53 protein-coding genes (1 of these 53 running past the window's edge) are annotated in these 57,671 nt (G+C 28.7%); 49 read left to right on the forward strand and 4 right to left on the reverse strand.

The features are described 5' to 3' along the window. From ACWOBP_RS04970 to ACWOBP_RS05100, 27 genes are all read left to right on the forward strand, one after another. Positions 1 to 1,556, forward strand: a 1,556-nt coding sequence (locus ACWOBP_RS04970) for a MucBP domain-containing protein (protein ID WP_455337735.1), incomplete at its 5' end; no start/stop codon positions are given. 765 nt (positions 1,557 to 2,321) lie between these two features. Then, the gene (locus ACWOBP_RS04975) at positions 2,322 to 2,822 is read left to right on the forward strand and encodes a DUF4064 domain-containing protein (RefSeq protein WP_455337736.1); all 501 of its coding nucleotides are present in this window, start codon (positions 2,322 to 2,324) and stop codon (positions 2,820 to 2,822) included. 400 nt (positions 2,823 to 3,222) lie between these two features. Next, complete coding sequence (locus ACWOBP_RS04980; protein WP_455337737.1) at positions 3,223 to 4,098, forward strand: diacylglycerol/lipid kinase family protein; 876 nt, start codon at positions 3,223 to 3,225, stop codon at positions 4,096 to 4,098. Further along, positions 4,079 to 5,548 (forward strand): LCP family glycopolymer transferase CpsA, encoded by a 1,470-nt coding sequence (gene cpsA, locus ACWOBP_RS04985; RefSeq protein WP_455337738.1) that lies wholly within the window; start codon positions 4,079 to 4,081, stop codon positions 5,546 to 5,548. Before ACWOBP_RS04980 ends, cpsA begins: the two co-directional genes overlap by 20 nt. A gap of 18 nt (positions 5,549 to 5,566) precedes the next feature. Further along, on the forward strand, positions 5,567 to 6,292 hold the full coding sequence (locus ACWOBP_RS04990; RefSeq protein WP_455337739.1) for a CpsB/CapC family capsule biosynthesis tyrosine phosphatase: 726 nt from the start codon (positions 5,567 to 5,569) through the stop codon (positions 6,290 to 6,292). Between the two features lie 19 nt (positions 6,293 to 6,311). Beyond that, entirely contained in the window at positions 6,312 to 7,010 is a 699-nt protein-coding gene (locus tag ACWOBP_RS04995) for a YveK family protein (RefSeq protein WP_455337740.1), read from the forward strand. 11 nt (positions 7,011 to 7,021) lie between these two features. Further along, positions 7,022 to 7,726 (forward strand): polysaccharide biosynthesis tyrosine autokinase, encoded by a 705-nt coding sequence (locus ACWOBP_RS05000; protein ID WP_455337741.1) that lies wholly within the window; start codon positions 7,022 to 7,024, stop codon positions 7,724 to 7,726. Between the two features lie 24 nt (positions 7,727 to 7,750). Then, entirely contained in the window at positions 7,751 to 9,115 is a 1,365-nt protein-coding gene (locus ACWOBP_RS05005; protein ID WP_455337742.1) for a sugar transferase, read from the forward strand. Between the two features lie 317 nt (positions 9,116 to 9,432). Beyond that, entirely contained in the window at positions 9,433 to 10,602 is a 1,170-nt protein-coding gene (cps2T, locus tag ACWOBP_RS05010) for a beta 1-4 rhamnosyltransferase Cps2T (RefSeq protein ID WP_455337743.1), read from the forward strand. After that, positions 10,599 to 11,474 (forward strand): LicD family protein, encoded by an 876-nt coding sequence (locus ACWOBP_RS05015; RefSeq protein WP_455337744.1) that lies wholly within the window; start codon positions 10,599 to 10,601, stop codon positions 11,472 to 11,474. The genes cps2T and ACWOBP_RS05015 overlap by 4 nt, the downstream gene beginning before the upstream one ends. 10 nt (positions 11,475 to 11,484) lie before the next feature. Continuing rightward, a complete protein-coding gene (locus tag ACWOBP_RS05020) occupies positions 11,485 to 12,204 on the forward strand; it encodes an IspD/TarI family cytidylyltransferase (protein WP_455337745.1) in 720 nt (239 codons plus the stop codon). Between the two features lie 2 nt (positions 12,205 to 12,206). Next, on the forward strand, positions 12,207 to 13,265 hold the full coding sequence (locus ACWOBP_RS05025; protein WP_455337746.1) for an NAD-dependent epimerase/dehydratase family protein: 1,059 nt from the start codon (positions 12,207 to 12,209) through the stop codon (positions 13,263 to 13,265). Then, positions 13,255 to 14,244 (forward strand): glycosyltransferase family 2 protein, encoded by a 990-nt coding sequence (locus tag ACWOBP_RS05030; protein WP_455337747.1) that lies wholly within the window; start codon positions 13,255 to 13,257, stop codon positions 14,242 to 14,244. The genes ACWOBP_RS05025 and ACWOBP_RS05030 overlap by 11 nt, the downstream gene beginning before the upstream one ends. A gap of 54 nt (positions 14,245 to 14,298) precedes the next feature. Beyond that, entirely contained in the window at positions 14,299 to 15,390 is a 1,092-nt protein-coding gene (locus tag ACWOBP_RS05035; protein WP_455337748.1) for a hypothetical protein, read from the forward strand. 771 nt (positions 15,391 to 16,161) lie between these two features. Beyond that, on the forward strand, positions 16,162 to 16,644 hold the full coding sequence (locus ACWOBP_RS05040) for a hypothetical protein (protein ID WP_455337749.1): 483 nt from the start codon (positions 16,162 to 16,164) through the stop codon (positions 16,642 to 16,644). Beyond that, complete coding sequence (locus tag ACWOBP_RS05045) at positions 16,634 to 17,545, forward strand: glycosyltransferase family 2 protein (RefSeq protein ID WP_455337750.1); 912 nt, start codon at positions 16,634 to 16,636, stop codon at positions 17,543 to 17,545. Before ACWOBP_RS05040 ends, ACWOBP_RS05045 begins: the two co-directional genes overlap by 11 nt. Positions 17,546 to 17,548: 3 nt before the next feature. Then, positions 17,549 to 18,652 (forward strand): non-hydrolyzing UDP-N-acetylglucosamine 2-epimerase, encoded by a 1,104-nt coding sequence (wecB, locus tag ACWOBP_RS05050; RefSeq protein ID WP_455337751.1) that lies wholly within the window; start codon positions 17,549 to 17,551, stop codon positions 18,650 to 18,652. Positions 18,653 to 18,668: 16 nt separating this feature from the next. Then, positions 18,669 to 20,579 carry an HAD family hydrolase gene (locus ACWOBP_RS05055; RefSeq protein ID WP_455337752.1) on the forward strand — a complete coding sequence of 637 codons (1,911 nt, stop codon included), beginning with the start codon at positions 18,669 to 18,671 and terminating at the stop codon, positions 20,577 to 20,579. A gap of 3 nt (positions 20,580 to 20,582) precedes the next feature. Then, positions 20,583 to 22,034 (forward strand): flippase, encoded by a 1,452-nt coding sequence (locus tag ACWOBP_RS05060; RefSeq protein ID WP_455337753.1) that lies wholly within the window; start codon positions 20,583 to 20,585, stop codon positions 22,032 to 22,034. Between the two features lie 13 nt (positions 22,035 to 22,047). Then, complete coding sequence (locus ACWOBP_RS05065) at positions 22,048 to 23,145, forward strand: glycosyltransferase family 4 protein (RefSeq protein ID WP_455337754.1); 1,098 nt, start codon at positions 22,048 to 22,050, stop codon at positions 23,143 to 23,145. Positions 23,146 to 23,221: 76 nt separating this feature from the next. Continuing rightward, entirely contained in the window at positions 23,222 to 24,094 is an 873-nt protein-coding gene (rfbA, locus tag ACWOBP_RS05070; RefSeq protein ID WP_455337755.1) for a glucose-1-phosphate thymidylyltransferase RfbA, read from the forward strand. A gap of 2 nt (positions 24,095 to 24,096) precedes the next feature. Further along, positions 24,097 to 24,669 (forward strand): dTDP-4-dehydrorhamnose 3,5-epimerase, encoded by a 573-nt coding sequence (gene rfbC / locus ACWOBP_RS05075; protein WP_455337756.1) that lies wholly within the window; start codon positions 24,097 to 24,099, stop codon positions 24,667 to 24,669. Positions 24,670 to 24,776: 107 nt separating this feature from the next. Then, on the forward strand, positions 24,777 to 25,805 hold the full coding sequence (gene rfbB, locus ACWOBP_RS05080; RefSeq protein WP_455337757.1) for a dTDP-glucose 4,6-dehydratase: 1,029 nt from the start codon (positions 24,777 to 24,779) through the stop codon (positions 25,803 to 25,805). 146 nt (positions 25,806 to 25,951) lie between these two features. Then, positions 25,952 to 26,791: a dTDP-4-dehydrorhamnose reductase gene (gene rfbD / locus ACWOBP_RS05085; protein ID WP_455337758.1), complete on the forward strand. Its 840-nt coding sequence runs from the start codon at positions 25,952 to 25,954 to the stop codon at positions 26,789 to 26,791. A 167-nt stretch (positions 26,792 to 26,958) separates the two neighbouring features. Beyond that, positions 26,959 to 27,663: a hypothetical protein gene (locus tag ACWOBP_RS05090; RefSeq protein ID WP_455337759.1), complete on the forward strand. Its 705-nt coding sequence runs from the start codon at positions 26,959 to 26,961 to the stop codon at positions 27,661 to 27,663. A 356-nt stretch (positions 27,664 to 28,019) separates the two neighbouring features. Next, entirely contained in the window at positions 28,020 to 29,174 is a 1,155-nt protein-coding gene (locus tag ACWOBP_RS05095; RefSeq protein ID WP_455337760.1) for a hypothetical protein, read from the forward strand. After that, complete coding sequence (locus ACWOBP_RS05100) at positions 29,168 to 30,199, forward strand: hypothetical protein (protein WP_455337761.1); 1,032 nt, start codon at positions 29,168 to 29,170, stop codon at positions 30,197 to 30,199. The genes ACWOBP_RS05095 and ACWOBP_RS05100 overlap by 7 nt, the downstream gene beginning before the upstream one ends. 186 nt (positions 30,200 to 30,385) lie before the next feature. On the opposite strand, the gene ACWOBP_RS05105 is transcribed toward ACWOBP_RS05100, so the two are convergent. The 4 genes from ACWOBP_RS05105 to ACWOBP_RS05120 form a co-directional block, all read right to left on the reverse strand. Beyond that, on the reverse strand, positions 30,386 to 30,733 hold the full coding sequence (locus ACWOBP_RS05105) for a hypothetical protein (protein ID WP_455337762.1): 348 nt from the start codon (positions 30,731 to 30,733) through the stop codon (positions 30,386 to 30,388). A gap of 442 nt (positions 30,734 to 31,175) precedes the next feature. Then, positions 31,176 to 31,745, reverse strand: coding sequence for a CYTH domain-containing protein (locus ACWOBP_RS05110; protein WP_455337763.1), 570 nt, complete (start codon positions 31,743 to 31,745; stop codon positions 31,176 to 31,178). Continuing rightward, complete coding sequence (locus tag ACWOBP_RS05115; protein WP_455337764.1) at positions 31,733 to 32,302, reverse strand: tRNA (mnm(5)s(2)U34)-methyltransferase; 570 nt, start codon at positions 32,300 to 32,302, stop codon at positions 31,733 to 31,735. The genes ACWOBP_RS05110 and ACWOBP_RS05115 overlap by 13 nt, the downstream gene beginning before the upstream one ends. A gap of 21 nt (positions 32,303 to 32,323) precedes the next feature. After that, positions 32,324 to 33,253 carry an SAM-dependent methyltransferase gene (locus ACWOBP_RS05120; protein ID WP_455337765.1) on the reverse strand — a complete coding sequence of 310 codons (930 nt, stop codon included), beginning with the start codon at positions 33,251 to 33,253 and terminating at the stop codon, positions 32,324 to 32,326. 593 nt (positions 33,254 to 33,846) lie between these two features. Here ACWOBP_RS05120 and ACWOBP_RS05125 point away from each other — a divergent pair. From ACWOBP_RS05125 to ACWOBP_RS05230, 22 genes are all read left to right on the forward strand, one after another. Then, on the forward strand, positions 33,847 to 34,128 hold the full coding sequence (locus ACWOBP_RS05125) for a DUF6110 family protein (RefSeq protein WP_455337766.1): 282 nt from the start codon (positions 33,847 to 33,849) through the stop codon (positions 34,126 to 34,128). Between the two features lies 1 nt (position 34,129). After that, the gene (locus ACWOBP_RS05130; protein WP_455337767.1) at positions 34,130 to 36,184 is read left to right on the forward strand and encodes a heavy metal translocating P-type ATPase; all 2,055 of its coding nucleotides are present in this window, start codon (positions 34,130 to 34,132) and stop codon (positions 36,182 to 36,184) included. Positions 36,185 to 36,394: 210 nt separating this feature from the next. Next, a complete protein-coding gene (dltA, locus tag ACWOBP_RS05135; RefSeq protein WP_455337768.1) occupies positions 36,395 to 37,897 on the forward strand; it encodes a D-alanine--poly(phosphoribitol) ligase subunit DltA in 1,503 nt (500 codons plus the stop codon). A gap of 1 nt (position 37,898) precedes the next feature. Continuing rightward, positions 37,899 to 39,056, forward strand: a complete 1,158-nt coding sequence (dltB, locus tag ACWOBP_RS05140; protein ID WP_455337769.1) for a D-alanyl-lipoteichoic acid biosynthesis protein DltB — start codon at positions 37,899 to 37,901, stop codon at positions 39,054 to 39,056. Between the two features lie 21 nt (positions 39,057 to 39,077). Beyond that, entirely contained in the window at positions 39,078 to 39,311 is a 234-nt protein-coding gene (gene dltC, locus ACWOBP_RS05145; protein ID WP_455337770.1) for a D-alanine--poly(phosphoribitol) ligase subunit DltC, read from the forward strand. 4 nt (positions 39,312 to 39,315) lie between these two features. Beyond that, entirely contained in the window at positions 39,316 to 40,488 is a 1,173-nt protein-coding gene (gene dltD / locus ACWOBP_RS05150; RefSeq protein ID WP_455337771.1) for a D-alanyl-lipoteichoic acid biosynthesis protein DltD, read from the forward strand. A gap of 224 nt (positions 40,489 to 40,712) precedes the next feature. Then, positions 40,713 to 41,735 (forward strand): acyltransferase family protein, encoded by a 1,023-nt coding sequence (locus tag ACWOBP_RS05155; RefSeq protein ID WP_455337772.1) that lies wholly within the window; start codon positions 40,713 to 40,715, stop codon positions 41,733 to 41,735. A 115-nt stretch (positions 41,736 to 41,850) separates the two neighbouring features. Then, positions 41,851 to 42,531, forward strand: a complete 681-nt coding sequence (locus ACWOBP_RS05160; protein WP_455337773.1) for a sugar transferase — start codon at positions 41,851 to 41,853, stop codon at positions 42,529 to 42,531. Between the two features lie 47 nt (positions 42,532 to 42,578). Then, on the forward strand, positions 42,579 to 43,796 hold the full coding sequence (locus ACWOBP_RS05165) for a DegT/DnrJ/EryC1/StrS family aminotransferase (RefSeq protein ID WP_455337774.1): 1,218 nt from the start codon (positions 42,579 to 42,581) through the stop codon (positions 43,794 to 43,796). Next, positions 43,789 to 44,778 carry a glycosyltransferase family 2 protein gene (locus ACWOBP_RS05170; RefSeq protein ID WP_455337775.1) on the forward strand — a complete coding sequence of 330 codons (990 nt, stop codon included), beginning with the start codon at positions 43,789 to 43,791 and terminating at the stop codon, positions 44,776 to 44,778. Before ACWOBP_RS05165 ends, ACWOBP_RS05170 begins: the two co-directional genes overlap by 8 nt. Before the next feature lie 3 nt (positions 44,779 to 44,781). Continuing rightward, positions 44,782 to 45,789: a glycosyltransferase family 52 gene (locus tag ACWOBP_RS05175; RefSeq protein ID WP_455337776.1), complete on the forward strand. Its 1,008-nt coding sequence runs from the start codon at positions 44,782 to 44,784 to the stop codon at positions 45,787 to 45,789. After that, positions 45,789 to 47,192 (forward strand): lipopolysaccharide biosynthesis protein, encoded by a 1,404-nt coding sequence (locus tag ACWOBP_RS05180; RefSeq protein WP_455337777.1) that lies wholly within the window; start codon positions 45,789 to 45,791, stop codon positions 47,190 to 47,192. Before ACWOBP_RS05175 ends, ACWOBP_RS05180 begins: the two co-directional genes overlap by 1 nt. Before the next feature lie 2 nt (positions 47,193 to 47,194). Next, positions 47,195 to 48,211, forward strand: coding sequence for an N-acetylneuraminate synthase (gene neuB / locus ACWOBP_RS05185; protein ID WP_455337778.1), 1,017 nt, complete (start codon positions 47,195 to 47,197; stop codon positions 48,209 to 48,211). 12 nt (positions 48,212 to 48,223) lie between these two features. Beyond that, entirely contained in the window at positions 48,224 to 49,369 is a 1,146-nt protein-coding gene (gene neuC, locus ACWOBP_RS05190; RefSeq protein ID WP_455337779.1) for a UDP-N-acetylglucosamine 2-epimerase, read from the forward strand. Then, positions 49,369 to 49,992 (forward strand): NeuD/PglB/VioB family sugar acetyltransferase, encoded by a 624-nt coding sequence (locus tag ACWOBP_RS05195; RefSeq protein ID WP_455337780.1) that lies wholly within the window; start codon positions 49,369 to 49,371, stop codon positions 49,990 to 49,992. Before neuC ends, ACWOBP_RS05195 begins: the two co-directional genes overlap by 1 nt. Before the next feature lie 11 nt (positions 49,993 to 50,003). After that, positions 50,004 to 51,245, forward strand: a complete 1,242-nt coding sequence (locus ACWOBP_RS05200) for a cytidylyltransferase domain-containing protein (protein ID WP_455337781.1) — start codon at positions 50,004 to 50,006, stop codon at positions 51,243 to 51,245. Then, positions 51,245 to 52,771, forward strand: a complete 1,527-nt coding sequence (locus ACWOBP_RS05205) for an O-antigen ligase family protein (RefSeq protein WP_455337782.1) — start codon at positions 51,245 to 51,247, stop codon at positions 52,769 to 52,771. The genes ACWOBP_RS05200 and ACWOBP_RS05205 overlap by 1 nt, the downstream gene beginning before the upstream one ends. Next, positions 52,768 to 53,745 carry a glycosyltransferase family 2 protein gene (locus ACWOBP_RS05210; RefSeq protein ID WP_455337783.1) on the forward strand — a complete coding sequence of 326 codons (978 nt, stop codon included), beginning with the start codon at positions 52,768 to 52,770 and terminating at the stop codon, positions 53,743 to 53,745. The genes ACWOBP_RS05205 and ACWOBP_RS05210 overlap by 4 nt, the downstream gene beginning before the upstream one ends. 9 nt (positions 53,746 to 53,754) lie before the next feature. Beyond that, positions 53,755 to 54,738, forward strand: coding sequence for a glycosyltransferase family 2 protein (locus tag ACWOBP_RS05215; RefSeq protein ID WP_455337784.1), 984 nt, complete (start codon positions 53,755 to 53,757; stop codon positions 54,736 to 54,738). An 18-nt stretch (positions 54,739 to 54,756) separates the two neighbouring features. Further along, complete coding sequence (locus ACWOBP_RS05220; protein ID WP_455337785.1) at positions 54,757 to 55,863, forward strand: glycosyltransferase; 1,107 nt, start codon at positions 54,757 to 54,759, stop codon at positions 55,861 to 55,863. A 904-nt stretch (positions 55,864 to 56,767) separates the two neighbouring features. Then, positions 56,768 to 57,373: a hypothetical protein gene (locus tag ACWOBP_RS05225; protein WP_455337786.1), complete on the forward strand. Its 606-nt coding sequence runs from the start codon at positions 56,768 to 56,770 to the stop codon at positions 57,371 to 57,373. 88 nt (positions 57,374 to 57,461) lie between these two features. Further along, positions 57,462 to 57,671 carry the 5' end (the start) of a glucosaminidase domain-containing protein gene (locus ACWOBP_RS05230; protein WP_455337787.1) on the forward strand. Its footprint extends 1,578 nt past the window's final position, so only the first 210 of its 1,788 coding nucleotides appear in the window; the start codon lies at positions 57,462 to 57,464; its stop codon lies beyond the right edge, outside the window.

A 57,671-nucleotide genomic window follows, 5' to 3' on the forward strand; every position in this document is an offset into this window, starting at 1 on the left:
AAAGTAAGAAACTACCAAATGGAGACACAGAACATGTCTACGAAAAAGTAAATACATTCTTCAAAGATAAAGAAGGAAATGAGATTCCGAAATATCCAAGTGAGCCAGGAACAGTAGATAAGAAAGACATCCCAGAGTACAGATTCGTAGAAAGTAAGAAACTACCAAATGGAGACACAGAACATGTCTACGAAAAAGTAAATACATTCTTCAAAGATAAAGAAGGAAATGAGATTCCGAAATATCCAAGTGAGCCAGGAACAGTAGATAAGAAAGATATTCCAGAATACAGATTCGTAGGAACTAAGAAACTGCCAAATGGAGATACAGAACACATCTACGAAAAAGTAAATACATTCTTCAAAGATAAAGAAGGAAATGAGATTCCGAAATATCCAAGTGAACCAGGAACAGTAGATAAGAAAGACATTCCAGAATACAGATTCGTAGAAAGTAAAAAACTACCAAATGGAGATACAGAACACATCTACGAAAAAGTAAATACATTCTTCAAAGATAAAGAAGGAAATGAGATTCCGAAATATCCAAGTGAACCAGGAACAGTAGATAAGAAAGACATCCCAGAATACAGATTCGTAGAAAGTAAGAAACTACCAAATGGAGACACAGAACATATCTACGAAAAAGTAAATACATTCTTCAAAGATAAAGAAGGAAATGAGATTCCGAAATATCCAAGTGAGCCAGGAACAGTAGATAAGAAAGACATCCCAGAATACAGATTCGTAGAAACTAAGAAACTGCCAAATGGAGATACAGAACACATCTACGAAAAAGTAAATACATTCTTCAAAGATAAAGAAGGAAATGAGATTCCGAAATATCCAAGTGAACCAGGAACAGTAGATAAGAAAGACATTCCAGAATACAGATTCGTAGAAAGTAAAAAACTACCAAATGGAGATACAGAACACATCTACGAAAAAGTAAATACATTCTTCAAAGATAAAGAAGGAAACGAGATTCCAAAATATCCAAGTGAGCCAGGAACAGTAGATAAGAAAGACATTCCAGAATACAGATTCGTAGAAACTAAGAAACTACCAAATGGAGATACAGAACACATCTACGAAAAAGTTAAAACTTCATTCAAAGATAAAGAAGGAAATGAGATTCCGAAATATCCAAGTGAACCAGGAACAGTAGATAAGAAAGACATCCCAGAATACAGATTTGTAGAAAGTAAGAAACTACCAAATGGAGATACAGAACACATCTATGAAAAAGTAACGACACCTACTCCGGTAGTAGAAAAAACAACTTCATGGATAGATGAAAATGGAAATCCATTAAAATCAACTGAAAAAGGAATTAAAGATCCAGGTTCTATTCCAGGATATGAACTTGTGAAGACGACAGTAGATAGCGATGGAAACAAGGTGCATATCTTTAAGAAATTAACTACTTTAGTTCCTGAAGTGAAAGAAAAACGTTTAGCGAATACAGGAACAACAGAAACTAACAGTAGCTTAGTGGGACTAGGTTTAGCGATTTTAGGATTGGCTACAGCTAGAAAACGTCGTAGAGATAAATAAGAAGATAAAACAATAAAATATAAGAGTATATGCTTTAAAAATATCTTCTAAATATAAAAAATAGTAATAGCTCCCAGAATTCAGATGAATTTTGGGGGCTATTGTTAAATTAACTTTAAAAATACATTATAAAAGTGATAAATTTATAAAAGTAGTTTATGTTTTATAAGAATGATAAAGGGGAATAATAGATGAAAATCTAAATATAAAAAAAATAGTTATTATTTTATTACATGCTATAGAGAAATAAGATATATCTATATATGGATTGTATTCTTACTTATGTTTTATATGTTTAACTGAATAAGAAATTTACATGTGCAAATGAAAAATATATATAAGAAAAATATTTTTTATAAAAGTCTTCGAATAATTTTATTTAGTTTTTATATTATAAGTTAAAAGATACCTGATATCATAGATTAAAGGTTAATGTTTTCACATGAAACAATTTATAATTTTGAGAAAGATTCGAAAATAATAAGTGGTTTTAAAAAAAGGTAGAGCAGTTTTTTAGAAATTAATGAAACTATGGCGTACTAGAAAAATGAGAGGTATTGAAGATGAGGGATGTGTGGTTTTTAATACTTTCCAATAAATTCTTATATAATATACTGAAAAGAAGGAACAGGTACTGATTGATAATTTGAATTAGAGTTGCCATTCTGAGAACTCAACTATTTTTAAATATAATGTAAATTATTATCAGCCAAAGTATATTTTATGTTATAATTCAAGTAATATATGAATTTAAGGAGAAAACATATGAAACCATTTACTAGAAAAATAGAAAAAATATTAGCTTGGATAGCGAATGTTATTATGATACTTATGACAGTTTTACTGTCTTTAGGCGCATTTTCTAGCCAATTAGAAGCCGCGCTTAAACAGCCGCAATTAGAGCCTGTACTATATAATTTGTTACAAGATCCAGGGATTTCATCGTTATTGGCATCTTCAGGTATGAATATTGTAACTTTACTTGTAGTAATTGTAAAAATTTATGCTGTGGTTGCAATAATTGCAATCGTAATTGCGTTAATAGCTTCATTTACTATGAGAGCAAGAATTATTTCAGGAATTTTATTCCTGATTTCAGCGATAGTAGTTGGTATAATGACAGTTGGACTATTAATTCCTGTGTACTTATTATACTTTGTAGTTGCGATAATGTTATTTGTAAGAAAACCACCTAAAAATAATGTAGATGCAGACTTTACGCAAACATCTGAACAACAAGGAATTGACAGATTAGAATATTTATAGGATTAAACTATCGACTTATTGTGGTAGATATTTGAGAAAGTTTAAAGCTATTTTATTGATTTATAGACTATTGAAGATGTTTTTTAAGCTATCTTCTGAATTAAAGTTAAATTTATCAATAGAATAGTTTTTTTATTTTTAAAGTGAAAGAAATATAATAATCTGTTGAAAATTTTTGATGAATCTGAGGTAATTTTAAATAGAATTGAATAGAGATGATTAAAAATATAAAATTAAAATAATTTTTTATTTTTGAGAATAAGAATGGAGATATAAAATACTCAATAAGAATGAATTATCTCTATTTTATATAGTATATTTAAATTAATTAAATCTTTGATAAATATAGCTTTTTATAGTATAATTACTAAGATAAAGTATTTTTGTATAGGTTCGTAATATGATTGAAATAATTGTTAATTCTAGAAGTAAAAAAAGTCTTATTGAACTTGAAAGAATAGAAAATGAACTAAAGTTAATGATGCTATCCTACAAGGTGTTAAAAACATCTAAAAAGAAAAATGCCAATGACTTGATGAATGAAGTAACTGGGGATGACTTAATAGTTATCGGTGGGGATGGAACAATTAATGAAGTGATAAACAACTATCATGGAAAAGAATTTATTTATCTTGCTTATGGTTCGGGTAATGATCTTGCTAGGTCTATAAAGTTTAATAGAAATATTGAAATAAGTAAGTTATTAGACTCAAATAAATATATTGAATACGATGTTGGGGTTGTTAACGATAGGAAATTCTGTTCAGGGTTCGACATCGGTTTTAATGCAGATATAATAAAAAGAGCTAATGGTTCCAGGCTAAAGAAATACCTAGGAAAGTATATTTATTTTCTTGAGGGAGTTATAGGTATTATAAGACTTAAGAAATATAAAGCAAAAATATTATGGGATGCTGGGGGAATTGATACTGACAAGTTGTATCTACTTAATGTAATGATTCAGCCTTATGAAGGTGGAGGGATAAAGTTTGCCCCAAATGCAACAGGTCAAGATAATATTCTTCATGTTATGATAATGGAGAATATGACTGTTATAACATTCATATATAATTATCTATGTTTACTTCTGAAAAGACATGATAAACTTAAGAATATTAAACATATAAGAACTCATAGATTAATAATAAAAACAAATCAGAAATACTTTCAAATTGATGGAGAATTAGTAAATAATACAGAACAACTAGAATTGAGTTGTATTAGTAAATTTTATAAATTGAAGAGGTTAGAAATTAATGAGAAAAAATTCAAATAGTCGTAATAATAACCATGTTATGAATATAGAGTTTTTTGAAATCATCAATGGAATATTGACTATTTTGTTGGTTATACTCGGAAGCTTAGTGATCTGGACGATGTTGAAATATGATTTTTTAAACTTTAGAGGTATTAACTATGGAGTAATCGTAGTAATAATTTTGGCAATAGTACTTTCAGTATTCTTGGTAATTAAGAAAAAGGCGAAAATATTTAATACAATAATGTTGATTATTATTAATATTATCTTAGTATTTTCTTACATGCAGTTTAGAACAGCAATCGGCTTATTCGATAACTTAAACAGTAATGCAACAGTTAGTGAATACACTATGAGTGTTGTTGTTATGAAAAATGATACAGTAGAAAAACTTTCAGATTTAAATAGTGCATCGGTAGCCGCCCCAGTATCTACAGATGGGGAAAATATTAATAAGTTGATGAAAGAAATTCGTGACAAAGAAAAACAAAGTTTAAATCTTACAGAATCTAAAAATTATATTTCAGCTTATGAAGAACTAACTACAGGAACTAGTAGGGCAATGATACTTAATAGTTCATTTGAAGATCTTATTACTAGTCAACATGCAGATTTTAAAGAAAAAACGAAAAAAATATATGAGTATAAAATAACAAAAACGGTCAGTACAAAGGCAAAACAAAATGTTGGTGATACATTTAATGTCTATATAAGTGGTATCGATACATTTGGACCAGTATCAAGCGTAAGTCGAGCAGATGTTAATATTATTATGACAGTTAATAAGAAAACTGGAAGAATTTTACTAACTACTACACCGCGTGATTCTTATGTAAAAATTGCCGATGGTGGAAACAACCAATATGATAAACTTACACATGCAGGACTTTATGGGGTAGATTCTTCGATTCATACTCTAGAAAATCTATATGGTATTAAAATAGACTATTATGCAAGGCTTAATTTTACATCTTTTTTAAAACTAATTGATATTGTAGGTGGGGTAGATGTATATAATGATCAGACGTTTACATCACTTTACGGTAAATATAGCTTCACACCAGGGTTGGTTCATTTGAATGCTGACAAAGCTTTAGGATTTGTTCGTGAAAGATATAGTTTAACAGGCGGTGATAATGATCGAGGTAAAAATCAGGAAAAAGTTATAACAGCGATAATTAAAAAACTGACTTCAAAAGAAGGTTTATCAAATTACCAAAGTATTATAAAAGAACTGAGTCAATCAATTCAAACAAATATGCCGATTGAAACAGCGCTGGGTCTTGCGAATGAACAACTAAGTGCAGGTAAAGATTATAATGTAGCTTCTCAAGCCTTAACTGGAACAGGAAGCATGGAATTACCTTCATACGCAATGCCTGGAGCTAGATTATATATGACACAGATTAATGAACAAAGTTTACAAGAAGTTACAGAAAATATTAAGGAAGTATTGGAAGGTAAGTAGATGAGAGAAGGAGTTAGGATGATAGATATACATTCCCATGTAGTATTCGGAGTAGATGATGGTGCAAAAACTGAAAAAGACACTCGTGATTTGCTGGAAGAGAGTTATAGACAAGGTGTTAGAACAATTATCGCTACACCTCATAGAAGACGTGGAATGTTTGAGACAGATATAGAGATAATAAAATCGAATTTCAAGCGGGTAGAAGATATTGCTGCTGAAGTAGCTCAAGATTTAAGAGTTTACTTAGGAAGTGAAGTTTATTATAAAGAAGGTGAAATCGCTAAGATTGAAAGTGGAGAGTACCCAAGATTAGCAGAAACAGACTATGTGCTTGTAGAATTTCCTTATGAAATGCGCTATAAAGAAATTCACAGAGCGTTGAATAAAGTTATATTACTTGGATTAACGCCAGTAGTAGCACATGTTGAGAGATATAACGATGTAGATGAAAAAGGTGTTCAGGAACTAATAAACATGGGCGCATACATCCAAGTTAATGCTGCAAGTGTTCTAAAACCAAAATTATTTGGTGATAAACATAAGCACTATAAAAAACGTGCTAAAAAATACTTAGAAGCGGAGTTAGTTCACTTTATCGCAAGTGACATGCATAATATGAATTCTCGAAGGACACATATGAGAGAGGCATATGATATTATCGAGGAAAAATATGGGCCTACAATAGCCTATGAACTATTTGAAAAAAATCAAGAAAAACTATTAATGAATAAAATAATTTAATTGAGAGGAAAAGTATAAAATGGATAATCAAGAAAAAGATTTAATACAGTTAGACATTATGCTACTGATAAAAAGTATTTGGGAGAAGAAAATATTAATTTTGCTAGTGACATTTCTATTTGCTGCAGTATCACTTGCTTATAGTATTTTCTTGGTAACACCACAATACTCATCTACTACAAAAGTATATGTAGTTAATCAAAAGAAAGATGATAAAGCAATCACTACACAGGATGTTCAATTAGGATCACTATTAGTAAAAGACTATAAAGAGATTATTCTTTCGAATAAAGTTATGGAAGATTCAGCTGAAAAAAGTGGATTAGGATTAACAGCAAAACAATTGGCAGGGAAAGTTAGTGTAGATGCACCAAAAGATACACGTATTATCTCTATCACTGTTCGAGATAAAGACCCACAAGTAGCGAGTGAACTAGCTAATACTGTAAAAGAAGTATCAGCGGATCAAATTAAAGAAGTAACAAAAATAGATGATGTGACGACACTTGAAGAGGCAAAAGCAGCAACGTCTCCAAGTTCACCGAATATTCCTAAAAATGGAATTTTAGCAACAGTACTAGGTTTTATTATAGCTGTAGCTGGAGTAGTATTATTCGAATTATTAGATGATAGAATTAAAAGAGCAGAAGATATTGAAGATGGTATGGGGCTAGTACTCTTAGGAGTAGTTCCAGATACAAAAATAGGAAAGAGATAGGATAAGAAAACATGGCACAAATTAATTTACTAACAAATAAAAACATAGTAGATCCTAAAAACGAAGAGTATTACAATGCCTTACGTACTAATATCCAGTTTTTAGGAAAAGATAAAAAGGTAATTGCAATTACATCAACTTCTGAAAACGAAGGAAAAAGTACAATATCAACGAACTTGGCTATTTCATTAGCGAGATTGGGACTGAAGACTATTTTAGTAGACGCGGATACGCGTAAGTCTGTTATGGCGGGACGTTTCAAATTTAAAAGTAAAATAAGTGGATTAACTAATTACCTATCTGGAGTATCTCCAATTGAGGATATTATTTATGAGACAGATATCCAACATTTAAATGTTATACCAGCTGGTCAAGTACCACCAAATCCAACGGGATTGTTACAAAATAAAAATTTCAATATCATGATTGAGGTATTTAGAGAGTATTATGACTATGTGATTATTGATACACCACCTGTTGGACAGGTTATTGATGCAGCTATAGTAGCTCCTAAGACAGATGGAGTAGTAATGGTGGTTGAAGCTAATCGTGTTAAGAAAAAAGTTCTAGAGAAAGCCAAAGAACAACTGGAAAAAGGTGGAGCAGAATTTCTAGGTGCAATCTTAAACAAAGTTAACTCAAACGAACTTGGTTATGGTGGTTACTACGGTCATTATGGTAGCTATGGAATAAACAGAGAAAAAGATATGAAGTAAAGCCTAAGTTAAGAGGAGAACAAGATGTATTATATTAGAAGAAATAGTAAGTTTTTGTTCTTAGTGACTGATTTAATAGCTTTATCTTTAGCTTATATTTTTAGCTTTGATTTTCAAGAAAAGTCAAAAGATAATTTATACTTTTTTATTGTTGTGAATATTATAGGTGTCTTAGTGGCACTTATGTCGGAAGAGTACTGGACGATATCGGAACGTGGTTACCTTAAAGAGCTTAAGACTACGTTCTTATATGTACTGAAGATTGTTTCATTATTCACATTGTTTTTAGTAATGTTTAACCGTAAAGATTTCTTTAATATAATAGAAAGTTTGGAATTGATTATTTATCTAGTTTTGGCATTTATTTTCATTTATTGTGTAAGAACTATTTCTAAAAAAATAAATAATCGATATCGAGATGATAGTCGTAATATTATAATTTTGTCAGAGTTTTGTGATTTAGATACTATTGGAGAGCTTCCTAATAATTATAAAGTACTAGCATATGCAAACAAATCAGATGAATACACGTATAATTCTAAACCTGTAGTACATAATATTTCTGAAATTAGAGATTTTTTATCTCATCATAGAGTTGATGAAATATATGCTAATTTATCATCGCAAACAAGCTTAGTAGAAATTTTTAAGATTTTTGAAATACTCGGTATTCCAACAAAAATCAATATTACACCAATTATAAATGAAGTTGGTGCAAATACGGCCGTTACCTTCCAAGGAGATAATATTTACCTAACATCAGCGATAAAAATAGCAACACTGCGCCAGGTAATTTTGAAGAGAGTTATGGATATCATACTTTCAATAGTGGGGCTATTGTTGACTATTGTTGTTGGTTTAATAATACTACCAATAGTGAAAAAACAGGCGCCAGGGCCACTTATTTTCACACAAACAAGGATAGGGCAAAATGGTAAAAAATTCAAAATATACAAATTTAGAAGTATGTATATGGATGCAGAGGAAAGGAAAGCAAAGTTACTTAGCCAAAATGAGCTAGAGACGACTTTAATGTTTAAGATGGAAAATGATCCAAGGGTGTTTCCATTTGGACAAAAACTTCGTGATTGGTCGTTGGACGAGCTTCCACAATTTATTAATGTTCTTAAGGGGGATATGAGTGTTGTGGGAACGAGACCTCCAACAGTTGATGAATATACGCAGTATGATCTTCACCATTTTAAACGTATGCAGGTGAAACCTGGTATTACAGGGATGTGGCAGGTTAACGGAAGAAGTAACATTCTTGATTTTGAAGAAGTAGTTAAATTAGATATGAAATATATCGAAAATTGGTCATTAAGATTGGACATAAAGATTATATTTAAAACTATAATGGTTGTCCTGAAAAGAGAAGGAAGTAAATAATAAAGGGAAAAGTAAACAAATAGGGAGTGGAGTGCTACGTAAAAGTATACTTTATAAAGTATTATGGAGAGTACTTAGATGAAGCGGTTTATTGATTTCAAGATTGTTTGATGAAAGCTCCTTTGCAATCTAATAAACGGTGCGGAGGCGACTCTAGAAAATCGATTTCTATGAAAGTACGATTTTTGAGTCGCTTATGTCACTGCTTCTCACAAAAAAAAGACTGTGTTTCGTCGCCAAACAAAAACACAGACTAATATAAGTGAATAAGGATATATTAACATAAAAATTGATAAAATGGAAGTGAAAAGATCAAAATGCAGCATATTTTTATAGTAGGTTCAAAAGGTATACCAGCCAAATATGGTGGTTTTGAAACATTTGTAGAAAAATTAACAGAAAATCAAAAAGACAAAAATATACAATACCATGTAGCGTGTACAAAAGAAAATAATGATAAATCTGGAATTTTGGAAAGAGAATTTGTACATAATGGAGCGAAGTGTTATACTATAGATTTACCTAATATTGGGCCAGCCAAAGCGATTTATTACGATGTAAAAGCATTGGAATGGGCAATAAAAAAAGCAGAAAAAGAAAAATATGAAAGACCAATATTCTATGTTCTTGCATGTAGAATAGGACCGTTTATAGCTCGATTAAAGAGAAAAATAGACAAGATAGGTGGAGTACTATTAGTTAATCCAGATGGGCATGAATGGTTAAGAGAAAAATGGAGTTTACCAGTTAGAAAATATTGGAAAATATCAGAGAGTCTTATGGTAAAATATGCACATAAACTTGTTTGTGATAGTAAAAATATAGAAAAATATATTAAAGAGGATTATAAAAAGTATAGTCCGAAAACGACTTATATAGCTTATGGGACAGATTTAAATAAAAGTACTCTTACAAATGAAAGTGAAGTAGTGAGAGAGTGGTTTGCCAGTAAAGCTGTTAAAGAAAATGATTACTACTTAGTAGTAGGAAGATTTGTTCCAGAAAATAACTACGAAACAATGATTAGAGAATTTATGAAATCTAGTAGTAAGAAAGATTTTGTATTAATAACAAATGTTGAGCAAAATTCATTTTACGAAAAGTTAAAAGAAACTACAGGATTTGATAAAGATGCACGTATTAAATTTGTTGGAACAGTATATAATCAAGAACTGTTAAAATACATACGAGAAAATGCATTTGCATATTTCCATGGTCATGAAGTTGGTGGAACAAATCCGTCATTATTAGAAGCACTAGGAAGCACTAGATTAAACTTATTATTGGATGTAGGCTTTAATAGGGAAGTAGGGGAAAATGGAGCACTATATTGGGAAAAAGACAATCTTCATATTCTTATTGAAGAAGCTGAAAAGTTAGATGATGAAAAAATAAAAATTCTTGAAGAAAATGCTAAAGAGAGAATTAAGAAACAATTTTCTTGGGAATATATAGTCAATCAGTATGAGAAGGAGTTTAGAGAATGAAATATACTAAAGATGATATAATTGTTTTGAATGATGTTGGAATAAAATTATATCAGAACGAGTTATTGAAAATTCTAAAAGATATAGTATCTTTTTTTGAAAAACATGAAATAGATTATTCATTAAGTGGTGGTAGTATTCTAGGAGCAATTCGACATAAAGGATTTATTCCATGGGATGATGACATAGATATAAATATTCCAAGAAAAGGCTATGATAAATTATTAGAAATTTTCGACACTGAGCTAGGAGAATCGTATTATTTGCAAACTCCAAAATCTGATCCTGAATTAGGTTTATTAGTAACACAAATAAGAAAAAAAGGGACAGTCGCTAGAAGAAAGTATGATTGGAAATCCCCGGAAAAACAATGTGGAATATCAATTGATTTATATATAGTAGAGAATACCTTTGATAATGTAGCGTTAAGATTTATTCAAAAATATTCAAGTTTAATGCTGAATTTTGGAGTTTCTGCTGTTCGAGATTTTAACAATAGAAACTTACCTAAAGAAATACGAGAATTAGAAGAACGGGAAGTAAATTATTCTTCTATAAAATTATTTTTTGGAAGGATTTTAAGAATTATATCTCTAAAAAGATGGTTATTATGGAACGACAAATGTAATTCATGGTGTAAAGATGAGGATAGCAAATTTGTGGCAATACCTACAGGTAGAAAGCATTTTCCAAAAGAAATATATAGACGAGAAGATATGAGTGTCTATAAAAAAGGGATATTTGAAGGACAACAACTAAATATACCTATATTTGCAGAAGATTATTTAAGAATTTTTTATGGTGAGGATTATATGAATATTCCTCCAAGAGGAAAAAGAGAAAAACATCTGTTTTTAGAATTAAAATATTAGGAGAAATTATATGAATATAGCGTTATTAACGGCTTCTGGAATAGGAAGTAGAATAAAGCAAGATATACCAAAGCAGTTTATACATGTAGAAAATAAGCCCATAATTATTCATACTTTAGAAAAGTTTCAAAATCACCCAGGTATAGATGAAATTTGTGTAGTAATATTAAAAGGTTGGGAAGAAATGTTAAGATCTTATGCTAGACAGTTTAATATTACAAAATTAAAGTATATAGTTAATGGTGGTGATACAGGTCAGTTATCAATTTATAATGGATTGACAGAAATAAGAAAACATCATGAGGAAGATGTAACGGTTGTAATACATGATGGAAATAGACCAATGGTTAGTAATGAAATTATTGATGATGCATTTTTAACTTATAAAAAGTACGGTAGTGCTGTCGCTGCGATTCCTTGCGTAGAAGTAACTTTTGTGTTAGATAATAAGGAAGAAAATAAATCTTTAAAATCTGTAAATAGAGACTTATTAAGACGAACACAAACACCACATATTTATGATTTAGAGGATATATTGTCTTTACATAACGAAGCTATGAAAAATGGTATAACAGAAGTAGCAGCTTCATGTGAATTGATGAAAATTTTCGGAAGAGAAACTTATTTTTCATCTGGATCAGAAAAAAATTTAAAAATTACAACGTTAGATGATTTAGAAATATTTAAAGCATTATTAAATGCTAAAAAAGAACATTGGATTAAGGAATAACTATGAATTTATTGAAAGTAGAAAATTATTATAAAAGTGTCAAAGCATCTTTAAATAGCATAGTGAATGTAGAAAAATTAAAAAATTCATCTATCTTAATAACAGGTTCAACAGGATTAATATGTTCATCAATAATAGATGAGCTCTTGGTTTTGAACGAACTATTTGATTATAATATTAGGATATATGCTTGTGCTAGAAGCCAAAACAGTATAAATAAGAGATTTGAGAGATATAAAGATAATAAAAATCTTATTTATATACAATATGATGCTAAAGAGAATATAGATTTTAATGTTAAAGTCGACTATGTTATTCATGGTGCTAGTAATGCTAGTCCAGAACTATATGTGAAAGAACCAGTAGAGACAATGTTGAGTAATATATTTGGAATGAAAAACTTATTAGAATTTTCTAAAAATAATACTGTAAAATCTTTGGTATATATATCATCTAGTGAAGTTTATGGTATAAAAGAAAATGTAAAACCATATGTAGAAGATGAGTATGGATATATTGATATATTAAATGTTAGATCATCGTATTCAAGTTCTAAAAGAGCAACAGAAACACTGTGCATAAGTTATGCTAATGAGTACGACTTAGATGTTAAGATAGTTAGACCAGGACATATATATGGGCCTAGTGCAAAAGAAACTGATAGAAGGATATCTTCAAGTTTTTTAAGAGATGCCTTAAGAGGCGAAAATCTTGTTATGAAGAGTGCTGGAGAACAAATAAGGTCTTATTGTCATAGTTTGGATTGTGCAAGCGCAATTTTAACGGTATTACTAAGTGGAAGATTAGGGGAAGCATACAATATTTCTAATAAAAATTCAATAATAACAATAAAAGAGATGGCAGAAATAATCTCAAGAATAGCAAATGTGGAATTAATTTTACAACTACCTAATGATTTAGAAATAAAACAACAAAATCCAATGAATAATTCAAGTTTAAATAGTTATAAGTTAGAAACATTAGGATGGAAAGGGATTTTTACAGCTGAAGAAGGTTTTAAGGAAACATATAGTGTATTGGAGGATTATTATGGGAAATAGAACTATATTAATTATGATGGCAACATATAATGGAGAAAAATATATTGCTAAACAGTTAGATACAATAATAAATCAGACATACACAAATTGGGAGTTAATTATTAGGGATGACATTTCTACTGATAATACATTAAGTATAATAAAAGATTATGCAAAAAAGGATAATAGAATAAAATACATTCTTAGTAACTCGCAAAAACATGGAGCGTATTATAATTTTTTTGGGCTTATTAATTATGTGAAAAAAATTAAAAAATATGATTTTTACATGTTTGCGGATCAAGATGATGAATGGGATAATATAAAGATTGAGGAATACTTAAAATTTTACGATTCAAAAGTTAATACTGATATTCCAATAGTTATATATGGTAATATGAGGATAATAGATGAAAATGGAGAAGTAGTTTTTCAAAATATGGATGAACTAACTGGAATAGGATATACTAATGTTATAACTTCATTTTTCGCGCATAAAACTTATGGTTGCACAGTTCTCTTTAATTTTGAATTGTTAAAGAGCTTACCTGTAATAGAAAATAATGATTTAGTTTTAGGATATCTTTCACATGATAATTTTGTAACTAAGTGGGCTGGAATCTTTGGAAAGGTTTATTTTCTTCCTTTAATAACGATGGGGTATCGACGTTATAATGAGAATGTTACAAGTAAACATAGTTATGATTATGGATTTAAGAGAATTTTCAGAAGAGTTTCAAAAATTAATGAATTAGCGAAAGATCATGCTTTAACTTATAGTCAATCATTAGCAACAATTAAAATTATGAGAAAAGAAAATCTAAGTATTGAACAGGTAAAAGTCCTAGAAAATATTGAAAGAGTATTTTTAAAGGGAGGTTTTTATGGTTTGAAAAATGTAAATAGATTTGAAGTGGATTGGGGAAATAAAGTTAAGAATATAAGTAGAAAATTGATTTTAACATCAGGTATATATATAAAATATTTAGTAAAGATATAGAATAAAAGTAGAATTGTATTAAAAATCTAGAAAAATAGATTGGAGATAAAAAAAATGAAACAAATATCTTATGTAATGGCTGTGGATTGGAATTGGATAAAGCAGAGACCACAATTTATTGCCGAAAAATTAGCGGAAAAATATAGATTAAAGGTATTTTACAGGTATGGATATAATAAAAAAGTGTTATCAAGTAATGAAATTAATAATAGTAATTTAGAGCTGATTCCGGTATATACAATACCGTTGATTCATAGATATAGACATTTAAAGTGGTTCAATAATAAACAACAAGTATATTTTCATAAAAAATCAATAGAAAGATTTAATTCGGATTTTATTTATTTAAGTCATCCTAGACAGTACCCATTTTTAGGAACAAATACAAAATCGAAAATTATTTATGATTGTATGGACTATCACAGTTATTTTTGTAATTCAACAGAGGAGATGTTGAAAATTCAAATGCAAGAAGAACAGTTGATAAAAAAAGCTGATGTAGTTTTAGTATCTAGTTTGAAATTAAAAGAAAATCTAATAAATGATTATTCGCTATCTATAGAAGAACAAAATAAGTTATACTTGGTGAGAAATGGTTATAACGGAGAAATTATTAAAAACAAAAATCAAGATGAAGCAAATAAGGACAAATTAGTTATTACTTATGTTGGGACAGTTAGCCACTGGTTTGATTTTGATACAATTTTAAAAAGTCTTGAAGATTTTGAAAACATTGAATATAAGATAATAGGGCCGATTGATAATGTAGAAGTTCCTCAGAATAGACGAATTAAATATGTAGGTAGTGTTAATCATGAGAACATATACAAGCATATTAAAAATGATGATGTTTTAATAATGCCTTTTAAAGTCAATGAAATAATAGAAGCAGTAGATCCTGTAAAACTATATGAATATATAAATTTCTCTAAAAACATTATTTCTATAAAATATAAAGAAATAGATAGATTTGATGAATTTGTATATTTTTATAATAATTACAATGAGTACAACGCTATTATCAGTAGATTGGTTAAAGACAGATCTTTAAAATATACTGAAGAATCTAGATTAAGTTTTTTAGAAAATAATACTTGGGATAAACGAGTAGAACAAATATATCAGATATTAGAAAGGTTTGAGTAGAAGAAAATGAGGATATACAAAAGTACAATTATAGAATTATACTATTATTTTCTATTATCTTTAATATTAGGTATATATTTAATTTTACCATTAAAATTAGATACACTAAGAAATTATTTAACAATTTTTTCACTAGTTATATTAGTAATATTTTTCCCTTTATATTTAAAAAATATTAAAAAATTTACTGTATTTACAAATACTTATTTTTTTGGTATTGTGTTGACTTTATTTTATGGGATATATTTGGGGAATTCGAAATATAGTTATGATTTCAAAGATATCTTTTATGGGTCTAGACAATATATTTGGATTTTATTATTTTGTCCCCTCTTAGCAACTATTAATAATAGAGAGTTTAAATATTATAAAGTTTTAAATAATATAATAAATTTATTGCTCTTATCATTAGGATTAAGAACCATAAGTTGGTTAGCATATTCATTTTTCAAGATAGTTATATTTCCTGGTTTCTTATATGAGTATGGTGATTTATGGTACAGGAATGAGACATCAATTAGAATAGATGGGACGCCTCTAATTACAATAGGTATTTTAAGTGCTTTGTATTTGTATTTGAAATTAGGTGAAAGCAAGTACCTTTATAAAACTATAGCAATTTTACTATATATTATACTAGTTAATCAGACGCGAATTCTTTTAATTTCTGTGATACTAGGGATGGCAGTGTTAATAATTTTTTCGAAAAGAATTAATAGTATTTTTAAAATGTTGTTAGCGATCCCAAGTTTGATAGTGTTATATTTAATAATGAGATTTTTAATAAATTATTTAGGATTAACTTCGGATGCTATTGATTACGGTATTGGATATAGATATTGGGAATTAGATTATTATTTACAACTAATATCAGATGGAGAATGGGTAAGAGGATTAGGAATTTTAGTTTCTATTAACCCGTTTAGTAATATAGTATTATATGGTCCATCAGAGGTAAATAGGTGGTATTTAGATGACTTAGGCTTTATAGAACTATTTGTACAGTTTGGATTGGTTTCAATCCCTATGTATGGAATATTATTGTATAAATTATTAAATTTATACAATAATAAATATATAGATAAGATTGATAAAGCTTTTATGCTATCGTTATTTTGGGTTATCTTGATAACATCAATTTCATTAAATATCTATGGAATTCAGAGAAGTTTTTCGTTATCAGTAATAGTAATGATAATGTGTTATTTAGATAAATTATCAAAAAGAAAGGAGATAAGTAAAAATGGAAGCTAAGGTTTGTATAATTATTTTAAATTATAATAATTATGAAGATACAATTGAATGTATAAAGAGTATAAAAAATGTTATTCCTTTCCAAATGATAGATATAGTTGTGGTAGATAATAATTCTACAAATGATAGTGTTAATATGATAGAAAATCAATTTCAAGATATTATAATGATAAAAAGTAATGTAAATAAAGGATACGCTTATGGAAATAATCTAGGATTAAAATATGCGATAGAAAATAGATATAGATATACGTGTGTATTAAATAATGACACTATAATAACAGAAAATTTTTTAGAAGCATGTATTATTGAGTTAGGTAAAGATGTTGCGTTTATTAGTCCTACATTAATGGAATATAGTGATAAAGAGTGCATTCAATCGACTGGTGGAGATATTTTAATTGATAGAGGGGGAGTGACTAGGAAAAATAATGGGATGAAAAGAAATCAGCTTCCAAACATAATAGAAACGGATTATGTAGGGGGTGCATGCATGTTTTTTAAAACTGACATAATAAAAGAATTAGGATTTATTCCAGAGGAGTATTTTTTATTTTATGAGGAAACAGAATGGTGTTATAAGGCTAAGAAATTAGGATATAGAAATCTATGTTTAACGAATACTTACATTTACCATAAAGGATCCGTATCTATAAGTAAAATAGGGGGATTGTCTGACTATTTAATGAAGAGAAATAGGGTAGTATTTGTAAAGAGAAATATTAATAGTAAAGGAAGATATTATATATTTATTTCTGAATTATTTTTAAAAGAAATTCTTAGAGCAGTATTTAATAAAAAGGTAAGTATCAATAATATTAAGGCGTATTCAGATGGAATACGTGATAAATTTAGTAAGAAATATTCAGAAATCATGAAAGATTTTTTAATTACGAGGTGAAAAATGAAAAAAATAATATTGGTATTTGGAACAAGACCAGAAGCTATAAAAATGTGTCCATTAGTAAATGAATTAAAAAGAAGTGGGAATTTTGATGTGAAAGTATGTGTTACTGGACAACACCGAGAAATGTTAAATCAAGTATTAGATGTTTTCAAAGTTGAACCAGATTATAATTTAGATATAATGAGAGATAATCAAACTCTATTCACTATTACGACATCAATTTTAGATAAAATTAAACCAGTATTAGAAGATGAGAAACCAGATGTAGTTCTAGTACATGGAGATACAACAACTACATTCGCTACGGCATTAGCTGCATTTTATCTTGGTATAAAAGTAGGGCATGTTGAGGCTGGATTAAGAACTTATAATATTTATAGTCCATTCCCAGAAGAATTCAATCGTCAAGCAGTATCTATTGTATCTAATTTCAATTTTGCACCAACGGAAAAAGCCAAAGAAAATCTTTTAGTAGAGAAGAGAGATGAAGATACAATTTACGTTACAGGTAACACAGGTATAGATGCATTAAAAACTACGATTAATCCAGAATATAAACATGAATTATTTGATTGGATAGGTGATGATCGTCTAATTATGTTAACAGCTCACAGACGTGAAAATCTTGGTGAACCTATGGAAAATATGTTTAAAGCTATTAAACGTGTACTACAAGAAAATAGTAATGTAAAAGTAATTTATCCTATTCATAAAAACCCTAAAGTTAGAGAAGTTGCTAATAGAATATTTGGTGAAGAAGATAGAGTTAAATTAATTGAACCATTAGAAGTTATAGACTTCCATAATTTCCTTAATAAGAGTTATTTAATTTTAACTGATTCTGGAGGAATTCAAGAAGAAGCACCATCATTAGGAAAACCAGTACTTGTGTTAAGAGATACTACTGAAAGACCAGAAGGTGTTGCCGCTGGAACATTAAAACTGGTAGGAACGAAAGAAGAAGATATCTACAATAACTTTAAATTATTATTAGAAGACAATGAAGAATATAAAAAAATGAGTCAAGCAAGTAATCCTTATGGAGATGGTAAGGCAAGTGAAAGGATTGTGGAAATACTAAAAGAATATTATATAAAGTAGAAAGATAGGTGATAATATGAAAATGAATGATACAATTTATAATGCATTTGATTTTTTTGATACTGTAATACATAGAAATTGTCACCCTGAGGTTATTTTATTTTCTTGGGCTAAAGAAGTAGCTAATAAGCTTAAGTATAGGGTATCTCCTTCCCAAATATATAAGATTAGAAAGAGAATAGAAATACAATATAAAAAAGAAGAAAACATAGAGGAATTAAAGTATTCTTATTTACTAGAGAAAATATATGAAGAAATTAGCAAAATTTGTAAAATTGAGTATACAGGTTTAGAATTTGTTTTTCTTACTAGGAAGATAGAGTTAAATATAGAAATTGAAAATATATATCTTGATGATGATACAGTAGAGTTAATTAAGAGTAATAAATCGAAGGGACAGAAAAATATATTAATCTCTGATTTTTATGCGGATACTAAATTTATTACAGATATACTGAAATCATTAGATATTTATGAATATTTTGATGAGATTTTTATTTCAAGTGATTACGGTGTAAGAAAATCTTCTGGAAATTTATATAAAGTAGTTACAAAAAAATTAGGTATTCCTATGGGGAATTTGAAAATGATAGGTGATAATATAGAATCAGACTATAATATTCCAAAATCTATGGGGATTGAAGCTATTCATAGGGAATATCATGATAATAATACAATTATTACAAACAAAGAGTTAAGTAAGATGTACGATGAAATTTTATTTAGTAATTCAAATGAAAAACCATTTAATGGCTTTTTAGCAGATATCGTTTACTTTATATCGAAACTACATGAAAGACTAGTGAAAAATGGTATAAAGAAGGTTTCGTTCTGTTCAAGAGAAGGACAATTATTAAAAGTATTATTTGACATGTATCAAGAGATATTTTTTAAAAATGATATTATTGAATCAAAGTATCTATATGTATCAAGAAGATCAACTTTATATCCATCATTTAGTAAGGATTTAGATACAGAAAATTTTGAGATTATTTTTAGACAGTGTAAGAGAATTAGTTTAGAAAACTTTTTGGCAAATTTGGATATCTCAGATGATGACATTAATAAAATAGCATATCAAATGGAGGTAGATAGCAATATTGAACTTGAATCAGAATCTAAGTTGTTAAAAAAATTAAAAAATAATCAGTTATTTGCAAAGTTATATTTAGAAAAGAAGAAATTATCCGAAGTGTTTAGCGAGTATATTAGTGAGTTTTTAGATAATGATATATTGAATTTAGTTGATGTGGGATGGAAGGGGACCATTCAAGATAATATTCAGAAATCACTTCCTAAGCTTAATATCAGAGGATATTATCTAGGACTTATTTTTAATGATTATAGTTTTGTACAAAAAGAAAATAAAACTGCTTTATTGTTTACTGATTATCCTAATAAATCCTTAGGTTTTGATATATTATATAGAAATTTTGGATTTTATGAAGAAATTTTTGTTGCTGATCACGGACCAGTAATAGGATATGAGAAAAAAGGAGATGGTATAATTCCCATCTTTGATATGGATAAAAAACATACGAATATATATAGATTTGTAAAAGAGTATCAAGAAAAGATGATAGTGGGTTATTCTGAACTGCTAGAATCATATAAAAAGACCTGTTATTTACCAAATGAGAAGTATATATTGACATTAGAAAAATCATTAAAAAAAGAGTGCCTATTTATTCCAAAAATAATAGATTTGGAGAGTAAATTAAAAGCAAATACAGAAGAAAATTTTGGGAATATAAAGGAAAATAATGAGATAAAGCAAGTTAATTTTAAGAGAGTGTTGAAAACGAGAAAAGACTTTTTGTGGGTTGATTATTATTATAAACTAGTACCATTTAAAATTTTAGCAAATGCATTATGTAGATTAATTTATAGAATAAAATGGTTTCAATATATATACGGAAGGAAATAGAAAATGAGAGTTAACAGTATTAAGTATAATGCGTTAATGAACATTGTGCTGACACTTTCTAACATAGTATTTCCATTGATTACTTTTCCATATATATCAAGAGTTTTGAGTCCTGAGGGAGTGGGTATAACAAATTTCTTTTTTGCAATTGGAAATTATTCAGTTTTAATCGCAACTTTAGGAATGGGAACTTATGGAATAAGGCAAATATCAAAGAGTAGAAATGATAAAGAAGAATTGTCTAAAACAATGCAAGAATTAATAATAATAAACCTAGTCATGTCTCTTTTTGTGTTGTCTATTTTAATCATACTAACATTTTTCATAGAAAAGTTTAATAATGAATTGGGATTAGTTATTATAACATGTTTGACGGTTCTTTCATCAGTTTTCTCATTAGGATGGTTATACAGTGGATTAGAACAATATGATTATATAACGAAAAGATCTCTTTTTTTCAAAATTATTTCATTAATATTAATATTTATACTTGTAAAAGATAGAGAAGATTATATAGTATATTCAAGTATAACGCTTTTTTCTACACTTGGATCTAATATAATGAATGTCTATCATAGTAGGAAATATGTTTCATTTAAATTGAAAAAAAATTTAAAGTTTAAAAAACATATTAAACCTATATTATATTTATTTTCATCGCTATTAGCTGTCAATGTGTACACAAATTTAGATACAGTTATGTTAGGATTTGTGAATGGTGATGAAGCTGTTGGATTATATTCAGTGGCTTCCAAAATAAAATGGTTGTTATTAATGTTAATAACCTCTGGAAGTGCAGTTTTATTGCCAAGATTATCTTTATATGTAAGTAATAAAGAGCGTGATAAGTTTAATAAAATATTGAAAGATACTACTTCGTTAATATTAATGATATCCATTCCAATGGCAATATATTTTATATTTATGGCAAAAGATAGTATAAAATTATTAGGTGGAGAAAGTTTTTTAGAGGCAACATTTACTATGCAGATATTAATGCCCATTTTAATAATTTCAGGTTTTTCTAATATTATGGGGAATCAAATATTATTACCATTAAACAAAGAAAAATATTTTATGTATGCTGTGACTGTTGGGGCAATTATTAATTTAATATTAAATGTATTCCTTATTCCAATATATGGAATAAGTGGGGCAGCAATTGCAACGTTAGTAGCAGAATTTGGACAAATGAGCATACAGTGGAAGTTTTCTAAAGATTACTTGAGAGAAAATATATCAATTAATACAATATTAAATATAATTTCTTCAGTAACTATAAGTAGCATATTCCTATATCTGCTATTAGATTCGTTAAACTATAGTGCATTTATTAACTTAGTAATATCTTCAGTGCAGTTTTTCTGTACTTATGTAGTGGCCCTTTTTGTTTTAAGAGAAAAAATATTGATAGAATTATTTAAAAATATTAAGAAAAGTTTTATAAAAAAATAGAAGAGAGATGGCTATGAAAATTAAAATACCGAGAATAATTTATAATAAAGAACAATTAAAATGGGACTGGTCTGGTACCGGAGTAAATTTAAAGAAATCTTTAAATAAATATATTGATCTTGAAGAAGTTAATATAAGTATTGATATTACTGATAGAATAAGAAGAAAAGTAATGAAAAAAGTTAGATTATTTAATGATTTTGATCTGGCTGCTATTAAGAGAGCAGATAAGAAAATAAAAAATAGAGAAGGAATATTTTTAGGTTTTGATGAATTTCCTAAAAAAAAGAATAGTGAATATTTATCAAATTATATATACCAAGATTTATGTGTAGAATATTTGTTTGATATATCAAACAAAGATCGTAGATTATTCGAGTACAGTGGTTTTTCACAAGTTCCTAAACAATCCTTGAAGATTAGGACGGAGAGTCAAAAAGAATATTATAGTAGTGTTAATCATGTATTTACGATGAACAACTGGTTGAAGGAATATATGGTGAATAACAAAATAATAGATGAAAATAAGATTTCTCATGTTGGCGGAGGGGTGAATGTAGATCCACAATTAATAGACTATTCACTGAAAAAAGGAAATAAGTTTCTTTTTATTGGTAAAGATTTCACTAGGAAAGCTGGTGATTTAGTTTATAAAGCATTTAATGAACTTCAAAAAGAATATCCAAATATAGAATTGTATATAATTGGTCCTTCTAAACTTTCGTTTGAGAATACAAATCCTAATATTTATTATTTAGGAGAAATTCCAGCTGATAAATTATCGTATTATTTCAATATTTGCGACTACTTTGTGATGCCTTCTCGTTTTGAAGCATATGGCTTGGTTTTCATAGAAGCATTATCTTATGGATTACCTTGCATAGGTAGGAGAATACATGAAATGCCTTATTTTATAAAAGAAAATGAGACTGGATATCTTTTAGAAAAAGATGAGGAGAATCCAGAAGTTTTAGCATCTTTTATGAAAAAACTAGTACTTAATGAACAGATTGGAGAAAATGTTAGAAAAAACAGAGAATATTATATTAATACATATTCTTGGGACAGAGTAGCTAAAAATATGATAGAAATAATAGAAAGAACATGTTAGAAATAAATTAATAAATTTTAGTGTAGAAAGCTAGTAGTAAATAAGAAAGAATAGAATATTTTAGAAAGGACTAATCATGAAAGGAATAATTTTAGCAGGAGGAAGCGGAACACGCTTATATCCTCTTACAAAGGCGGTATCAAAACAATTGATGCCAATATACGATAAACCAATGATTTATTATCCGATGTCTACCTTAATGCTTGCGGGAATTAAAGATATCTTGATAATATCTACACCAAAAGATACTCCACGTTTTGAGGAGTTATTTGGAAATGGTAATGAATTGGGTTTAAATATAGAATATAAAGTTCAAGAAAGTCCAGATGGATTAGCTCAGGCGTTTATCATTGGAGAAGAATTTATCGGTGATGAATCTGTGTGCTTAATTCTTGGAGATAATATATACTATGGTGGTGGACTTAGCAAGATGTTACAACGTGCTGCTAGTCGTCCAAGTGGTGCTACAGTATTTGGATATCATGTTCATGATCCAGAGAGATTTGGGGTTGTTGAATTTGATAAGGAAATGAAGGCTGTATCAATCGAAGAAAAACCAGAAAAACCTAAATCTAATTATGCTGTAACTGGTTTATATTTCTATGATAACAAAGTAGTAGATATTGCGAAAAATATTAAACCATCTCCAAGAGGAGAGTTAGAGATAACAGATGTGAATAAAGCGTATTTAGAAAAGGGTGAATTAAATGTAGAACTTTTGGGACGAGGATACGCATGGTTAGATTCAGGAACACATGAATCATTACTAGAAGCAAGTAATTTTATAGAAACGATAGAAAAACGTCAAAATCTTAAAGTTGCATGTTTAGAAGAGATAGCTTATCGCATGGGATACATCGATAGAGAACAATTGATTAAATTAGCACAACCATTGAAGAAAAATAATTACGGACAATATATGTTACGTATAGCTAAACAGGAGTTATAATAATGAGAGTAATAGAAGCAAAATTAAAAGATGTAAAAATAATAGAGCTAGATGTTTTCGGCGATCACCGTGGATTTTTCACGGAAAGTTATTCTGAAGAGAAGTATAAAAAATTAGGTATAGATTTTAACTTTGTTCAAGATAATCATTCATTATCAGTTGAAGCTGGTGTTGTTCGTGGATTACATTTTCAAAGAGGAAATGCTGCGCAAACAAAGCTTATCCGTGTTGTAACTGGAGCAGTTCTTGATGTTATTGTTGATATGAGAAAAGGAAGTCCTACATATGGACAATGGGAGAGTTTTATTCTTTCAGAACATAATAGAAGACAACTTCTAGTTCCTAGAGGATTTGCTCATGGTTTTGCGACATTAACACCTAATGTTAACTTCATGTATAAGTGTGATAATTATTATAATGCAGAAGCAGATGCAGGTATTGCATTCGATGATAAAGAGCTTGGAATTGACTGGCAGATTGATTTATCAAAAGCTATTACATCAGAGAAAGATGCTAAGCACCCTACATTTAAAGAATATGAAGCAAATAATGATTTCGTATATGGAGAGATATAATAACTAGCATTATTTTGATTTTTATTATAAAACTCTACCTACTTTATGTTGGTGGAGTTTTCACCATATAGAGTTTAGAAGAATAAATATTTTAATGAGGTAAATAAATGAAGAATATTATAGTAACAGGTGGAGCTGGTTTTATCGGTTCTAACTTTGTACATTATGTTATAAATAATTATCCAGATATTCATGTAACTGTTCTGGATAAATTGACTTATGCGGGGAATAGAAAGAACTTTGCTGGACTTCCAGAGGACAGATTTGAATTAGTAGTTGGAGACATTGCTGATGCTGAACTGGTTGATAAATTAGTTAGTAAGACTGATGCAGTAGTACACTATGCAGCTGAATCTCATAACGATAATTCACTAAAAGATCCATATCCATTTCTACATACGAATATTATTGGGACATATGCGTTAATCGAAGCTTGTCGTAAGTATGATGTTAGATATCATCACGTATCTACTGATGAAGTATATGGAGATCTTCCTTTACGCAAAGACTTACCAGGAAAAGGTGAAGGAGTAGGAGAGAAATTTACAGCAGAAACACCTTATAATCCATCAAGCCCATATTCATCAACAAAAGCAGGCTCAGACTTGCTAGTAAAAGCATGGGTGCGCTCGTTTGGGCTTAAGGCAACTATATCGAACTGTTCAAACAACTACGGACCCTATCAACATATTGAGAAATTCATTCCAAGACAAATAACTAATGTATTATCAGGGATCACACCAAAATTATATGGTGAAGGTAAGAATGTAAGAGACTGGATTCATACAGAAGATCATTCATCAGCAGTATGGACTATTTTAACAAAAGGTAGAATAGGAGAAACTTACTTAATCGGTGCAGATGGAGAAGAGGATAATAAAACTGTTATTGAGTTAATCCTTGAATTAATGGGTAAAGATAAGAATGCTTATGAACATGTAAATGATCGTGCAGGGCATGACCTGCGTTATGCGATAGATGCTTCTAAATTACGCGATGAATTAGGATGGAAGCCACAATTCACAAACTTCCGCCAAGGATTAGCTGATACTATTCGTTGGTATGAAGAAAACGAATCTTGGTGGAAAGAGCAAAAAGAAGCAGTAGAAGCTAATTATGCTAAAAATGGACAGTAATAAAAAAAGGGTTGACCCGAAAGTAATAGTCCTAGATTAAAAAAATCTATATGAGAATTCATAAACTTTGCGGGGGTGACTTGACAAAATTGATTTCTCCGAAATCACAATTTTTGAGTCACTCCTTTTTATTAGGAGGTAATATAATGATACTGATTACAGGTAGTAATGGGCAACTAGGTAGTGAATTAAGATACCTTTTAGATTTAAGAGATATTTCTTACGTAGCTACAACAACAAAAGAATTAGACATAACAGATAAAGATTTAGTTAGCAGATATGTTAAGGAATTAAATCCTAGTGTAATCTATCACTGTGCAGCATATACAGCAGTCGATAATGCTGAAGATGTTGGTCGTGAAGACAATCACAAAGTAAATGCAGAAGGAACGCGTAATATTGCTTTAGCAGCAAAAGAATGTGGAGCAACTTTTGTGTATATTAGTACTGACTATGTTTTTGATGGAACTTCTGAAATAGAATATTTACCAGAAGATGAAACTAATCCACAAAATGAATATGGTCGAGCAAAATTAGAAGGTGAAAGTGCAGTACGAGAATTATTAGAAAAATACTATATAATTCGTACATCATGGGTATTTGGAGAATATGGAAATAACTTTGTATATACAATGCAAAGATTAGCTAAAGATCGTGATAGATTAACAATTGTAGCAGACCAATTTGGAAGACCAACATGGACAAAAACATTGGCAGAGTTCATGGTATATTCAGTAGAAAATAATGTAGAATACGGAACATATCATTTATCAAATGATAATAGCTGTTCATGGTATGAATTTGCAAAGGAAATCCTAAAAGATAAAGAAGTGGAAGTAATACCGATTGAATCTAAGGATTTTCCACAAAAAGCAAATAGACCAAAATATTCAATCATGAATTTAGAAAAAACAAAAAAAACAGGATTTGAAATCCCAACATGGCAAGAAGCGCTAGAGAAGTTTTTAATTAGTGTTAAGAAATAGTAAGACTAATCTTATGTAATTATATCTGCTTTTGATAGCTTAGAAAATAATCAGAATAATAGTTTTAATTGGGAGGAACACATGTATGATTATTTAATAGTAGGAGCTGGCTTGATAGTTTAATAATAAAATAGAAAATAATTAGTAAAGGGAGAGATTTGTGTAGAATGGAAGATATTATGAACAAAATTGAAGTAGCTGATTCAGCTAAAGTAAAAAAAATTTTTAAGGAGCTTGTTAGTGAATATTTAACACCTGCTTATGGTTCCATGTCAAAAAGAGAATTTGATATTTTACTTTTTGTGAAACTACAGCAATTAGAGATAATCGGAGAAAATCCTGATTTATATGAAATAGTTTCTAGTTTTAAAGTAACAAGAGCAAAAGCAAGAAATTTATTATATGAGTCTAAGATGCGAAGTTCTTCCAAAGATAAATTGAATGAAGAGTTACGAAAATTATTAATTAATCCTATTATTTTAAAAGAGAATGACAAAATAGCTATAGAAGTGAATAATCCCTTTTTATCAGATCATTTAAAGTGGAAATTAAAACAACTAGGTCATATTACAGATGGCTCATTTTCACCGGAGTTGATTAAATTAACTTCGGAAGCATATGTAGATCTTTTTACTGAAATGCTTCCAGAGGAATCACAAGAGAAATTATTGAAAGAATTGATAAAGTGTGGAGCAAAAAATGATACAAGCATTAATGCTATACTTCAAGGTATTCTTAAAAATGTGAGTGGAAAAGTACTTGGAAAAAGTGGAGAAGTGCTAATAGAAAAATATCTAAGTCCTTTGATATATGAAAAAATAGAAGAATTATCTAATGTATATAAAAAGTATTTTGAAGAAATAAAAGATTAAAGAGCGACACAATTAAATTATTATGATGTTAGGCTTATTCTTTTTTAAAACCAATTGAGCATACGCTCAGTTGGTTTTTCAATATTATAAAGAGAAAAATGTATTTTTGTTAATATATAATTATTTACTATTTTTAAATATGGAGTGAGTCTTTTGTTTACATACTTATAGATTAATTTTTTTTTATTTATTTATCATATTATTTATTAGGTGTTATGTTTGTATTCTATTTTAATTTGGTGTAGAATGAAGGTGGAGAGGTAGTGAATTTTATAAAAATTTTTTTACAAAAGTTGATTGTTTAAATCACTGTAATTTTTATAGATTTACTGGAAATTAAAAAGGGGGAAAGTACAATGAATAATAAAAAAATTATAAAATTTCCTGTAGGGAGAAAAGAGTGTACAGGAGTAGTAAATAGACCATGTGGAGATTTTGAACTTGGTCAAGGTTATGATCAAATAAGATTCTCTTCTAAGAAAGTTGAATCTGATTTTAAAGAATCGATGAGACTTTTCACAGAATTTATTGAATATATGGGAAGTTCTAAGTATCTAACTAATATTGAAAAAGCTATAAACCTATCCAAATATAATGTAGATGCTAGGGTTTGGGAGATAGTTAGTAGAGATTGTTCAGAGTTTGATATTGAACAAGCATTGAAACAATTAAAAGAAGAGGCCTATAGTTTCGATGAAGGGGTAATTATCGGCAAATTATTTCCAATTAATTACTTTTATTTAAGAGTTTGTCAGCATCTAGCGGAATTTTATCTAGGTAGTAAGCTGTACAATAAAGTAATCAAAGCATACGAACCATTATATATAGTTTTAGATATGGATAATGATATTTCTATGCCGATGTATTATAATTTTATAGTAGCTAGCCTTATATTAAATGATTTTAAAGGTGTTAATCGTTATTATAAGTTAGCGAATAAACATGGAAGAAATGGTGATGATGTAATTTTATTATCAAAAGTATTTTATCATTTGATGCAGGGAGAAGAGAAAGAAGCGGTGGCTTTTTTCAATAAGCTTATTAAGAAAAATAAATATATTTCTGATGTATTGGATAGAATTGCTAATCCAGGGTTAGTAAAATTCAGTACTGATGATGATTACAAGTATGTGGATGCTTTAAATACTATTATGAAATTTGATTACTTTATAAGTAAACATTTTTATTTCGATTTTCTAATGAGTATAAGAGAAAGTAAATATGTTATTGGCGATAAACTTGACAAGTATGCCAATCGTAAAGAAAGAACGGTTGCTGATATGAGAAAAGACAGAGCGTTTATGGCTATTAGAGGTAAAGAATTAGCTATTATGCATGAGAATTTCTTATTAACAAAAGAAGATTTCTTAAAAATTACTAAGTTAGATTTCTTAAAAATAAAAGGTTTAGGTAAAGGAACTATTAGAAACTTACATTTAAATGGTGTAATGTTTGCAGACGATAGTGAGTATGATATTAAAACAGAACTTATGGAGGGCGGCCTATGGTAAAACAGGATAAAAATTTTGACAGGTTGCTTAAAGAGTTTTTAGAAAATGAGGGTAAGAACTTTTCAAATAGGGACGAGGCTATCAAGGTGTTTCAACGAATCCAGGCTAACGTTGCTGAGAATTCTAAATTAGATGGAGCTGTTGTGGATATTGCTTATACTATTGATGATAGTGATATGAGTGTAGTTGAGAAAATACATGTTTTGCGAAAATTGCATGAGGGGAATAAGAGTGCATTAGAGCGTGCTATTGACCTTAAGCAAAATATTTTAGATTCAAAGATTCTAGAAGATATTGAACAGTTGGTTTTGGCAGATATTCTAGTTGTAAATTATATTGAAGCTGGTTTGTACCAAGAAGCTCAAAAACTTTATGAACTTATGCTTATGGCGAATCCATCAGATTTATTAGATATTGTAGACGAACTGACTTTTGTTTTTGTTCGTTTGAATAGAGTGGATTTAATGATGAAGCATATTGGATACTTTGAATATGAAAAATCGGAAGCTACTTTATTGTTGCTGAGTATATTTAGTATAAACCAAGAAAAATTTGACGAAGCTCATTATTACATGATAAAACTTAAAGAACTCAATGAGTATACTGGTAATATATTTAAATACGGATTTGCTAGGATTGAAGAGTTTATAGAAGGTGATTTAGGAGATGAAAAGGAAGATGGGCAACCAAAACCATTTGAAATCTTCTTCGCAGCAAGAATAGCTAAATATTATTTGACTAATAAATATCATTATGAATTGTTAGAGAAATTCTATAAAGCGGATATGGAAAGTAGACAAAGATTAACAGTCGAAGGTCGATTGAATATTTCCAAGGAAATAATGAAAAAAGATTCTATCTTTGCTGGTATGGAAAAACAATTGAACAAGTTTATCAATGTTGAGTTGTATAATAAAGAGATTATTGAATCTTATACAGAAAAAGAATTAAAAAAGTTAGAGGGTATAGGAGAAGGAATTATTAAAAAGCTAAAAAATAATGGTGTGAAGTTTAAAGAGAAATAGCACATACCTTTAATACGTGTACATACAAATTTATAAAAATTTATGAATTTCGTTTATATTATGAAAGTAAAAAAGAGAAGAGTTTAATGTTTTGAAAATTTGTATATACAAAAATAAAAAATCTGGGAAAAGTGAGTGACTCGAAAATTGATTTTGTTGAGTCGATTCATAATTTCCCAGATTTTTTTATTCAAATATTTTAGCTAAAAAGTCTTCGCTAAGTGTATATATTTTTGGATTTTTCTTAATTACTGTAATCTTATCTTCATTTTCTGCTAAATATTTATTTAAGGTTTTTTTAGAAATTCTTAAAACATTAGACACTTCGCCATGGCTTATTAAAGCATCTTTAGCACTAAATAAATGACTCTGTATAAGTAAGAATAGTATATTTTCAAGTTTTTCATCAGCAATATTGTCATTAATATATTTTCTAGCTATGAACATTTTTTCAATATTTTCTGTTAAGAAAGATAATATATGCTCTTGTTCTGAAACTAAAAGTTCTAAGTTTTCTTTAACAAAGAGAGTCATATCACCTTTGTTTAATGGATGTGATCTTAATAAAGGGATTGATTTTAAGCGAAGTAACAGAAGTAGAAGGAGAATTGATTCTATTGTTATATTCATTTTCTATATCAAAATAAAAAGTGAGCTCAAAATGGAAAAAAAGGTCAAAATTTCCATTTTGAGAAGAAAAAGTGAGTTCAAAATGGAAAAAAGGGTCAAAATTTCCATTTTTGGATTAGAAAAGTAGCTCGAATTGGAAAAACTAGGAAAAATTTCCATTTTGGGAAGAAAAGAAGGATTCGAAATGGAAAAAAAGGTCAAAATTTCCATTTTGAAATTAGAGTGTAAGTGAATATTTGTGTTCCCATAATAAGGTATAACAAAAAAACTCCCGTTTGAAATTACTCAAAGACTATTGTTTTAGGCAAATCTCATAAGGGAGGTTATTTTAATATATTTCAGTTTATCATTTTGAATACTCAACAGCTCTTGCTATTTTTGGTTTTGCTGGATTTTTGTCGATATTGTTTTCTTCTAATAATTTCTCGAATGCGATTAATCCTGTTTCGTAATTTTTTGTCTCGAATTCTAATTCATAATCGATGATATCATTGAAAAAAGTCGTTTTGTCAAGTACTAACAAGCCACTTTCTAAAGAAACTTCGTGTCTTAATGTCTCGATTTTTTGAATCAGCATTGGAGTTTTAATCTTCACATTCATTCGCTCTAGTTCAGCGATAATTTCATTCGGTAAGATTGGCAGTACTGTTGGCTCTTTTGGATATCTTTCATCAAGAGGTACGTTTATCTCAATATTTTGAGTTTCACCTTTTACCTTTAGAGTCATTTCTGTTTTTTTATTTGTATAACGAATTCTTAGTGCTGCCCCGATTTTCTTGAAACTTTCATCTGCATCATCATAGTAGAAATTTTTGTTTATTATTTCTTCAGAATTCTTTAAGTCATATTTTTCAAATAGTACATCATATTGATCTTTTGTCAGTAAGTTTTTAAATTCTATTTCTATTTCTCGCATGAAATTTCCTTTCTTTTTTCAATCGCAATAATAAATGGCGCGTTGTTTTTTTGATTAATGAATTGATAAACCAATACTTCGACTTCTTTTTGATCGAGATTTTGGAGTTCATTTAACAATGCTTCTTTTTCTACCTTACCATTCTCATGCCCCCAATAGACAACAATAACAATTCTCCCACCGATTTCTAGGTGTAATAAGAATTTTTTAATTGTCGCAAGTGTCGTCTCAGCTAATGTAGTAATCTCATGATTTGCATTTGGTAGATATCCCAGATTAAAGATAACTGCACGGATTTTTTCATCTATATACTTATCAAATTCAAAATGTGAATCAAGAATAATTTCGCATTTGTCCGTCAGCTCAGCTTCTTCGATTAGTTTCGTAGTGTTTTCTATTGCCAATTGTTGGATATCAAATGCATAGACCTTTTTAGCTGAAGTCTTCGCTAGAAACAATGTATCATTACCATTTCCAGCAGTAGCATCAACAACGATTGAGTTTTTATCAATAACTTCTTTTAATAATTTTTTGCTAAAAGCTAATACCTTATCCATATTATTATCCTTATTATAAAATTATTTTTGTCTGTCTGCTTTCATTTCAGAAAGAATATCATTAAGTTCGTAGTAGTTATCGCTAGCTATTGTAAAGTCAAGTGAGGTATTAATAATCTCAGCTAATAATTTTGAATTATCACTTGTATAGTCTTCTTCTTTATTTAAGTTTACTTTAAGACCTGTGACAAGTTTCTCTAATTTTTCAACTAAATCAGCTTCCGTAGTTTCATCATTTTCATCGAATTCTTTAGTGTAGTCTTTGATATTGAAGCTAAGTCCATCTTTTAATGGTGCGATATATAAAGCACGTAGGTTATTTACATTCTCACCAACTGCAGCTGATAGTTCATGTAGAGGTGCTGTATAAATTTTCTCATCTTCTGCACCGGCTTGCTCAATAACTGTAACTTCATGATCATAAGGATAGAATGACATTAGTTCGTCAGAGACATTAGCCGCAGTTAAATCATCATAACATTGTGTAATAAGTAGGTGTTGTAGTGGATTAACCTGTTTTAACGTCTCAAGTGCAGTAGCATCAACTAGGGCGAATCCTTCAACAGGATCGAACTTCGCTGAGTTAAAACAAGAATCTAAAAAGCTTTCACCACCAATGATTTTTACGTCTCTACCACTGTTTATAAGCAGTTGAGTAGTTAGTTCAGCAACCATAGGATGTCCAGGAACAAGATACATTACATCGTTAGCCTCAGCAACTTCAAGAATATAATTCGCAATACCGTTATATGTATTTTCAAAATTTTCACTTTCTGTATAAAATCTATCACAAGTTTCAAACGTGATATTATTCTCCTCCAAGAAAGAAATTGCAGGGTGCTCCTTAGTACGCGCGATTACCTTAGCATTAGTGTTATCTAATAGAAGTTGTTTAATATTTTCTTTAATGTTAGAACTATCATTAGGTCCAAGTCCAATAATATAAATCATAATGTGCTCCTTATTGTATGTTTAGTCTATTTAATTTTAAATATAGTGATTCAAAAATTGTGATTTCGAGGGAATTAATTTTGTCGAGTCAACCTCATTTTTCAACATTGTTATTATAACATAAATTAAGTTTTGAGTTGATAAAAATATTTATTTGAGTATTATTAATTCATTATTCAAATATTCAGCATTGTATGATTGAAATTTGAGTGAATTATAAAAAATAATGATATATTTTACATTAATAAACAAGATTGTTCACTACAGTAAAGAGAAGAAATATTCCCTTGGAAATTTAAGTTTCCCTGGTGAAGATTTATGAGATATGGTGTTTTTAGAGTTAAATTATTATGAAATATAGGTAAAATATATTGTAAAACTCTAAGAAAATACAATTTTCAAAAGTAGTTTGATAAGAATAAAACATTAAATTTTTGACTATACAAGTGATATGTAAAGTAAAAATATTTTCAAAATACGAAGTTTTTAGAATATTAAATGATATTAGTTAAAGCTTGATATATTAGGATTTACATATATTTTTTAAAGTGATATAATAATATAAATACAAAGTATATAAGGAGGAATTAAATATGTCAATCAAAGCATTAAAAGTAGCAAAAGCTGCACTTAAAACACCAGGAGTATTCGCAGGAGGAGTAGCATTCGGAACTTTAGGTCTTAAACTTTTAGCAAGTAAGGATGCAAAGAAAGGTTACTCAGTTGTTTTATCAAAATTATATAAAGCAAAAGACGGAGTAGAAGGGACAGTATCAAACATTAAGCAACATGCTGATGATGTTGTAGCGGATGCTAAAGACTTATACAAAAAAGAAAAAAGAGAAAGCAATCTTCAAGAATTAGAGGAAAAATAAGATGGATTTTAAAATACTACATCTTTCAAGTGCAAGAGCGAGAGTTAGAGCTGATTTTCGCTTGACACCAGATGTAAAAGTATATTTTAAAGAACAGGCATCAAAAATCGAAAATATACAAAAAGTGGACTTTTATCAAGATGAGTACACTTTTGTCGTTATGTTTAAAGATGGTTGTAACAGTTGTTTACAAGAATTCTTTAAACTAGTAGATAAAGAAAGCGTTAAGGACTGTTACGAAAATCCAATTGTGGTAGCTGAAGAAAGTCCTTATTCAATAATTGTAGATGCCATTTTTTGGCGTGCGATGTCGAAATTATTCGTACCACTTCCACTTAGAGCCATTCACACATGGTGGAAAGCATCAGGATATTTAAAAGATACGCTGAAATTATTAGGACGCAAGCAAATTACTATGGAAACGCTGGACTCTGCAGCAATCTTAGTCTCATTAGCGACGGGAGCTCGTGAAACGGCAAGTTCTATTATGTTCATCCTGGAATTAGGAGAAGCTCTAAACAACTGGTCTGAGAAAAAATCTGTAAAAGTACTAGAACAAAGCCTAACTTCTATGGATAGAGAAATCTGGCTTGTTGAAGAAGAAGGTAATAGAAAAGTAACTTGTGCAGAGGTGAAAAAAGGCGATATAATTCTAGTTTCAGAAGGAAACGAAATTCTATTTGATGGTATTGTGTTGAGCGGGGGAGCTAGTGTTGATGAAAGTTCATTGACAGGAGAAAGTTTCCCGATTGTAAAGAATATTGGGGATGAGGTCTATTCTAACACGATAGTTGTTAACGGTGAGATTAAATTGAAAGTAGAAAATCCACAAGTTAATGGTCGTATCCAACATTTAATTCAATTGATGAAAGATTCTGAAAGTAGAGAAGACACATATCATTACAAATATATCAAATTAGCCGACAGTATAGTAAAATATAACTTCTTAGCGATGGGACTAACGTATTTATTTACAAGATCATTCGCGAAGGCGATGTCGTTTTTATTAGTAGATTACTCATGTGCATTGAAATTATCAACACCTGTAGCATATCTAACTACTATAAAAAACCTAATTGATCAAAAAATTGTGGTAAAAAATTCAGTAACCCTTGATAAATATGAGGATATAGATACATTTGTTTTTGATAAAACAGGAACAATCACAGTATCTAAACCATATATTCAAGAAGTACTACCATTTTATGAATATTCTTATGAAGAAGTTCTTAGAATTGGAGCGTGTTTAGAGGAACACATCTATCATCCAATTGCCAGTGCCGTTGTAAGTAAGGCGGAAGAAGATGGAATCGAGCATGAAGAGATGCACACAGAACTTTATCATATCGCTTCAAAAGGGATAGTATCTCATATCGACGGAGAGAAAGTAGTTATCGGAAGTAGACAATTGCTAAAAGACGAAGGTATAGTTGTTACTGCTGAGCAAGAACAAATTATAGCCAAAAAACAAGAACAATATAACTTATTATTCTTAGGATATAAAGGAAAATTAATCTCAATTTTCTGTGTAGATATCCCATTAAGAGATGAAGCTGGTGCAGTGTTAACCGAGCTTAGAAATAGAGGTAAAAAGGTAGTTCTCTTAACAGGGGATAATGAACTTAGAACTAAGAAAATTTTAAAAGATGTAACTTTTGATGAAGTACATACAAGTATGACGCCAGTTACGAAATTTGAATACATTAAGAGTGAAAAAGAACAAGGACGTCGAGTTCTAATGATAGGTGATGGTCTAAATGACTCAGCGGCATTATCAGAAAGTGACGTAAGTATTGTTATGAGCGAAAGTGCGGATCTTTCAAAACAAATTAGCGATGTTGTCCTAAAATCAGATTCACTAAACTCATTATTACTATTATCAGATGTTTCAAGAACACTACGTGCACAAATGAGTAATAACGTTAAGAGTACGGTATCGATTAATAGTTCACTAATATTCTTAGGATTAATAAATGTATTACCATCAAATTTATTAGCATTACTACACAACTTAACAACATTTAGTATCGTACTTAAGAATTTTAATATTAAGTAGAGAAGATTAAAAGGTGATGAGCTGATTATGTTGTGAAGAAGGGGACTCTTCTTTCGAATATGTAAACTAAATAATAAAACTCGAGTCTGGGGAAATATAGATTCGAGTTTTTGTTTTAAGTTGTTTTCTCTAGAAATTATTATATCAACTGAAAAATAACTAGATATATGATATACTAGTGATTAAATACATTCTTTAAGGAGAGAATAAGTGAAATTAACTTTTTTTGAAAAACTAGAACAGTTTAAAAATAGTTCTAAAGAAGTATATATTAATAATATATATCAGAACGAAAATTTAACATATAAAAATTTAATAGAGTATTCAGATAGACTTGCGTCTTATCTTGAAGAAAAACTGGGAGAAGACAAAAGCCCTATAGTAGTGTACGGACATAAACATCCATTTATGTTAGTGTACTTCTTAGCGTGTGTAAAATCAGGAAGAGCATTCTGCCCAGTAGATATAAATACACCGAAAGAAAGAGTAGAAGAAATAGTAGAAACAACAGACTCAAAAGTAGTACTAGTCACAGAAGAAATAGAACTATCTAGAGAAATGCTAGATGTTAAGTCAGCCAAAGAAATAATTTTAAGTACTCAAAACGCTATTTCAAAAGAAAACTACGTAAAAGATGAAGATATATTCTATATAATTTTCACATCAGGAAGTACAGGAAAACCAAAAGGGGTATGTATTACATATAACAACCTAAATAACTTCTTACACTGGTACACAGGATACTATGATGAAAAAGAAGAATTAGTATTCTTAGGGCATCCACCGTTCTCATTTGATTTATCGGTAATGTCATTATGGCCAAGTATTTATCTAGGAGCCTCTTTAGTACAAATAGATAAAAAACATCAAGAGAACTTCAAAGTAATGTTTGAAGAACTGAATAAATCAAATGCGACGATATGGATCTCAACACCATCATTTATAGAAATGTGTTTCATAGATAAAAACTTCAATCAAAGTCTAATGCCGAAGGTGAAACAATTCGTCTTTTGTGGAGAAAAACTATTCAGCACAACAGTAGAAAAAATCCACAAAAACTTTGAAGATGCACAGGTAATAAATACATATGGGCCAACAGAATCAACAGTAATGGTCACATGGGTAGAAATAACAAAAGAAGTAAATGAAAAATACTATGAGAACCTGCCAGTAGGAGAAATAAAATGGGGTACCAAAGTACACCTAGAAAATCCAGATGAAGAAAATAAAGGTGAAATAGTAATCACAGGAAATACAGTTGCAAAGGGATATTTCAAAAATGATACAATAACAAACGAAAAATTTTCTATAGGGGAAGTAGATGGAAAAGAAGAAAGAAGTTACCTAACGGGGGACCTAGGATACTTCAAAGATGGAATGCTATTTTGTGAAGGGCGCATAGACTTCCAAGTAAAACTACATGGGCACAGAATAGAACTTGAAGACATAGATAATAACCTACTTAAAAATAAAAAAATACGTCAAGCAGCGACAGTACCAAGCTATGAAGATGGAAAAGTAAAAGCATTGACATCATTTGTAGTATACAACGAAGAAATAGAAAAACGCTTCGAAGTAACAAAACAAATAAAACAAGAACTAAAAAAATTAGTGCCAGAATATATGATACCGAAAAAAATAGTATTCTTAGAAGAAATGCCACTAAACAACAACGGTAAAATAGATAAGAAAAAGTTAAAGGAGTTAGTATAGAATGAGCTACTTTGACGGAATTGAATTTTTCTTATTCTTAGCTATAGCACTAATCATAGGCTTTATAATAAACTATTTAGGTAAAAAAATAGAATATTATATATTGGCATTATCAGTAATATTTGCCGCAGTAATATATGGTAAAAGTATCACAATGTTATCTTACCTAGTAGGATTTATTCTATTTGAATACATATTAGTACTAATAGCCCAAAAAACAGAAAGTAAAAAACACTTAAAAATATTAGTAGTGCTATCAATATTACCACTAGTAATAAACAAAGTATTCGCAACTACACACCTACATCTATTAGCCTTTATAGGAATATCATATATGTCATTTAAGACAATACAAATTATGATAGAAATATCAGATGGCTTAATAAAAGAAAAAATTAGTGCTGTAGAATATGTACAATTCCTATTATTCTTCCCAACAGTAAGCGCAGGACCAATAGACAGAAGTAGAAGGTTTATGAGCGAAATGAAAGAAAGAATGCTGAGGACGGAGTACTTAGAATTAGCTGGAGAAGGAGTCTACAGACTAATATTAGGATTACTATATAAAATAGTATTCTCAACATTAAGCTATCACTACTTAGTAGGTTTAACAAACCATGGGACATTTGTCTATTCATTAAAATACATGTACCTATATACATTGTACTTATTTTTTGATTTTGCAGGATACAGTTTAATGGCAGTAGGTAGTAGTAACATCTTAGGAATAAGAACACCTATGAACTTTAATAAACCATTCTTAAGTATAGACATAAAAGACTTTTGGAATAGATGGCACATAACACTATCAACGTGGCTTAGAGACTTCGTATTTTCAAGAGTCTTTATGGAAGCAACAAAGAAAAAAAGATTTAAGAAAAGACTAACGACAGCGATGTATGCCTACATGGTAAACATGGTACTTATGGGATTTTGGCACGGATTAACAATAAGTTATATAGTATATGGATTTTACCACGGAATATTAATGGCAGGATTTGAATACTATCAGAAGAAAAGTAAATTTTATAAAAAGAATAAAAATGAAACATGGTATAAAGTACTTAGTTGGTTTATAACAATCAACTTAGTAATAATAGGCTTATATATCTTTTCAGGAGAACCGTATAAACTAATAAGCCATGTACTAAAAAAATAATATAGAGTTAGGAGAAAAAGCATGGTAAAAGAACAAGTATTAGAAATGTTAGAAGAAATTTGTGAAGATGAAGTGGTAAGAGAAGATTTAGATATAAACATGAAAGAAGAAGGGTTAATGGATTCATTAGCTTTTGTAGAAATGTTAGTAAAAATCGAAGAAATTTTCGGACTAAGTATAGCACCAACAGAAGTAACATATGAAGAAATAGATACACCAAACAAGGTAATTTCATATATAGAAAATAGGAAATAGAATCATGATAAGATTAAAAGCATTTTTAATATCAATAGTGTTGGTATTAATTACACTTGTAATTTTAGATAAGACGTATGTGAAAAAGATAGAAAATTATTATAAAGTAAAGGATAATAGTGTTAGATACAGTACGGCTTATGAGAAGTATAAGAGTAAAGATATAATAACAGAAAATATCACACCAAATACTTTAGTATTATTAGGATCTTCAGAGTTAACTGCAACAATTAATGAGAATTATCACCCTAAGAAAATATTTAATTACAATGATTTTAATATTATGCAGATTGGAACAGGGTATTCGCAAAATATTGTTCAAGCTTCAACGTTAGGTTCTATTGAAGGCGCGATAAAGAATAGAAAAGTGGCAATTGTGGAGTCTGTGCAATGGTTCGCTAAGGGCGGCTTACAAAAAGATGCCTTTTTAAATAAAGCTTCGCAAGAGCATATATACAACACTATGATTAATAATAAGATTAGTAAAGAAACAAAAGAGAAGTTAATTAATAGAGTAATAGAACTAACTGGTGATAATAAAGGTCAGAATGATATATATAGAAAATATAAAGAATATTTTATTGAAAATAAAGGTAGTTTTATAGATGGAGAAATGTTGAAGATAGAAAATTATATATATTCTTTTAAAAATAAAACGCAGTTTTATTCAAATAAAGGAAAAATAGATTATCCTCTTTCTGGACAGAATACTCCTAACTATGATTGGGATTCTCTTACTAATGATTTTGTAGAGAAAATTAAGAAAACTACAAATAATAACGAATATGCTGTGGATAATAAATATTATAATACGTATTTAGCTAAAAATTATTCATCTTTTAGAGATTCAAATAAAGGGACAAGTTATTTAGAATCTCCAGAATATATTGATTATGAGATATTTCTTGATGTTGCGAAAGAGTTAGGGATGGAAGTTGAGGTAATAATTTTTCCTGTTAATGGGAAATGGAATGATTATACTGGTGTCTCTAAGGAAATGCGTGAGCAGACTTATAGAAACATTGAAGAAATAGCGAAAAAGTATACTAACGTTAAAGTTTTAAATTACGGTAATCGTGAATACGATGATTATTTCTTATTTGATGTAATGCATGTAGGTGTGAAAGGATGGATGCAGGTTGAAAGAGAGCTTTATGAATTTGCGAAACAAAATTAATGATAATTCAAAGTTGTTTTTGTGGACAATATTCTTTTATATTTTAATAATGGGAATAATTATATATTGCTTTATGACTGACTTTTCAAATGTTCAAGAATATGTCTATAGTGAGTTTTAATTAAATCATTTAAATGATAAATATTTTATAATAGTAGTAATGTATTGTACCATGCTTAGTATGTGTGGTACAATTTATTTATATTTTAAATTAAGGAGAAATTATGGATATCTTTGTATTATTATTATTTTCGATATTAGTATATTTATTACCAAACAATAATGATTACTTAGGTGTGAAATCTACAACAGGATTAAAAGGATTTCTTGCTTTAGGAATAGTGTTTCATCACTTATCACAGTCGGTTAGTACAGGAGGAGAATTTGTTAATTTTAAATATATGGGAACATATATAGTTTCAATCTTTTTCTTTTTATCTGCATATGGGTTATATACGCAAAATGAAAGAAAAGAGGGGTATTTAAATAATTTTTTAATCAAAAGGTTAGCAAGAGTTGTTATTCCAGCTTTATTTGTTTCAGGGATATATATAGTTTATTTTGTATTCAATAAGCAAATATTACCGATTAGTTATTTTGTTAATCTTTTTGTAAAAGGGGGAACAGTAATAGCGAATGGTTGGTTTGTAGATGTAATAATTTTGTTGTATGTTTTCTTTTATATATCGTTTAAAGTTTTTAGTGATAGTAGGAGTGCAATATTTTGTAATACAATTTTCGTGATAATTTATATTGTTTTAGCTATAATTTTAAAATATGATTTTTGGTGGTATAATAGTACTTTACCTTTCATAGTAGGCTTAATATGGGGGAAATATAAAGTAGATATTGATACTTTATTAAATAATAATTATTTTATATTATTAATGCTGTTAACGGGATTATTATTTATATCTCATCACTATAGTTTTTTATTGGAAAGATTGGATGCATCGAGTAAATATAGTTTGGCGTTGGCTGCGAATTTAGATAATGTAATTTTTACTATTTTTTTTATGTTAGTAGTGAGAAAAATAAATTTTTCTAATAAGTATCTGCTATTTTTAGGTAAAGTATCGTTTGAATTATATATGATTCATGGTTTAGTGATGTCAATAGTTGGGAAGTATTTTTTTACTTCTAGATTAAATGATGTAATTTTTACTATTTTAGTTTTAATTATTAGTATTATTTCAGCATGGCTAATAAATTTAATAATTAATAAAATTAGTATTAAGGCAACCTAATTTGGTTGTCTTTTTTATTGAGTTTTCTTTAGTTCTAGTATGAATTATGTTATAATATATAGATAAAATAACTCAATAAAGTTAATTAATAATTTGTATGTGATTAAGGTGAAAGATGAACATTGATAAAAGATTTGAAACAGAAGCTGTAAAAAAGTATAGAGCTTCGATTGAAAAGAAGAAAGTGTCGTTATTTCTGAAATTACTTTTTGATAAGGTACTTGCATTAATTTTGCTTATTCCTTTATCACCTATAATTTTGGGAATAGCTATTTGGATAAAGTTAGATAGTGAAGGTCCTGTATTTTATAGGCAAGAGCGTATTACAACTTATGGTCGTACTTTTAGAATATTTAAGTTTAGAACAATGGTTAAAGATGCTGATAAGCTTGGGACAGCTGTCACTCAGCAAAATGATCCTCGTATTAGTAAGGTAGGACACAAGCTTCGTAAACTACGTCTTGATGAACTTCCTCAGCTTATCAATGTACTTGTTGGTGATATGAGTTTTGTAGGAGTAAGACCTGAAGTAGCGAAATATGTAGATAAGTATACTGATGAAATGAATGCAACATTACTTCTTCCTGCTGGGATAACTTCTCCAGCGAGTATCGAATACAAAGATGAAGATGAAGTTATTGAGAAATTTAAAGGAAGTGGAAGAAGTATAGATGAAATCTATGTGGAGGAGATTCTTCCAGATAAGATGAGATATAACTTAAAGTATATTGAAGAATTTAGTGTTATAAATGATATTAAAATAATGATAAAAACAGCTGTTGCGGTTGTTAAATAAAATTGAAGTATTAATTAAAAGTAATTAAAAATAATTAGGAGTTTGAGATGAAAAAATATAATATACCATTTTCTCCACCAGATATTAGTGAAGAAGAAATAAATGAAGTAATAGATACTTTAAAATCAGGCTGGATTACAACTGGACCGAAGACAAAAGAATTAGAAAGAAGATTATCAGAATTTACTAGTACGCCAAAAACGGTTTGTCTTAATTCTGCAACTGCAGCGTTAGAGTTAACATTGCGTGTTTTAGGTATAGGTGAAGGAGATGAGGTTATCGTTCCTGCGATGACTTACACTGCTTCTTGTAGTGTAATTTATCATGTTGGTGCGAAGGCTGTTATAGTTGATATTTCTGAAGATAGTCACGAGATGGATTATGTTGCTTTAGCTGATGCAATCACAGAGAAAACTAAAGCTGTTGTCCCTGTTGATTTAGCGGGGATACCGTGTGATTATGATAAAATCTTTGAAGTAGTTGAAAGTAAGAAACACTTATTCAAAGCTAATAGTGAATACCAAGAAAAACTTGGTAGAGTAGCTGTTGTAGCTGACGGAGCACATGCTTTAGGAAGTACTTATAAAGGTAAGAAAATTGGTTCTGTAGCTGACTTTACGACATTCTCATTCCACGCTGTGAAGAACTTCACTACAGCCGAAGGTGGAAGTGTAACTTGGAAACAAAATGAAAACTTTGATAATGAAGAATTATATAGAGAATATCAAATCTATTCTCTTCACGGTCAAACAAAAGATGCTTTAGCTAAAACTAAAGCAGGATCTTGGGAATATGATATTGTTATTCCTGGATATAAATGCAATTTAACTGATATCGCAGCATCTATTGGATTAGTTCAATTAGATCGTTATCCTAAACTTTTAGAACGTCGTGATAACATTATTAGTCAGTATAATAAAGGATTTGAAGGTACTAGAATTACAGCTCTAAGTCACAGTTCAGAAGAGTATAAATCATGTGGGCACCTATATATAACTCATGTTGAAGGTGCTACATTTGAACAACGTGGTGAGATAATTGTTAAAATGGCAGAACGTGGAATTAGTTGTAATGTACACTATAAACCACTACCATTATTAACTGCGTACAGAAATTTAGGATTCGATATTGAAAACTATCCTAATGCCTATAATTACTATGTAAAAGAAATAACATTACCGTTACATACAAGACTTACTGATGAAGATGTAGCTGTAATTATTGAAAACTTCAAGGAAATAGTTCAGGAGGTAGTAGGTGAGTAACTACGGAAATGAATTAATAAGTATAATTGTACCAATATATAATGTTGAACAATACTTAGAAAAATGTGTATGCTCAATAATAAATCAAACATATAAAAATTTAGAAATAATTTTAGTAGATGACGGAGCTACTGATAGTAGTGGTAATATGTGCGATGAGCTAGCGAAGTCAGACAACAGGATAAAGGTATATCATAAAGAAAACGGCGGTTTATCAGACGCACGAAACTATGGTGTAGAAAGAGCAACTGGAGAATATATCGGATTTGTAGATAGTGATGACTATATAGATTCCGAAATGTACGAGAAACTATATGAAGCTATAAAAAAAGAGGATGTTGATGTAGCTGAATGTAATTTTAGATTCATTTATTCTAATAGAATTACAAATTATACAGACGATAAATATTATTTAGTATTGAATAAAGATGAGTATACAAAAGAATATGTAACTATGAATAGAATTTTTGGAGCTGCGTGGACAAAATTGATAAAGAGCAGCTTAGCTAAGGAAATTAAATTTCCAAAAGGTAAGTTGTTTGAGGATGGTTTTTATTCGTTGGAGTTAATGAAAAAAGCTAGAAATTTTGTTATATTTGATAGTCCTTATTATAATTATGTAATGAGAGAAAATAGTATTACAAATTCAAAATTTAATGAGAAAAACTTAGATTTAATAGAAATTGCTGATGATATTTATGATTATGTTATATCGACATATCCTTATTTAAAAAAAGAGGCTGCCAGACGAAAAATGTATTCTTATTTTAATACATTAGATGCAATAATTGTAAGTTCAGATTATAGTAATAAAGTTTATTATAATAATATACAAGCATATTTTTATAAAAACTTTTTACAGTTATTTACAAATAATAAAATTTCAATTAATAGGAAGATAAGATTATTGATAATGTTAATAAATAAAAAAATGTATAAAAAAATATTGCTTAAACACCATAGAAAACTGATGGGGAAATAAATTATGTTAAATAAGGAAACATTATATATTTTTAATACTCAGTATCAATTTTTGATAGCGTTAATAAAAGTAAAAGAAGGTGGCAAAGATTCATTAGCACCTGTAAATAGAAAATTAGATGAGCGTATACAAAAAATATTGATAAAAGAAAAAATTGTAAAAGATGTTATACATATTGATGAGAGTATCTTTTCTTTTTGTAAATTTATACCTCAAAGACGAGAGTTGAAAGTAAGATTGAAACATTTTGATAAAGTAAATATCTTTATTGATCATTTTACAATAGGAGCATATTTAGATAAATATAAAATTCCATATAATACAATTGAAGATGGTTATAATTTTTTTATGTATGAATATAGAGATTTTAGGAATAAACTTTTTACAAAAGAAGCAACCATTCAAGATTATAAAGAATTCATAAAACATATATTGTTTTGTAAAAAAAATAAACCAGGTTTTGGTAAATACTGTCAATCAATAGAAGTAAATGATATATCAGTAGTTCCAAAAGATGAAAGATATCATAAGTTTAAAGAAGTACCAAGAAAAGACTTATTTAATAATATAAGTGAAGAAAGAAAACGATTAATATTAAGAGTTTTTGATGTAGAAGAACTATCTGAAGTGAAAGATAAATCAGTATTGATTTTAACACAACCACTAAGTGTAGATGGTCTTATGAACAACAATGATAAACAATATGGATTTTATAAGAAGATTTGTGATAAATATTTATCTGAAGGATATGAAGTATACTTAAAACCACATCCAAGAGATAGTGTTACTTATGAGAAAATGAATGAAATAAAACTAATTGCACAGACTGTTCCGATGGAACTAATTGAGATGGTGAGTGATGTTAAATTTGAACGAATAATAACGCACTCATCAACTGCAATAAACTTCTTAACATGTGGCAAGGAAAAAGAAATATTTTTTGATTTTAATACGAGAGAGTATGATGAAAAATTATTAGAAAAATATAAAATAAACAAGGATGAACTATAATGAAGAAGAACAAACTATTAAGTTCTAGTTTAGCTTATACAATAGGTAATTTATTAATACAAGGATTAAGTTTCATAACCCTCCCAATATATACAAGAGTAATGACACAAGAAGATTATGGTAATTATAATTTATATGGTTCATGGGTTGGAATATTTTCAATATTTATAGGACTTCAAATAACAGGAAGTTTCAGTATAGCGAAAATAAAATATGAAAATAGATTTAAAGAATATATTGCCACAAGTACAAGTGTAGCGACAATATTTTTTATACTGTTTTCTGCAGTTTGTTTAATACTTAGTACTTATTTAGAAAAGATATTAGGATTCTCTACAGGAATATTAATATTTATCTTAATCCAAGGATATTTCAGCCACTTACAAGGCAGTTTATCGCAATATTATATTCAAACACAAGAAACAAAAAAACAACTTGTATTATCATTTTTTATGTCATTTGGAAATGTAGTATTATCATTATTATTCCTATTCACATTAAAAAATGATTTTCTAGCTAGAATATTAGGAGGAGTAATACCTGGGATAATTGTAGGTATAATTTTCTTAATATTCATTTATAGGAATAGCAGTGTGATACTAGATAAGATATATGTTAGATTCATATTGTTGACCTCGATTCCTCTAGTATTTCATATTCTAGGACATAACTTACTAAGTCAATTAGATAGGATAATGATAGGAAGTTATATGACGGCTAAAGAGGTAGCTATATATAGTTTCGGGTATTCATTAGGAAGTATAGTGTCGATAGCGTTAATGAGTATGAATACCGCATGGATTCCATGGTTTTTTGAGGAAAAGAAAAAAGGAAATGTTGATTTGATTAATAAATATAAGGAAAGATATATATTAATAGGAGTATTTTTAACAATAGGATTTTTATCTGTCTTTCCAGAATTAGTTTCAATAATGGGTAGTGCGGATTATAAGAGTAGTAGAGACTTTGTGGTATTAATAGTGATAAGTTGTTTTATAGTATTTTTATATACATTCCCTGTTAATATTCAATTTTATCATGAAAACACAAAATTTGTCCCAATAGGAACTCTTTTGGCTGCAGGTATAAACTATATATTAAATTATATATTAATTCCAAAAAGTGGTATATATGGAGCTGCGATAGCTACAGTAGCTTCGTATGTATTATTATTGGTTTTCCATCATCTAATAGCTAAAATAAAATATAGATACAATGAAATAAGTTTTGTACAATATATAATTCTTACAGGAGTAGTAAGTATTTATGGAATATTTACAAATATATTTGTAGACAACTTATTAATAAGATGGGGTGGATGTCTAGTTGTATTTATAGTGTTAATTTTTTATTATAAGGAAGATGTAGAAGAATTAATAAAGAAAGTAAAAATTAGGAGATAACAATGGTATATATAATAGCGGAAATAGGATGTAATCACAATGGAGATTTTAATCTAGCAAAAAAAATGGTAGATGTCGCAGTTGAGTGCGGAGTAGATGCCGTTAAATTTCAAACATTTAAAGCAGACTTATTAATATCTAAGTATGCACCTAAAGCAGAATATCAAAAGAAAACAACAGGAACAGAAGATAGTCAACTAGAGATGACAAGAAGACTAGAACTTAGTTTTGAGGAATATTTAGAGCTTAGAGACTATTGTTTAGAAAAAGGAGTAGATGTATTTTCTACACCATTTGACGAAGAATCATTAAATTTCCTAATTAGTACTGACATGCCAGTATACAAAATACCTTCAGGGGAGATTACAAATTTACCGTACTTAGAGAAAATAGGAAAACAAAATAAAAAAGTAATTCTATCAACAGGTATGGCAACTTTAGAAGAGATACATGCAGCAGTAAAAATATTAGAAGACAATGGAACAGAGGATATTTCAATCTTGCATTGTACTACAGAGTATCCAACAAAATATCCAGACCTAAATCTAAATGTGATTTCAACTCTGAAAAAAGAATTTCCAAATCAAAAAATTGGATATTCAGATCATAGTATAGGCTATGAAGTACCGATAGCGGCAGCGACTTTAGGAGCTGAAATAATAGAGAAGCACTTTACATTGGATAATGATATGCCAGGTCCAGACCATAAGGCTAGTGCGACTCCTGATATATTAGAAAGATTAGTAAAAGGTGTAAGAATAGTAGAAATGTCACTTGGGAAATATGAGAAAGAGCCAGTGGAGGCTGAAATAAAAAATAAAATAGTGGCAAGAAAATCAATAATAGCTAAAAAGGCTATAAAAAAAGGAGAAGTATTTACAGAAGAGAATATCACAACGAAACGTCCAGGAAATGGAATAAGTCCGATGAATTGGTATGATATTCTAGGGAAAGTTAGTGAATATGACTTCGAAGAAGATATGTTAATTAAACATAGCGAATTTAAAAATCAAGAGTAAGAGGTAAAAAGAATGAAAAATGTATGTGTAGTAACTGGTTCACGAGCAGAATATGGAATAATGAGAGCGTTACTTTTAAAATTAAATAAAGAACAAAACATAAAGCTTGATGTAGTAGTTACTGCCATGCATTTAGAAGAAAAGTATGGGAACACATACAAACAGATAGAAGAAGACGGGCTAAATATAATAAAAAAAATCCCGTTAAATCTAGAAAATACATCAAAAAAATGCGTAAGCAGATCGCTAGCAATATTAACGACAGGATTATCAGAGTTATTTGAAGAAGCTAAGTATGATTTAATTATTATACTTGGAGATAGATATGAAATGCTTCCAGTAGTAAATGTAGCATTAATATACAATATACCAGTATGTCACTTACATGGTGGAGAAAAAACACTAGGTAACTTTGATGAATCAATTAGACATGCGATAACAAAGATGAGTCACTTGCATTTAGTAGCTAGTGAAGAATTTAAAAATAGAGTAATACAACTAGGTGAAGAAGAACAGAACGTACACAACATAGGAGCTATGGGTGTAGAAAATGTAATAAAGCAAGATTTTCTAACAAAGAAGGAATTAGAAGAAACTTTAGGGCTGGAGTTAGAAGAAGAGTACTATGTAGTACTCTTCCATCCAGTGACATTAGAAGATGGAGGAGCTTTAAAACAAATCCAAACACTTCTAGAAGTATTATCAGAACAGACAAAACAAGTAGTATTCATAGGATCAAACTCGGATACTGATTCGGACAAGATAATGAGTGCGATAGAAGAATATACTAAAAAACATAGCAGTTCAAAAGTATTTATTTCCTTAAAACCAAGGGAATATCATTCATTGGTGAAATATTCGAAAGGATTAGTAGGAAATTCATCTTCAGGTTTAATAGAAATTCCATCGCTAAAAGTTCCAACATTAAACATTGGAAATAGACAATTAGGAAGATTACGAGGACCGAGTGTAGTAGATGTAGATACGACAAAAGAAAGTATACAAAAAGGACTAAAAGAATTATCAAATATAAGAGATTTCTATAATCCATATGAACAAGAAAACTCAATAGAAAAAGCCAAAGTAGCAATATTAGATTATTTATCTAAAGATAGAAGCATAATTAAAGAATTTAATGATATGATGGAGGGGAGATAATGAAGCAAAGAGTAGCATTTATAGGAGCAGGAAGCCATTCAGATGCAGTAAAACCCCATTTAGATATATATAACTATGAATTTGTAGGATATTTTGATGACAAGGATATCGAAGAATATAAAGGATATCCAATACTAGGAAAAACAAATGATGTATTAAAATGTCTTCATGAAAAAAAAATAGATAAAGTCTTCATAACAATAGGTGATAATAAAAAAAGAAAAGAATTGTTTGACTTAGTAAATGAAAAATATCCAGATGCATTTATAAACATAGTAAGTAGAGAAGCGACTATACTAACTGATTCAAGCATAAAAGGAAAAGGAATATTCATAAGTAGGTGTTTTATAGGATCTGAAGTAGAAATTTATGATAATTCAATAGTAAATACAGGAGCAATAGTAGAACATCATACAGTAATAGCCCCACATTGTAATGTTACCCCAGGAGCGATACTTAATTTTTGTAAATTAGGAGAAGGAGTTTATGTGGGGAGTGGTAGCACAATAATACAATTAGTAGAAATAGCACCATACACAATAATAGGAGCAGGAGCTACGGTAGTAAAAACAATAAAAGAAAGTGGAACCTATGTAGGAGTACCTGCGAGAAGAATCAAATAAGGAGAAGAAAAATGAGAGCAGTATGTTTAATACCAGCACGAAGTGGATCAAAAGGATTAAAAAATAAAAATATGTTATTTTTTGATGGTAAACCATTAATATTCCATACGATAGATGCAGCAATAGAATCAGGATGCTTTGCCAAAGAAGATATATATGTAAGTTCGGATTCACAATTATACTTAGATATATGTAAAACAAGAGGAATAAGTACAATATTAAGAGATCCAGAGTTATCAAAAGATACGACACCATCAAACTCAGTAGGACTAGATTTTCTAAGTAGATTTGATGAAGATGTAGTATACGTATTATTACAATTAACATCACCATTAAGAAGTGCGAAACAAATTCAAGAAGCGATGAAACTATTTGAAGAGTCAAGAGAAGAAGGTGTGGAGAATGTAGTAAGTTATGTAGAATTAGATAAATCACCAAGATTATTTACAAGCTTAGACGATAACAATTATATTCAAGAAAGCTTCGCTGCAGACAGAGGATATAGAAGACAAGATGAGAAGAAGTTATATAGAACCAATGGGGCGATTTATATAACTACTAAAAATTTCTATGAAAAAAATATAAGCTACTTAACACCTAAAACAAAAGCTTACTTAATGGATAAAGAAAGTTCATACGATATTGATGATAGAAGTGACTTTATAGGAGCGATAGGAAGTAGATACTTTAACTATGAACTAAGAGAACAAAGGAACAAGAATTTTTATAAGGAAAAATATAAAGAATTCAAAAATACGGAATTAAAAGAGAACGTAATTTTTGGAGATTCAAGATTAGCCAAATTAGAGTTAGAAGGCTACAGCAACTTAAGTTTAGGAGGAGTGTCATTAGCGACTCTATTAGAAAACCTAGAACAGTATAATGATGTACCAATCAAGAAGATGTTAGTATCATTAGGTGTAAACGATATAATATCAAATTATAATAAAGAGATTATAAAAGAGAATTATAAGAAATTACTTTTAGAAACAGATAAAAGAAATATAAAACTAACTCTAACAACAATTGGGTATGCACTATTTAGAGATAGTGTGGATAATGAAATAGTTAGAGAGTTAAATGAATGGTTAGAGAACTTTACAAGGGAGAACAACATAAAGTTAATAGATATAAATAAAAATCTTTCTGAAGATTATCATTTGAAGTATGAATATACAAATGATGGGCTGCATTATACTGAAGAGGGGAATAAAATGTTATTTAAACATATTAAGGAGATGGTTATAAAGTAATGAAGAGTTTATTGAGTAAGGAAAAACTTATAGAATTGTTTTTCAAGTATCCAGTAGCATATTATTCTATATTTTTCTTGTACGCAACAAGATCGCAATTTTACATGATAAACAATATAGCAATTTATGATTCAATTATTCATAATTTATTAATTTTTTGGGGGATTATGATAATTTCCTACTATGTAATTTTTAATAGAAAGGTTTTTGACAACAATAAAAAATTTATTTTTTTATGGATAATTTCTAGTGTAGTTACTATTATTGTAAATATTTATCAAATTCGTTTTGATTCTATTCGTTCGGCAATATTAACTATTATTGTTATCATAACTTTTTTATATAGTTATAGGATACTTAGATTAAAATATAATGATGAAGTCATCTTTAAGAGTATCTTCTATCCTAGTATTTTTTTAAAATTAGTAAGTAGCTTAGTGTCATTAGTTATGTATTTTTATAATGTTAGTATTTTTATAATATCGGATTTACCGAATCCTTATACATATGGTATACGATATGTAATAGTTGGAAATGATACATATAATTTACTTCTTTACGGAACATTTTTTAGTCCCAACAAAGAAGTTATGCAGGCAATACCATTAATGATGATTGTTTTTTATATACTATTGAATAAAAAGATAGCCGTTAATAAAATTGAAAAAATAATATTAAGTGTATTTTTGGTTGTGGAGTATATAGTTGTTTCATTGTGTAATTCAAGGGGAGCATTGTACTCAGTAATAGGAGTATTCATATTGTATATTATTATATTATTGACTAAAAAGATTAGAAGAAATGATGAGATATCAATAAAGAAAGTATTAATATTAATAGCATCACTTTGTTTAATTTTATTCGGATATAGCGGGGTAAAAACGGTTTCAGCAGCTATAGTTAGCAAAGTAGATTATAAGCGTCATATATACGAAAATATTGATGGTAAAATAGTGAAAATTAATGAAGAAGACGTTAAAAAGAATACTGAATATGAAAAATATAGAGGAAAGATATTTGAATATAATCCAGTAAGAACTCAAGATAAAATAGAAGATAAATTAAAGGATAAAATTGTAATAGATAAGGAAGATTCAGGAGAAGAACTAGGGAATGGGAGGATTTCTATTTGGAAAGAAACTCTGAAGCTATACGTTAAAAAACCTTTATTTGGAATAGGACAAGGGATGAACACTGAATTTGCTAAGAAGTTTAATTATGATGAATTTCCTATATTAAGTGTAGGTGTTGCAATTCACAACAGTTATCTGGCATTATTGTTATTCCAAGGGATAGTTGGTATATTGGTAGTGTTTTTATGGTTGTTTAAATTACTTATTAAGTTTTTAAAATTTGAATTAGCAACTAATAGTGATGAATTTTCTATAATGCACATGAGTTTATATTTTATACTAATTATATCGTTATTCTTGGATGTGATATTTATTAGAGATGAATTTACACAGTTAATGATGTTATTTAGCATAGGTTATTTGACATATAATATAAGAGGAGAAAGTATATGAAGGAGCAGATAAGTATAGTAGTCCCAGTTTATAATGTTGAACAATACTTAGAAAAATGTGTAAATTCAATAATAAATCAAACATATAAAAATTTAGAAATAATTTTGATAGATGATGGAGCTACTGATAGTAGTGGTAAGTTATGTGATGAATTAGCCAAGATAGACAATAGGATAAAGGTGTATCATAAAGAAAATGGTGGGTTATCAGATGCAAGGAACTACGGGGTAGAAAGGGCAACTGGTGATTATATCGGTTTTGTAGATAGTGATGACTGTATAGATTCTGAAATGTATGAAAAACTATATGAAGCTATAAGAAAAGAGAATGTTGATGTAGCCGAATGTAATTTAAAAATAATATACTCAGATAGAGAAGAATTATTTACCGAACAAAATTATTACAATGTATGTACAAAACAAGAGTATCTAGAAGAATATTTAAAAATTGAGAAGATTTTTGGTTCGGCTTGTGTAAGATTAATTAAATCAGATATTGCTAAGAAACTGAAATTTCCAGTTGGCAAGTTGTATGAGGACACTTATTATGCTTATGATTTAATAGAAAAAGTTGATAGGTATGTTATAATGAATAATTCATATTATAACTACCTTATGAGAGAAAATAGTATAACAAATGCAAAATTTAATCCTAGAATATTTGATCTTATAGAGATAGTTGAGAAGTTTCATAAAACGACTTATGAGAATTATCCTGGTTTAAAAGAAGCGGCGGATTGTCGTAAGATGTATGCTTATTTTTCTGTTTTAAATAGTATATTGTTAGAAGATGAATTTAAAAATAATCGTTATTATGCTCAGATAATAAATTATTTTAAAGGGAATTATAAGGCGATATTAAAAAATAAATATATAAATCGCAACAGAAAACTAAGTGTAATACTAATTAAATTAAATATAGATTTATACAGAAAAGTATTAATGAAATATAAGAATAAAATAGCAGGAAATTAGGAGGAACTTATGGATAATGAGTTAATAAGTATAATTGTTCCAGTATATAAGGTAGAAAAGTACTTAGAAAAGTGTGTGAAATCTATTTTAAAACAAACTTATACAAATTTAGAAATAATTTTAGTAGATGATGGTTCTCCTGATAAATGTGGACAATTATGTGATGAACTTGCTAAAATCGATGATAGAATAAAAGTTTTCCATAAAGAAAATGGTGGTTTGTCAGATGCTCGAAATTACGGAGTAGAGAGAGCAAATGGGGAGTACATTGGCTTTGTGGATAGTGATGATTATATTCATGAATGTATGTACGAGGAGCTATATAAAGCGATAAAGAAATCAGGTACATTAATTGCAGAGTGTGGAGTAACTAGGGTTTACAAAAACACATTAAGACCTCATTATGAAGGTGAAGATTATTTTTTAGTTTTAGATAAAGAAGGGTATTTAAAAGAATACTTGGAAAATAAGAGATTGTATGGTTCAGCATGGTGTAAATTAATTCATAAAGATTTGGCAAAAAAAATAAAATTTCCAACTGGAAAGATTTACGAGGATGCTTTTTATACTTTGGAACTTTTGAAAACTGTGGATAAATATACTCTTATAAGCGGAAATTATTATTACTATTACATAAGAGAAAATAGTATAACAACAAGATCATTTAGTTCAAAGGATATGGATTATATAGAAATAATGAATAAAATAGAAGATTATACTTTAGCTAATTTTCCTATATTCAAAGAGCAATTATTAGTTAGACTAGCTTTTGCTTATATTTCTATATTTAATCAATTGTTAGAGGTAGATGGTTACAAAACAAAGGAAGAATATAAAATTTTGAAAGATAAGCTTAAAGATAATTGCTTCAAGGTTTTAGGTAATAAAAAAGCACCTAAAAATTTAAAGGCTGCTATGTTTTTATTGAGTACCAATGAAAGATTATATAAATTTATGTTATCGAAATATAAAAAGTATGAGAGTAATGAATAAAATGCAAAGAGGAAGTTAATGAAAAAAGTACTAATAGTCATTCCATCTTACTCTAAGGGTGGTGGTGCAGAAAAAATTCTATCAAATATTTTAAATAATGGTGATTTTTCTGGGTATCAGATAGATATAGTGGAAATTGATAGAGGATACAATGGTATAGAAGTTTTACCTAGAAATATAAAAGTGATTAAAAGTTATTATTATGAAAAGTATCCCAATGTAATACGGCTTGTTTTAGAACAATTGGGAAAAAGATTTCCAAGAGTATTGAGGAGATATTTAGTAAAAAAAGATGATTATGATGTAGAAATAATGTTTGAGGTCATGTATCCTGATATTCCATTTTCAAGTAGAAATATAAAAAAAATATATTGGGTACATGGAAGTATAGAAGATTTTTCAAATACTTGGAGAGAAAACAGATTTAGACAATATTTTTCAGATGCTACAGAAATTGTATCAATTTCCAATAAAACAGAGAAATCAATATTAGATTTATATCCTAACCAGAAGGATAAGATAGTTCGTATATATAATGGATATAAATTTAATGAGATAAAAGAAAAATCAAAAGAGGTAATTTCAGAAAATATACCGGAAAATTCAATTTGCTCTATAGGAAGAATAGAAGAACAAAAGGGTTCGGATAGAACGCTAGATTTAGTGAGAGTACTTCATGAAAAAGGATATAAATATCATATGTATTATATAGGATCAGGTAAACTAGAGAAGCGTTTGAAGGAAAAAGCAGAAGAATATGGTTTAACTGAGTATGTTCATTTTTTAGGATATCAAAGAAATCCGTATAAATATTTAAAATATATGAAATGTCTTGTTTCTATGTCAAAACAGGAAGGTTTTCCAGGGGTATATGTAGAAGCTTTATCATTGAATGTCCCTTTTGTTTCAACTGATGTTGGAGGAGCAGAAGAACTTTCACAAGATGGAAAATTTGGGAAAATAATTTATAATGATGAACAAGCAGTAGAAGAAATAATAGGGTATGTAGAAAAAATTCAAGAGTGTGATAAAGAGATTGTAGAATTTCTGGAAAAATTATCTTTAGATAAACAGATTCAAGAGTTTAAAAAATTACTTGTTATGGAGGAAAGGATAAAAGTATAGAATGTTGTCTAATATAGCCCAAAAATTATTGTTTATCTTTTTTTATTGTAAATAGTTATATTATGTTTGTATTGTTTTATAAAAATATAATAGGATATTTTTATAAAACAAAAGTAGCGGGAAAAATGGTGAACTGTTATTCATAGGAGTTGTATTTTTACTACTCCTATTCTGTATTTTGAAAAAATTCGTAAAAAATAATGAGATAAACCATAATAAACTACTGATAATTTTATCTGTTCTTTTTTTCTGTTATAATTTAATAAAAGGAAATTCTATTCTTTTATTGTTGGATTTGATACCTATATAGCTGTCTCAAATGCAATCAATATAGTAGAAACAGGAGAGTGGATAAGCAAAGATATATTTTATTTTGAAAGTTATCCTAATACAGTATTTTTAGTTTTATTTTTGACTATTATAGGTAAAGTCTCGTATATATTTTTAGGATATTTTTCTCCAATGCTAGTAATTACAATAATATCTTTCTGTACAGTTCTTGCAGGTGTTTTATTATTTTTGGTGATATATATGCTATTTTCGGATATAAAATTGTCTTGGATAGGATATACTTTGTATACAATTATTGTAATTTTTTCACCTTGGCAAGCTGTTATTTATTCAGACTCATTGGGGATTATAGTACCTATATTAATTATATATGTATATGCTAGTAAAAGAAAAGAAGAGAGAAAATTACTTGATGGTATTGGGATTCTTTATAATTATTGGATATGGTCTAAAACCGCATACAATTATTGTAGGTATAGGGATATTTATATATGAATTGATAGTTTTAATTGGAAAAAAGTGATTTAACTATACTAAAATAATAAAGTTACTATTTGGTACGATATTATCAGTAGTAATAATAAATGCTTTATCTTATGATATGAAAAAACAATTGGATTCAGAAAAAAGAGTAGGATATTTACATTATATAAAATTAGGATTAAATATAGAATCTATGGGGCTATACAGTGATAAAGATTATTCAGATAGTATAAAACAAGATAATAATCTTAATAGAGATTTATTTAATAAGAAAATTATAAAAGATAGGATAAATATGATGAGTAAAGCGGATTTTAATAATCATTTTACGCATAAGACCCTTATTAATTTTAATGATGGTACATTTGGATGGTCTTGGATGGCTATGAATAATCAGACTTCGATAGAAAAACAAAAAAAACAGAATATGATTTCAAATATTTTTCATAAAATTTATGGTCATAATACAGAATATAGTTATTATTTTTATTATGTATCACAGATAGTGTGGATTCTAATCTTAACTTTAGGATTTATTTCTATATTTTCAAAGCATAGGTATCGGGTATTATTCTATGTATCTTATATCGGGATATTTTTATTTGTTAGTATATTTGAATCTTTGTCTAGGTATTTATTTGTAAATGTTCCGATATTCATTATAGTTTCAATATATGGAATTGACAGTATAGATAAATTAATTAGGCTGTGTAAGAGGAAATTAAAAATATTGTAAAAATATTGTAATATTATTATGGTAAGATTAGTTTTAGTAGAGTAGAAAATATTAATAAAAAGGATTTGAATATGGTAATATTATGAGAGTGAATAAATTTAAAATAGGATTCGGAATTTTAACGGTGCTAGCTACACCGATAGCGGTAAATGAATTATTAAGTAGTGAAGTAAATGCAGAGTATAGAGGATCTATATTCTATAATAATAACAAACCAGCAGACTGGTGGTATAGTGATGGGAAAGATTGGTATTTTTTCAAAAATGGCAAGAAGTTAACAGGATATGGAAAAGATAAT

The organism is Gemella parahaemolysans, from assembly GCF_053758945.1.

What these genes read in the sequence shown, in the direction of transcription:
- ACWOBP_RS04975 (WP_455337736.1), top strand. Translation starts at nt 2,322, where the DNA reads ATGAAACCATTTACTAGAAAAATAGAAAAAATATTAGCTTGGATAGCG.
- ACWOBP_RS04980 (WP_455337737.1), top strand. Translation starts at nt 3,223, where the DNA reads ATGATTGAAATAATTGTTAATTCTAGAAGTAAAAAAAGTCTTATTGAA.
- cpsA (WP_455337738.1), top strand. Translation starts at nt 4,079, where the DNA reads ATGAGAAAAAATTCAAATAGTCGTAATAATAACCATGTTATGAATATA.
- ACWOBP_RS04990 (WP_455337739.1), top strand. Translation starts at nt 5,567, where the DNA reads ATGATAGATATACATTCCCATGTAGTATTCGGAGTAGATGATGGTGCA.
- ACWOBP_RS04995 (WP_455337740.1), top strand. Translation starts at nt 6,312, where the DNA reads ATGGATAATCAAGAAAAAGATTTAATACAGTTAGACATTATGCTACTG.
- ACWOBP_RS05000 (WP_455337741.1), top strand. Translation starts at nt 7,022, where the DNA reads ATGGCACAAATTAATTTACTAACAAATAAAAACATAGTAGATCCTAAA.
- ACWOBP_RS05005 (WP_455337742.1), top strand. Translation starts at nt 7,751, where the DNA reads ATGTATTATATTAGAAGAAATAGTAAGTTTTTGTTCTTAGTGACTGAT.
- cps2T (WP_455337743.1), top strand. Translation starts at nt 9,433, where the DNA reads ATGCAGCATATTTTTATAGTAGGTTCAAAAGGTATACCAGCCAAATAT.
- ACWOBP_RS05015 (WP_455337744.1), top strand. Translation starts at nt 10,599, where the DNA reads ATGAAATATACTAAAGATGATATAATTGTTTTGAATGATGTTGGAATA.
- ACWOBP_RS05020 (WP_455337745.1), top strand. Translation starts at nt 11,485, where the DNA reads ATGAATATAGCGTTATTAACGGCTTCTGGAATAGGAAGTAGAATAAAG.
- ACWOBP_RS05025 (WP_455337746.1), top strand. Translation starts at nt 12,207, where the DNA reads ATGAATTTATTGAAAGTAGAAAATTATTATAAAAGTGTCAAAGCATCT.
- ACWOBP_RS05030 (WP_455337747.1), top strand. Translation starts at nt 13,255, where the DNA reads ATGGGAAATAGAACTATATTAATTATGATGGCAACATATAATGGAGAA.
- ACWOBP_RS05035 (WP_455337748.1), top strand. Translation starts at nt 14,299, where the DNA reads ATGAAACAAATATCTTATGTAATGGCTGTGGATTGGAATTGGATAAAG.
- ACWOBP_RS05040 (WP_455337749.1), top strand. Translation starts at nt 16,162, where the DNA reads ATGAGATTTTTAATAAATTATTTAGGATTAACTTCGGATGCTATTGAT.
- ACWOBP_RS05045 (WP_455337750.1), top strand. Translation starts at nt 16,634, where the DNA reads ATGGAAGCTAAGGTTTGTATAATTATTTTAAATTATAATAATTATGAA.
- wecB (WP_455337751.1), top strand. Translation starts at nt 17,549, where the DNA reads ATGAAAAAAATAATATTGGTATTTGGAACAAGACCAGAAGCTATAAAA.
- ACWOBP_RS05055 (WP_455337752.1), top strand. Translation starts at nt 18,669, where the DNA reads ATGAAAATGAATGATACAATTTATAATGCATTTGATTTTTTTGATACT.
- ACWOBP_RS05060 (WP_455337753.1), top strand. Translation starts at nt 20,583, where the DNA reads ATGAGAGTTAACAGTATTAAGTATAATGCGTTAATGAACATTGTGCTG.
- ACWOBP_RS05065 (WP_455337754.1), top strand. Translation starts at nt 22,048, where the DNA reads ATGAAAATTAAAATACCGAGAATAATTTATAATAAAGAACAATTAAAA.
- rfbA (WP_455337755.1), top strand. Translation starts at nt 23,222, where the DNA reads ATGAAAGGAATAATTTTAGCAGGAGGAAGCGGAACACGCTTATATCCT.
- rfbC (WP_455337756.1), top strand. Translation starts at nt 24,097, where the DNA reads ATGAGAGTAATAGAAGCAAAATTAAAAGATGTAAAAATAATAGAGCTA.
- rfbB (WP_455337757.1), top strand. Translation starts at nt 24,777, where the DNA reads ATGAAGAATATTATAGTAACAGGTGGAGCTGGTTTTATCGGTTCTAAC.
- rfbD (WP_455337758.1), top strand. Translation starts at nt 25,952, where the DNA reads ATGATACTGATTACAGGTAGTAATGGGCAACTAGGTAGTGAATTAAGA.
- ACWOBP_RS05090 (WP_455337759.1), top strand. Translation starts at nt 26,959, where the DNA reads ATGGAAGATATTATGAACAAAATTGAAGTAGCTGATTCAGCTAAAGTA.
- ACWOBP_RS05095 (WP_455337760.1), top strand. Translation starts at nt 28,020, where the DNA reads ATGAATAATAAAAAAATTATAAAATTTCCTGTAGGGAGAAAAGAGTGT.
- ACWOBP_RS05100 (WP_455337761.1), top strand. Translation starts at nt 29,168, where the DNA reads ATGGTAAAACAGGATAAAAATTTTGACAGGTTGCTTAAAGAGTTTTTA.
- ACWOBP_RS05105 (WP_455337762.1), bottom strand. Translation starts at nt 30,733, where the DNA reads ATGACTCTCTTTGTTAAAGAAAACTTAGAACTTTTAGTTTCAGAACAA.
- ACWOBP_RS05110 (WP_455337763.1), bottom strand. Translation starts at nt 31,745, where the DNA reads ATGCGAGAAATAGAAATAGAATTTAAAAACTTACTGACAAAAGATCAA.
- ACWOBP_RS05115 (WP_455337764.1), bottom strand. Translation starts at nt 32,302, where the DNA reads ATGGATAAGGTATTAGCTTTTAGCAAAAAATTATTAAAAGAAGTTATT.
- ACWOBP_RS05120 (WP_455337765.1), bottom strand. Translation starts at nt 33,253, where the DNA reads ATGATTTATATTATTGGACTTGGACCTAATGATAGTTCTAACATTAAA.
- ACWOBP_RS05125 (WP_455337766.1), top strand. Translation starts at nt 33,847, where the DNA reads ATGTCAATCAAAGCATTAAAAGTAGCAAAAGCTGCACTTAAAACACCA.
- ACWOBP_RS05130 (WP_455337767.1), top strand. Translation starts at nt 34,130, where the DNA reads ATGGATTTTAAAATACTACATCTTTCAAGTGCAAGAGCGAGAGTTAGA.
- dltB (WP_455337769.1), top strand. Translation starts at nt 37,899, where the DNA reads ATGAGCTACTTTGACGGAATTGAATTTTTCTTATTCTTAGCTATAGCA.
- dltC (WP_455337770.1), top strand. Translation starts at nt 39,078, where the DNA reads ATGGTAAAAGAACAAGTATTAGAAATGTTAGAAGAAATTTGTGAAGAT.
- dltD (WP_455337771.1), top strand. Translation starts at nt 39,316, where the DNA reads ATGATAAGATTAAAAGCATTTTTAATATCAATAGTGTTGGTATTAATT.
- ACWOBP_RS05155 (WP_455337772.1), top strand. Translation starts at nt 40,713, where the DNA reads ATGGATATCTTTGTATTATTATTATTTTCGATATTAGTATATTTATTA.
- ACWOBP_RS05160 (WP_455337773.1), top strand. Translation starts at nt 41,851, where the DNA reads ATGAACATTGATAAAAGATTTGAAACAGAAGCTGTAAAAAAGTATAGA.
- ACWOBP_RS05165 (WP_455337774.1), top strand. Translation starts at nt 42,579, where the DNA reads ATGAAAAAATATAATATACCATTTTCTCCACCAGATATTAGTGAAGAA.
- ACWOBP_RS05175 (WP_455337776.1), top strand. Translation starts at nt 44,782, where the DNA reads ATGTTAAATAAGGAAACATTATATATTTTTAATACTCAGTATCAATTT.
- ACWOBP_RS05180 (WP_455337777.1), top strand. Translation starts at nt 45,789, where the DNA reads ATGAAGAAGAACAAACTATTAAGTTCTAGTTTAGCTTATACAATAGGT.
- neuB (WP_455337778.1), top strand. Translation starts at nt 47,195, where the DNA reads ATGGTATATATAATAGCGGAAATAGGATGTAATCACAATGGAGATTTT.
- neuC (WP_455337779.1), top strand. Translation starts at nt 48,224, where the DNA reads ATGAAAAATGTATGTGTAGTAACTGGTTCACGAGCAGAATATGGAATA.
- ACWOBP_RS05195 (WP_455337780.1), top strand. Translation starts at nt 49,369, where the DNA reads ATGAAGCAAAGAGTAGCATTTATAGGAGCAGGAAGCCATTCAGATGCA.
- ACWOBP_RS05200 (WP_455337781.1), top strand. Translation starts at nt 50,004, where the DNA reads ATGAGAGCAGTATGTTTAATACCAGCACGAAGTGGATCAAAAGGATTA.
- ACWOBP_RS05205 (WP_455337782.1), top strand. Translation starts at nt 51,245, where the DNA reads ATGAAGAGTTTATTGAGTAAGGAAAAACTTATAGAATTGTTTTTCAAG.
- ACWOBP_RS05210 (WP_455337783.1), top strand. Translation starts at nt 52,768, where the DNA reads ATGAAGGAGCAGATAAGTATAGTAGTCCCAGTTTATAATGTTGAACAA.
- ACWOBP_RS05215 (WP_455337784.1), top strand. Translation starts at nt 53,755, where the DNA reads ATGGATAATGAGTTAATAAGTATAATTGTTCCAGTATATAAGGTAGAA.
- ACWOBP_RS05220 (WP_455337785.1), top strand. Translation starts at nt 54,757, where the DNA reads ATGAAAAAAGTACTAATAGTCATTCCATCTTACTCTAAGGGTGGTGGT.